This is a genomic window from Aerophototrophica crusticola (assembly GCF_012913305.1).
In the GTDB taxonomy this organism is placed as follows: domain Bacteria; phylum Pseudomonadota; class Alphaproteobacteria; order Azospirillales; family Azospirillaceae; genus Niveispirillum; species Niveispirillum crusticola.
On record NZ_CP051775.1, the window covers coordinates 280,798 to 337,294 of the forward strand.

The 56,497-nt window shown below is 68.5% G+C and carries 48 protein-coding genes and 3 pseudogenes (2 of these 51 running past the window's edge); 33 read left to right on the forward strand and 18 right to left on the reverse strand.

The window, feature by feature from the left end; all coding sequences use genetic code 11:
* From pepF (HHL28_RS01370) to HHL28_RS01380, 3 genes are all read left to right on the forward strand, one after another.
* Window positions 1-1,721, forward strand: the 3' portion of a protein-coding gene (pepF, locus tag HHL28_RS01370) for an oligoendopeptidase F (RefSeq protein ID WP_169654563.1). The gene continues 55 nt to the left of window position 1, outside the view; 1,721 of the gene's 1,776 nt are visible here — the last part of the coding sequence; its start codon lies off the left edge, out of view; the stop codon is at window positions 1,719-1,721.
* A gap of 146 nt (window positions 1,722-1,867) precedes the next feature.
* A complete protein-coding gene (gene pepF, locus HHL28_RS01375; RefSeq protein WP_075770967.1) occupies window positions 1,868-3,772 on the forward strand; it encodes an oligoendopeptidase F in 1,905 nt (634 codons plus the stop codon).
* 467 nt (window positions 3,773-4,239) lie between these two features.
* Complete coding sequence (locus tag HHL28_RS01380) at window positions 4,240-5,109, forward strand: 50S ribosomal protein L11 methyltransferase (protein WP_075770968.1); 870 nt, start codon at window positions 4,240-4,242, stop codon at window positions 5,107-5,109.
* Between the two features lie 306 nt (window positions 5,110-5,415).
* On the opposite strand, the gene HHL28_RS01385 is transcribed toward HHL28_RS01380, so the two are convergent.
* Window positions 5,416-6,516, reverse strand: coding sequence for an OmpA family protein (locus tag HHL28_RS01385; RefSeq protein WP_404326223.1), 1,101 nt, complete (start codon window positions 6,514-6,516; stop codon window positions 5,416-5,418).
* 567 nt (window positions 6,517-7,083) lie between these two features.
* On the opposite strand from HHL28_RS01385, the gene HHL28_RS01390 reads away from it, so the two are divergent.
* Complete coding sequence (locus tag HHL28_RS01390; protein ID WP_075770969.1) at window positions 7,084-9,111, forward strand: aminopeptidase P family protein; 2,028 nt, start codon at window positions 7,084-7,086, stop codon at window positions 9,109-9,111.
* Window positions 9,112-9,320: 209 nt separating this feature from the next.
* Here the strand turns inward: HHL28_RS01390 and HHL28_RS01395 are convergent, their stop codons facing one another.
* The 7 genes from HHL28_RS01395 to HHL28_RS01425 all read right to left on the reverse strand — a co-directional run bounded on the left by HHL28_RS01395 (window position 9,321) and on the right by HHL28_RS01425 (window position 17,180).
* On the reverse strand, window positions 9,321-9,752 hold the full coding sequence (locus HHL28_RS01395) for a helix-turn-helix domain-containing protein (RefSeq protein WP_075770970.1): 432 nt from the start codon (window positions 9,750-9,752) through the stop codon (window positions 9,321-9,323).
* A gap of 185 nt (window positions 9,753-9,937) precedes the next feature.
* The gene (locus HHL28_RS01400) at window positions 9,938-10,510 is read right to left on the reverse strand and encodes a DUF3833 domain-containing protein (RefSeq protein ID WP_075770971.1); all 573 of its coding nucleotides are present in this window, start codon (window positions 10,508-10,510) and stop codon (window positions 9,938-9,940) included.
* A gap of 151 nt (window positions 10,511-10,661) precedes the next feature.
* Window positions 10,662-11,972, reverse strand: a complete 1,311-nt coding sequence (locus HHL28_RS01405) for an MFS transporter (RefSeq protein ID WP_075770972.1) — start codon at window positions 11,970-11,972, stop codon at window positions 10,662-10,664.
* A 106-nt stretch (window positions 11,973-12,078) separates the two neighbouring features.
* A complete protein-coding gene (locus tag HHL28_RS01410; RefSeq protein WP_449687115.1) occupies window positions 12,079-13,320 on the reverse strand; it encodes an SAM-dependent methyltransferase in 1,242 nt (413 codons plus the stop codon).
* Entirely contained in the window at window positions 13,317-14,174 is an 858-nt protein-coding gene (locus HHL28_RS01415; RefSeq protein WP_404326226.1) for a DUF1365 domain-containing protein, read from the reverse strand. Before HHL28_RS01415 ends, HHL28_RS01410 begins: the two co-directional genes overlap by 4 nt.
* Window positions 14,175-14,200: 26 nt before the next feature.
* Entirely contained in the window at window positions 14,201-15,673 is a 1,473-nt protein-coding gene (locus HHL28_RS01420; protein ID WP_169654565.1) for an NAD(P)/FAD-dependent oxidoreductase, read from the reverse strand.
* A gap of 13 nt (window positions 15,674-15,686) precedes the next feature.
* Window positions 15,687-17,180 carry a cryptochrome/photolyase family protein gene (locus HHL28_RS01425; RefSeq protein ID WP_075770974.1) on the reverse strand — a complete coding sequence of 498 codons (1,494 nt, stop codon included), beginning with the start codon at window positions 17,178-17,180 and terminating at the stop codon, window positions 15,687-15,689.
* Between the two features lie 348 nt (window positions 17,181-17,528).
* Here HHL28_RS01425 and HHL28_RS01430 point away from each other — a divergent pair, with 348 nt between their 5' ends.
* Entirely contained in the window at window positions 17,529-18,011 is a 483-nt protein-coding gene (locus HHL28_RS01430) for a fasciclin domain-containing protein (RefSeq protein WP_083699080.1), read from the forward strand.
* A 279-nt stretch (window positions 18,012-18,290) separates the two neighbouring features.
* Entirely contained in the window at window positions 18,291-19,478 is a 1,188-nt protein-coding gene (locus tag HHL28_RS01435; protein WP_075770975.1) for a zinc-dependent alcohol dehydrogenase, read from the forward strand.
* A 439-nt stretch (window positions 19,479-19,917) separates the two neighbouring features.
* Here the strand turns inward: HHL28_RS01435 and HHL28_RS01440 are convergent, their stop codons facing one another.
* On the reverse strand, window positions 19,918-20,673 hold the full coding sequence (locus HHL28_RS01440; RefSeq protein ID WP_075770976.1) for an ABC transporter ATP-binding protein: 756 nt from the start codon (window positions 20,671-20,673) through the stop codon (window positions 19,918-19,920).
* Window positions 20,674-20,764: 91 nt separating this feature from the next.
* On the opposite strand from HHL28_RS01440, the gene HHL28_RS01445 reads away from it, so the two are divergent.
* The 5 genes from HHL28_RS01445 (at window position 20,765) to HHL28_RS01460 (ending at window position 24,687) form a co-directional block, all read left to right on the forward strand.
* Complete coding sequence (locus tag HHL28_RS01445) at window positions 20,765-21,895, forward strand: ActS/PrrB/RegB family redox-sensitive histidine kinase (protein ID WP_404326229.1); 1,131 nt, start codon at window positions 20,765-20,767, stop codon at window positions 21,893-21,895.
* Between the two features lie 2 nt (window positions 21,896-21,897).
* Window positions 21,898-22,134 carry an ATP-binding protein gene (locus tag HHL28_RS18125; protein ID WP_404326231.1) on the forward strand — a complete coding sequence of 79 codons (237 nt, stop codon included), beginning with the start codon at window positions 21,898-21,900 and terminating at the stop codon, window positions 22,132-22,134.
* A gap of 80 nt (window positions 22,135-22,214) precedes the next feature.
* Window positions 22,215-22,796, forward strand: a complete 582-nt coding sequence (locus HHL28_RS01450) for an ActR/PrrA/RegA family redox response regulator transcription factor (protein WP_083699082.1) — start codon at window positions 22,215-22,217, stop codon at window positions 22,794-22,796.
* A gap of 200 nt (window positions 22,797-22,996) precedes the next feature.
* The gene (locus HHL28_RS01455) at window positions 22,997-24,367 is read left to right on the forward strand and encodes a sugar transferase (protein ID WP_075770977.1); all 1,371 of its coding nucleotides are present in this window, start codon (window positions 22,997-22,999) and stop codon (window positions 24,365-24,367) included.
* A 158-nt stretch (window positions 24,368-24,525) separates the two neighbouring features.
* On the forward strand, window positions 24,526-24,687 hold the full coding sequence (locus tag HHL28_RS01460; protein WP_169654567.1) for a hypothetical protein: 162 nt from the start codon (window positions 24,526-24,528) through the stop codon (window positions 24,685-24,687).
* Window positions 24,688-24,703: 16 nt separating this feature from the next.
* Here HHL28_RS01460 and HHL28_RS01465 read toward each other — a convergent pair whose 3' ends face one another.
* Window positions 24,704-24,901, reverse strand: a complete 198-nt coding sequence (locus HHL28_RS01465) for a hypothetical protein (protein WP_075770978.1) — start codon at window positions 24,899-24,901, stop codon at window positions 24,704-24,706.
* 236 nt (window positions 24,902-25,137) lie between these two features.
* Between HHL28_RS01465 and HHL28_RS01470 the strand changes: the two genes are divergently transcribed.
* The 6 genes from HHL28_RS01470 to HHL28_RS01495 all read left to right on the forward strand — a co-directional run bounded on the left by HHL28_RS01470 (window position 25,138) and on the right by HHL28_RS01495 (window position 31,365).
* A complete protein-coding gene (locus HHL28_RS01470; RefSeq protein WP_075770979.1) occupies window positions 25,138-26,274 on the forward strand; it encodes a hypothetical protein in 1,137 nt (378 codons plus the stop codon).
* Between the two features lie 379 nt (window positions 26,275-26,653).
* The gene (locus HHL28_RS01475) at window positions 26,654-27,958 is read left to right on the forward strand and encodes a Re/Si-specific NAD(P)(+) transhydrogenase subunit alpha (RefSeq protein ID WP_083699085.1); all 1,305 of its coding nucleotides are present in this window, start codon (window positions 26,654-26,656) and stop codon (window positions 27,956-27,958) included.
* A gap of 18 nt (window positions 27,959-27,976) precedes the next feature.
* Window positions 27,977-28,408 carry an NAD(P) transhydrogenase subunit alpha gene (locus tag HHL28_RS01480; RefSeq protein ID WP_075770980.1) on the forward strand — a complete coding sequence of 144 codons (432 nt, stop codon included), beginning with the start codon at window positions 27,977-27,979 and terminating at the stop codon, window positions 28,406-28,408.
* A gap of 11 nt (window positions 28,409-28,419) precedes the next feature.
* The gene (locus tag HHL28_RS01485; RefSeq protein ID WP_075770981.1) at window positions 28,420-29,847 is read left to right on the forward strand and encodes an NAD(P)(+) transhydrogenase (Re/Si-specific) subunit beta; all 1,428 of its coding nucleotides are present in this window, start codon (window positions 28,420-28,422) and stop codon (window positions 29,845-29,847) included.
* Between the two features lie 403 nt (window positions 29,848-30,250).
* A complete protein-coding gene (locus HHL28_RS01490) occupies window positions 30,251-30,805 on the forward strand; it encodes a Panacea domain-containing protein (RefSeq protein WP_083699086.1) in 555 nt (184 codons plus the stop codon).
* The gene (locus HHL28_RS01495; protein ID WP_169654569.1) at window positions 30,802-31,365 is read left to right on the forward strand and encodes a hypothetical protein; all 564 of its coding nucleotides are present in this window, start codon (window positions 30,802-30,804) and stop codon (window positions 31,363-31,365) included. The genes HHL28_RS01490 and HHL28_RS01495 overlap by 4 nt, the downstream gene beginning before the upstream one ends.
* 47 nt (window positions 31,366-31,412) lie before the next feature.
* On the opposite strand, the gene HHL28_RS18130 is transcribed toward HHL28_RS01495, so the two are convergent.
* Complete coding sequence (locus tag HHL28_RS18130) at window positions 31,413-31,835, reverse strand: helix-turn-helix domain-containing protein (RefSeq protein ID WP_404326235.1); 423 nt, start codon at window positions 31,833-31,835, stop codon at window positions 31,413-31,415.
* Here HHL28_RS18130 and HHL28_RS01505 point away from each other — a divergent pair.
* Together HHL28_RS01505 and HHL28_RS01510 are read left to right on the forward strand one after the other, a co-directional pair.
* Window positions 31,763-32,128, forward strand: a complete 366-nt coding sequence (locus HHL28_RS01505) for a hypothetical protein (protein WP_075770984.1) — start codon at window positions 31,763-31,765, stop codon at window positions 32,126-32,128. The two genes, HHL28_RS18130 and HHL28_RS01505, sit on opposite strands and share 73 nt — an antisense overlap.
* Before the next feature lie 4 nt (window positions 32,129-32,132).
* Window positions 32,133-32,345, forward strand: a complete 213-nt coding sequence (locus HHL28_RS01510) for a hypothetical protein (RefSeq protein ID WP_075770985.1) — start codon at window positions 32,133-32,135, stop codon at window positions 32,343-32,345.
* 865 nt (window positions 32,346-33,210) lie between these two features.
* On the opposite strand, the gene fdhF is transcribed toward HHL28_RS01510, so the two are convergent.
* The gene (gene fdhF / locus HHL28_RS01515; RefSeq protein WP_083699087.1) at window positions 33,211-36,033 is read right to left on the reverse strand and encodes a formate dehydrogenase subunit alpha; all 2,823 of its coding nucleotides are present in this window, start codon (window positions 36,031-36,033) and stop codon (window positions 33,211-33,213) included.
* Entirely contained in the window at window positions 36,033-37,727 is a 1,695-nt protein-coding gene (locus tag HHL28_RS01520) for an NAD(P)H-dependent oxidoreductase subunit E (protein WP_404326237.1), read from the reverse strand. The genes fdhF and HHL28_RS01520 overlap by 1 nt, the downstream gene beginning before the upstream one ends.
* 171 nt (window positions 37,728-37,898) lie before the next feature.
* Between HHL28_RS01520 and HHL28_RS01525 the strand changes: the two genes are divergently transcribed.
* The gene (locus tag HHL28_RS01525) at window positions 37,899-38,792 is read left to right on the forward strand and encodes a LysR family transcriptional regulator (protein ID WP_075770986.1); all 894 of its coding nucleotides are present in this window, start codon (window positions 37,899-37,901) and stop codon (window positions 38,790-38,792) included.
* Window positions 38,793-38,988: 196 nt separating this feature from the next.
* On the opposite strand, the pseudogene HHL28_RS01530 reads toward HHL28_RS01525, so the two are convergent.
* Window positions 38,989-39,780 (reverse strand): annotated as a pseudogene (locus HHL28_RS01530) (LysR family transcriptional regulator); the annotation flags it as partial.
* Window positions 39,781-39,960: 180 nt separating this feature from the next.
* Between HHL28_RS01530 and HHL28_RS01535 the strand changes: the two are divergent.
* The 12 genes and pseudogenes from HHL28_RS01535 to HHL28_RS01590 all read left to right on the forward strand — a co-directional run bounded on the left by HHL28_RS01535 (window position 39,961) and on the right by HHL28_RS01590 (window position 54,147).
* The gene (locus HHL28_RS01535; protein WP_075770988.1) at window positions 39,961-41,007 is read left to right on the forward strand and encodes a class 1 fructose-bisphosphatase; all 1,047 of its coding nucleotides are present in this window, start codon (window positions 39,961-39,963) and stop codon (window positions 41,005-41,007) included.
* Window positions 41,008-41,028: 21 nt separating this feature from the next.
* The gene (locus tag HHL28_RS01540; RefSeq protein ID WP_075770989.1) at window positions 41,029-41,904 is read left to right on the forward strand and encodes a phosphoribulokinase; all 876 of its coding nucleotides are present in this window, start codon (window positions 41,029-41,031) and stop codon (window positions 41,902-41,904) included.
* A 173-nt stretch (window positions 41,905-42,077) separates the two neighbouring features.
* Window positions 42,078-44,084, forward strand: coding sequence for a transketolase (tkt, locus tag HHL28_RS01545; protein WP_404326240.1), 2,007 nt, complete (start codon window positions 42,078-42,080; stop codon window positions 44,082-44,084).
* A 64-nt stretch (window positions 44,085-44,148) separates the two neighbouring features.
* A pseudogene (gene fba / locus HHL28_RS01550) lies at window positions 44,149-45,207 on the forward strand (class II fructose-bisphosphate aldolase); the annotation flags it as partial.
* Between the two features lie 74 nt (window positions 45,208-45,281).
* Window positions 45,282-46,760, forward strand: a complete 1,479-nt coding sequence (locus tag HHL28_RS01555; protein WP_075771185.1) for a form I ribulose bisphosphate carboxylase large subunit — start codon at window positions 45,282-45,284, stop codon at window positions 46,758-46,760.
* Window positions 46,761-46,872: 112 nt separating this feature from the next.
* Window positions 46,873-47,298 (forward strand): ribulose bisphosphate carboxylase small subunit, encoded by a 426-nt coding sequence (locus tag HHL28_RS01560; protein WP_075771186.1) that lies wholly within the window; start codon window positions 46,873-46,875, stop codon window positions 47,296-47,298.
* Between the two features lie 76 nt (window positions 47,299-47,374).
* Window positions 47,375-48,322, forward strand: a complete 948-nt coding sequence (cbbX, locus tag HHL28_RS01565) for a CbbX protein (protein WP_075771187.1) — start codon at window positions 47,375-47,377, stop codon at window positions 48,320-48,322.
* Entirely contained in the window at window positions 48,319-49,002 is a 684-nt protein-coding gene (gene rpe, locus HHL28_RS01570; protein ID WP_075771188.1) for a ribulose-phosphate 3-epimerase, read from the forward strand. The genes cbbX and rpe overlap by 4 nt, the downstream gene beginning before the upstream one ends.
* A gap of 3 nt (window positions 49,003-49,005) precedes the next feature.
* Window positions 49,006-49,737 (forward strand): HAD-IA family hydrolase, encoded by a 732-nt coding sequence (locus HHL28_RS01575; RefSeq protein ID WP_075771189.1) that lies wholly within the window; start codon window positions 49,006-49,008, stop codon window positions 49,735-49,737.
* A gap of 634 nt (window positions 49,738-50,371) precedes the next feature.
* Window positions 50,372-52,213 (forward strand): methanol/ethanol family PQQ-dependent dehydrogenase, encoded by a 1,842-nt coding sequence (locus HHL28_RS01580; RefSeq protein WP_083699113.1) that lies wholly within the window; start codon window positions 50,372-50,374, stop codon window positions 52,211-52,213.
* Window positions 52,214-52,512: 299 nt separating this feature from the next.
* Window positions 52,513-52,821 carry a c-type cytochrome gene (locus HHL28_RS01585; protein ID WP_404326243.1) on the forward strand — a complete coding sequence of 103 codons (309 nt, stop codon included), beginning with the start codon at window positions 52,513-52,515 and terminating at the stop codon, window positions 52,819-52,821.
* A gap of 15 nt (window positions 52,822-52,836) precedes the next feature.
* Window positions 52,837-54,147 carry a quinoprotein dehydrogenase-associated putative ABC transporter substrate-binding protein gene (locus HHL28_RS01590; protein ID WP_075771190.1) on the forward strand — a complete coding sequence of 437 codons (1,311 nt, stop codon included), beginning with the start codon at window positions 52,837-52,839 and terminating at the stop codon, window positions 54,145-54,147.
* Window positions 54,148-54,151: 4 nt separating this feature from the next.
* Here HHL28_RS01590 and HHL28_RS01595 read toward each other — a convergent pair whose 3' ends face one another.
* Entirely contained in the window at window positions 54,152-54,733 is a 582-nt protein-coding gene (locus tag HHL28_RS01595; RefSeq protein WP_075771191.1) for a hypothetical protein, read from the reverse strand.
* Window positions 54,734-54,769: 36 nt separating this feature from the next.
* Here HHL28_RS01595 and HHL28_RS01600 point away from each other — a divergent pair, with 36 nt between their 5' ends.
* Window positions 54,770-55,258, forward strand: a complete 489-nt coding sequence (locus HHL28_RS01600) for a DUF3280 domain-containing protein (RefSeq protein ID WP_075771192.1) — start codon at window positions 54,770-54,772, stop codon at window positions 55,256-55,258.
* Window positions 55,259-55,469: 211 nt separating this feature from the next.
* Here the strand turns inward: HHL28_RS01600 and HHL28_RS18135 are convergent, their stop codons facing one another.
* From HHL28_RS18135 to HHL28_RS01610, 3 genes and pseudogenes are all read right to left on the reverse strand, one after another.
* The gene (locus tag HHL28_RS18135; RefSeq protein WP_404326245.1) at window positions 55,470-56,015 is read right to left on the reverse strand and encodes a PQQ-dependent catabolism-associated beta-propeller protein; all 546 of its coding nucleotides are present in this window, start codon (window positions 56,013-56,015) and stop codon (window positions 55,470-55,472) included.
* Window positions 56,016-56,065: 50 nt separating this feature from the next.
* Window positions 56,066-56,446 (reverse strand): annotated as a pseudogene (locus HHL28_RS18140) (hypothetical protein); the annotation flags it as partial.
* Window positions 56,447-56,468: 22 nt separating this feature from the next.
* Window positions 56,469-56,497, reverse strand: partial view of an ABC transporter substrate-binding protein gene (locus tag HHL28_RS01610; RefSeq protein WP_075771194.1) — the 3' end only. Its footprint extends 1,210 nt past the window's final position; only the last 29 of its 1,239 coding nucleotides appear in the window; its start codon lies beyond the right edge, outside the window; the stop codon is at window positions 56,469-56,471.

Below are 56,497 nucleotides of genomic sequence, written 5' to 3' on the forward strand. Positions count from 1 at the left end.
GGGATGCCGCGCGCAAGCAGGTGATCGCCGACGCGCCGAAGCTCGCCACCCTGAAGGACAGCATCGGCAAGGACGCCAAGTCCATGGCCGCCGCCCTGGACCAGATCAGCGCTGCCAACAGAGTGGCGGAGAAGGTGGCCGTCTACGCCTACTTCGGCTACTCCACCAACACCCGCGACGCCAAGGGGCAGGAACGCTGGACCCTGGCCCAGGCCCTCCAGGGTGAGCTGGGCTCCAACACCGCCTGGCTGGCCCCCACCATCCAGGACCTGGGCGCCGAGAAGGTGGAAAGCTTCATCAAGGCCGAGCCGGGCCTGAAGAACCACGCCTTCGGCCTGCGTGACATCCTGCGCCGCAAGCCCCACACCCTGACCAAGGAAGCGGAGGCGGCGGTGGCGGCCTTCGGGCCGGTGATCGGCTCCATGGGCAACATCCACTCCGTCCTGTCCAACGCGGACATCAAGTGGCCGGAGGTGGAGGTTCCCGACGCCGGGAAGAAGACGGTCAACCAGACCGGCTACCAGGGCCTGCGCCAGCACCCGGACCGCAACACCCGCAAGGCAGCCTTCGATGCCTTCTGGACCACCTACGGCCAGTTCGCCAACACCTATGGCGGCACCCTGGCGGCCACGGTGAACGCGGGCGTGATCGACGCCAAGCTGCGCAACTATCCCAGCGCCGTGGCGGCGTCCCTCGCGGCCAACAACATCCCCGAATCCGTCTACCGCACCCTGGTGGCGGAGGCGAACAAGGGCCTGCCCACCCTGCACCGCTATTTCAAGCTGCGGCAGAAGATGCTGGGCCTGCCGGACCTGCATTATTACGACATCTATCCGGCCCTGGTCCGGCTGGACAAGAAGTTCGGCATCGAGGACAGCAAGACCCTGACCCTGGCGGCGGTGAAGCCCCTGGGCAACGCCTATGTGGACGATCTGGCGACCCTGGTGAACCAGCGGACCATGCATGTCTACCCCGGGGAAGGGAAAGACAGCGGCGCCTACCATTGGGGCGTCTGGGGCGGCCAGCCCTACATCTTCCTGAACCACAAGGATGATTATGACGGGCTGACCACCTTCGCCCACGAATGGGGCCATGGCATGCACAGCCACCTGGCCAACAAGGCCCAGCCCTATGAGACGTCGGGCTACAGCCTGTTCCTGGCGGAAATCGCCAGCACCGCGAACGAGATGTTCCTGTCCGACTACATGGTGGCCAACGCCAAGTCGAAGGAGGAGAAGCTCTTCTACCTGGGCCAGGCGCTGGAGGGGCTGCGCGCCACCTTCTTCCGCCAGACCATGTTCGCGGAGTTCGAGCTGGCCACCCATGACGCCGTGCAGCGGGGTGAGGCGCTGTCGGGCGCCAAGATGACCGAGATCTATTGCGACCTGCTGAAGCGCTACCATGGCGACGCGCAGGGCGTGATGAAGATCGACCCGAAATACTGCTCGGAATGGGCCTATATCAGCCACTTCTACCGGCCGTTCTACGTCTACCAGTATGCCACCAGCATCTCCGCCGGCATCTACTTCGCCACCCAGATCAGCAAGGGCGGCGAGAAGGAGCGGGAGACCTACCTGAACGTGCTGCGCGCCGGCGGCTCCCAATACCCCTACGACCTGTTGAAGCAGTCCGGCCTGGACATGGCCAGCCCCGCCCCCTACCAGGCCCTGGTCAAGCGCATGGACGCCATCATGGACGAGATGGAGAAGCTGCTGAACTGACGGGGACGGTCAATCCCCCCTCTCCCCACCGGGGAGAGGGCCGGGGTGAGGGGGTGCCGGGAGCAGAAGACGGCATCGGCCCCCCGCCGACGGCGCACCCTCTCCCCAGGGAGAGGGAACATAACTTGGGAACGAGACAGGACACGATGACCACCACCGCTTTCCGCGCCCGTCTGTTCGGGGCCGCCGCCGTCGCGCTGCTGGGGGCCTTCGCCCCGTTGGCCGCCAGCGCGCAGGATGCCAAGCCCGCCGCCGCGGCGCCCCAGGCCGACCCGGCGCATGTCTGGGACCTGACCACCCTGTTCAAGACCGAGGCCGACTGGGAGGCCGAGCGCAAGGCCATCGCGGCCGAGGTGCCGAAGCTGGCCGCCCTGAAGGGCACGCTGGGCAAGGATGCCGCCAGCATGCGGGCGGCGCTGGATGCCATCTCCGCCGTGCGCCAGCGGATGGAGCGGCTGTCCGTCTACGCCTCCACCCAGTTCAGCACCGACGCCCGTGACACCAAGGCCCAGGAGCGGTCCAACCTGGTCCGCCAGCTCGGCGCCGACATCGGTTCCGCCGTCGCCTGGCTGTCGCCGGAGATCCAGGCCATCGGCGACGCCAAGGTCGAAAGCTTCATCAAGGCGGACAAGGGCCTGGCCAAGCACGCCTTCGCCCTGCGCGACGCCATCCGGGAAAAGCCGCACACCCTGTCCCAGGACACGGAGGCCGCCCTGGCCGCCGTGGGCCCGGCCATGTACAACGCCGGCACCACCAACCAGCTCCTCACCTCCTCCGACATCGACTGGCCGTCGGTGAAGCTGCCGGACGGCAAGGAGGTGAAGCTGAACCAGATCGGCTACAGCCGCCTGCGCGACGACCCGGACCGGGCTGTGCGCAAGATGGCCTTCGACACCTTCTGGAAGAAGTACGCCCAGTACACCAACACCAACGGCAGCCTGCTCTCCAACCGCATCCAGGCCGGCGTCGCCATGGCCAAGCTGCGGAACTACAAGAGCGCGGTGGGCGCCTCCCTGGCCCAGAACGACATCCCGGAGGAGGTCTACCGCACCCTGGTGGCAGAGGCGAACAAGGCCCTGCCGACCCTGCACCGGTACCTGAAGCTGCGCCAGCGGCTGCTGAACCTGCCGGACCTGCATTACTACGACATCTACCCGACCCTGGTGTCCATCGACCGCAAGTTCGGGATCGAGGAGGCCAAGGCCCTCACCCTCGCCTCCACCAAGCCGCTGGGGCCCGAATACGGCCAGATGCTCGAGGACGCGCTGAAGGGCCGCTGGATGCATGTCTACCCGGCAGAGGGCAAGCGCCCCGGCGCCTACCAGACCAGCGTCTATGGCGTGCACCCCTTCGTCTTCCTGAACCACCAGGACACGTTCGACAGCGTCAGCACCTTCACCCATGAATGGGGCCACGGGCTGCACACCAAGCTGGCCGACAAGAACCAGCCCTTCGAGACGGCGGACTACAGCCTGTTCGTGGCGGAGGTCGCCTCCACCGTGAACGAGATGCTGCTGGCCGACCACATGGTGGAGAACGCCCGCAGCAAGGAGGAACAGGTCTTCTACCTGGGCCACCTGCTGGACACGCTGCGCGGCACCTTCTTCCGCCAGACCATGTTCGCGGAGTTCGAGCTGGCCACCCATGACGCCATGGAGCGCGGCGAGGCCCTGTCCGGCAAGAAGATGACGGAGATCTACTGCGACCTGCTGAAGCGCTACCATGGCGACGCGCAGGGCGTGATGAAGATCGACCCGGCCTATTGCGCGGAGTGGCAGATGGTCAGCCACTTCTACCGGCCCTTCTATGTCTACCAGTACGCCACCAGCATCGCGGCCGCCGCCTACTTCGCCGACCAGGTGGAGAAGGGCGGGGAAAAGGCGCGGGAGAACTACCTGGACGTGCTGCGCGCCGGCGGCTCCGTCTACCCGTACCAGCTGCTGAAGCAGCGCGGCGTGGACCTGGCCACCCCGGTGCCCTACCAGGCCCTGATCAAGCGCATGAACGACACCATGGACCAGATCGAGAAGCTGCTGGACAAGAAGGCATAAGTCCGGCGGCTTGAGTTTGGAGGGGGCGGGCCTTTACGGGTCCGCCCCTTTTTGTTGTGCGATCGAAACGGTCCCGCTTGGGGTGGCGTCACGGCCGGGGGACACGGACGGCACGGATGCCGCTTCGCGGCCACGGACAAACACGGATGGTGCCTCTTTGGCCGTTCAGCCCTCCTTGGGACCCTGCGCGGCGAAGCCGCAATAAGCATCCGGTATCAAAACGTAGCCTGCTCGCGCTTGATCGAACCGGTATCAGAAGGATTGCGGCTGCGCCGCGGGTGAAGGCCAGGCACTGCCATCCCACAGCGAGTCCGTGTCATCCGTGGCCGCGCAGCGGCATCCGTGCCGTCCGTGTCCCCGGCCGTACCTCCTCCACCCGCCCGACCGCCTCGTCCATCCGCCAAGCCCTGTTGCCCCACCGTCCCCGTCCGTCTAGAACTCCGCCCATCAAGCTGGAGGATGGGTCGATGCAGGGCATGTGGCGGATCGCGTTCGAGGTGCCGGAGCGGCTGGTGCCGCTGTTCGCGGACGTGGTGGAGCCGCACCTGGACGCCGTCTCCACCTTCGAGCTGCAGGAAGGCGGCCAGTGGCTGATCGAGGGCACCAGCTACACCGAGCCCGACACCGCCCGCATCGCCATGAAGCTGGCCGTCCTGGCCGCAGCCCAGGGCATCCCCGAGCCGGAGCTGACCAAGGAACCGCTGCCGCCCATCGACTGGGTGACCAAGACCTACCTCAGCTTCCCGCCCATCACGGCCGGCCGCTTCTTCATCCATGGCAGCCACCACAAGAAGCCGGTGCCTAAGGGCAAGATCGGCTTGCAGATCGAGGCCGCCATGGCCTTCGGTTCCGGTGAGCACGCGACGACCCAGGGCTGCCTGCGCGCCATCTCCGAGTTGTGCAAGGTGGGCGGCTTCCGCAACGCCCTGGACATGGGCTGCGGCAGCGGCATCCTGGCCTTCGCCCTGGCCAAGCTGCGCCACATCCCCGTGGTGGGGGTGGACATCGACGCCCTGTCCATCGAGATCGCGCAGGAGAATGCGGTGCTGAACCGCGTGCACAAGCTGGTCAGCCTGCACGCCGCCAACGGCTACGCCGCCAAGGCCGTGCGGGAGTTCGGCAAGTTCGACCTGATCGTCGCCAACATCCTGGCCCGCCCCCTGGCCCGCATGGCCCCCGACCTGCGCCGCCACTTGGTGCCCGGCGGCACCGCAATCTTCTCCGGCCTACTGCACCACCAGGAACCCCTGGTCATCAACGCCCACCGCACCCAGGGCTTGCGCCTGGTCCGCCGGTTCAGGTTGGGGGATTGGTCGACGTTGGTCATGAAGGGGTGAGGGGCCTTCCTGGCTCAAGCCAATCCGACCGCCATCCCGGCTTCCGGCCAGACCCGCCGGTTTATTGCTGATCGCCTGCAACAATCTCTACTGCGTCCCCGCGAAGGCGGGGGCCCACAGTTTTTGACCCCTTGTGTGCCCTCACCCTGGTTGAAGAACCGTGGACCCCCGCCTGCGCGGGGGAAGCAAAAAGTCCTCAATGCCCAGGGTCTCGACACTGGTGAGGGTGCGCCGGGGCACCCCCCAAAGAAAAAGGCCCGCGGGTTTCCCCGCGGGCCAGGTTCTCTCTCATGACTGGCGTATCGGTCAGCTCGCGGGCGAGCCTTCCGGGAAGATGATGACGGACCGGCGGTTGGAGGGCTCGCGCACCCCGTCCGCGGTCGGGACCAGCAGCTCCGTCTCGCCACGGCCGGCCGTGGTGATCTGGTCGCTGGTCAGGCCCTGGCTGGTCAGGAAGTCCCGGACCGCCTGGGCGCGGCGCTCGGAGAGCTTCTGGTTGTAGGCCGGCGTGCCCGACGTGTCGGTATAGCCGGTCACCTGCACCGCCGAGATGCGGCCGGCCTGGGCGTCGCGGGCCACGTTGCGCAGCACCTGCTCCGCGTCGGCCGTCAGCGTCGCCTGGTTCCAGTCGAAGAAGACGGTGAAGTTGCGGCTGATGGCCGGGGCCGGCGGCGGGGCCGGGGCGGGCTCGGGCGCCACGACCGGGGCCGGGGTGGGCTCGGGCTGCGGCGGCGGGGCCGGCGGCGCGCCGAAGGTGTAGCGGACGCCCACCAGGGCCGAGTGGTTCTGGTAGTCGAAGCTCACCCGGTTGCCGGCCGCGTCGTTCATGCGGACGATGCCGGTGTCCAGGAACCGGTAACCCACGGTCAGGTCCAGGTTCGGGGTGACGGCATAGGCCACGCCGGCACCAACCTGCCAGGCGACGGCGTTGTCCTTGTCGTCCAGCCGGGCGCCGGGGGCGAACATGTCGCCGACGCTCTGGAAGGACAGGCGGGCCACGCCGACGCCGGCGCTGACCCAGGGGCGCAGCGGGCCGATGGGGTTCAGCTCATAGCCGACCACGCCCATGAAGGTGTAGGCGTTGGTGCGGCCCTCGCCGCCGGCGCGGCCGACCGGGCCACCGGCGATGTCGCCGACCACGTTGCGGGTCCAGCCCACTTCCAGGCCGGCGCGCAGGCCGGCACCCAGGCGGTAGCCGCCCTCCAGGATGCCGGTGAAGCCGTTGTCGTACTCGATCTCGTTACGGAACAGGCCGTTCTCGGCTTCCACGTCCTGGGTCCAGGTATAACCGCCCTGGATGCCCACATAGGGGCCGGACGCCATGTCCTGGGCATTGGCCGCAACCGGGGCAGCCATTGACAGCAGGGCAACGGCCGAAACCGCCATCACCGGGCGCATGTTCTTCATCACTTCCTCCTAACTCCCTCGCCCACCGTCTTGCACGGCGGACCGTCGCGAACTGGCATCGACCGCCAACAACGGGCGATGTGCCGGGAAAGGCACAGACGAAAACCCCGAAATTTGACGAAGACTGTGAAGACGGGCCAATTCGACAATAACTGTGTCCGCAATGCCGCAGTGGGCATGTAGCCGATCTGAGCTATGACAGGCGGTGCGGTGCAACAAGACCGTCAAAGTGGATCGGCCGATGGTGTAGGGTCCGCCATAAGGGGTAGCCCCGACCTGATCATCTGTCACAAGGCTGTGGAAACACTAGGGTTTCATTTTCCTGTCGGACCATAGCCATGACGAATTCTCACGGCGGTCCCATCTTTATGTCGTGCCAAGCGGCTTTGCTGCCACAGGTTTCGGACCTTGCCCGGGCGGCCTGCCTGCCCCTGGGGCCGACTCCGCGGGGGTTCGCCGCGGCGCCGGCCTTGTTCCCCCCTGTCGGCGCGGGCGGCGCTTGCACCCTGTCCGCCGCCGCTCTAGCCTGCGCCGCAATGTCCCATCCAGCCGCCGAGAGTGCCGCCCGTGGAACCCGTCCTTGCCGCCAGCTACCGTGGCGATGCCGAGCTTGACCGCCTGCTCCGTGCCGAGGGGGTCGCCCTCACCGCGGCCCAGGTGCGCGACCTGATCGCCGGCGTCAACGCCGCCCCGGACGGGGAGGATGCGGATGCCTGGCTGGCCCTGGTGGGGCCGCGCCTGGGTGACGGGCTGGCCGCCCAGCTCAGGGCCCTGCGCGCCGCCACCCCGCGCCCCGACCTGCCAGAGGTGGGCGACCACGCCGCCCGGCTGGCCGCCCTGCGGGCCGAGCTGCACCGCCGCGGGCTGGACGGCTTCGTCATCCCCCGCGCCGACGAGCACCAGGGGGAATACGTGCCCCTGCGCGCCAACCGAATGGCCTATGTCAGCGGCTTCACCGGCTCGGCCGGCGCGGTGGTGGTCCTGCGGGACCGGGCCGCCATCTTCGTGGACGGCCGCTACACCCTGCAGGTCCGGCAGGAGGTGGATGAGAGGCTGTTCGAGATCCGCAGCCTGACCGACGACTTCCAGGGCGACTGGGCCGCGGCATCCATGGCCGCCGGGCAGAAGCTGGGCTTCGACCCCTGGCTGCACACGGTGGGTTGGGTGGAGCGTATGCGCAACTGCCTGGCCCGCGTCGGCGCGGAGCTGCTGGCGGTGGAGGGGAACCCGGTGGATGCCGTCTGGCACGACCAGCCGCCGGCCCCCCTGGGCGTCGTCCGCGCCCACCCCATCCAGTTCACCGGCAAGTCCGGCATGGAAAAGCGGGCCGAGGTGGCGGAGGAGCTGCGCAAGGCCAACACCCAGGCCGCCGTGCTGACCCAGCCGGACAGCATCGCCTGGCTGCTGAACATCCGCGGGGCGGACGTGCCCTGCACCCCGCTGCCCCTGTCCTTCGCCACCATCCGCGATGACGGCGACGTGGACTGGTTCGTGGACCGGCGCAAGCTGGCCCCGGCCTTGGAGGAGCATCTGGGCAACCAGGTCGCCATCCGCGCGCCGGAGGAGCTGGGCGCCGCGCTGGACGCGCTGGGCGCCGCCAAGGCCCGCGTCCGTGTGGACCCGTCCACGGCGGCCGTCTGGGTCTTCGACCGGCTGCATGAGGCCGGCGCCCAGGTGGAGCGGGAGGGGGACCCCTGCGTCATGCCCAAGGCCTGCAAGAACCCGGTGGAGATGGAAGGCGCCCGCGCCGCCCACCGCCGCGACGGGGTGGCGGTCAGCCGCTTCCTCGCTTGGCTGGACCGGGAGGCGCCGCGGGGCGGCCTGGATGAGATCGGCGCCGCCGAGCAGCTCCTGGCCCTGCGGCGGGAGGTGCAGCACTTCCAGGGGCAGAGCTTCGAGACCATCTCAGGCGCCGGCCCCAACGGCGCCGTGGTCCATTACCGCGCCAGCCCCAAGACCAACCGGAAGATCGAGCTGGACAGCATCTTCCTGCTGGACAGCGGCGGCCAGTACCTGGACGGCACCACCGACATCACCCGCACCATGGCCGTCGGCACGCCTTCGGCAGAGATGCGGCGCCACTTCACCCTGGTGCTGAAGGGCCACATCGCCCTGTCCACCGCCGTCTTCCCCAAGGGCACCACCGGCAGCCAGTTGGACGTGCTGGCGCGGGAACCGCTGTGGCGGGCCGGCCTGGACTATGACCATGGCACCGGCCACGGGGTGGGCAGCTTCCTCTCGGTGCATGAAGGCCCGGCGCGCATCGCCAAGATGCCGAACACCGTCCCCTTGTTGCCCGGCATGATCCTGTCCAACGAGCCCGGCTACTACAAGACCGGCGCCTATGGCATCCGGATCGAGAACCTGATCCTGGTCCAGCCCGCCGACCCCATCCCGGGCGGGGAACGCCCCATGCTGCGCTTCGAGACCCTGACCCTCTGCCCCATCGACCGCCGGCTGGTGGAACCGGACCTGCTAACCCCGGCCGAGCGCGACTGGCTGAACGCCTACCACGCCCGCGTCCGCGCCGAACTCTCCCCCGGCCTGGATGCGGAGACGGCGGCATGGCTGGAGCAGGCGACGGCGCCGGTGTGAGCCCGTCGCCGTAGCACCCCCTCACCCCAACCCTCTCCCCGGTGGGGAGAGGGGGCAGGTTGGTGCCTAAAACCCGCGTAGACCTTACAGAACTGGCACATTCCCCCTCTCCCCCCTGGGGAGAGGGTCGGGGTGAGGGGGCAACCCCGCTCCAGCACTAGGACAGCGCCGGGTGAGGGGACAACCTCGCCTCAGGAAAGAGCCCCTCCTCACGACGCCAACGCCAATCCCCGCTTCATCGCCCGGTACTGCCCCGGCGTCATGCCCACCGCCCGGCCGAACACGCCGGTCAGGTGCGCCTGGGATGAAAACCCCGTGGCCGCGGCCACCTGGGCCAGGGGCAGGTCCCCCTCGGCCAGCAGGCGGCGGGCGGCCTCCACCCGCTTGGCCAGCACATAGCCGTGGGGCGCCTTGCCCGTGGCGCCCTTGAAGCGGCGGGCGAAATGGCTGGGGCTCAGGCCGGCCACCTCGGCCAGCCGCTCCAGCGACAAATCCTCGTCCAGGTTCGCCTCGATGAAACCCACCACCCGGCGCAGGCGGAAACGGGACAGGGCGCCGTCGCCCGGGTCACGGGACAACAGCCGGTCCAGCGGCTCGATGGCGAAGGCGGGGGCGGTGGCGGCGCAGGCGGCGAGGCACATGGCAGCGCTCCGGGGCAGGGGGATGTCAGGCGGGCGGACGGCAGGAAGACCGCGGGGAGGCGGCCGAGCCATTCACGTCCCGCACCTTTTCCCGGGCGCAGGGATTCCGTCTGTGCGCGTCGTCACTTCTGTACCGACCGGTTGGCTATTTTCCCGACGATCCCCGAAGGCGGGGAGGGGGCGGGTTACTCCGCCGCCTGTGTCCTTGCCGCGGCGGGGGCCATGCCCACCCCTTCCTTGCGGAAGGCGATGGTGACCGTGGCCAGGTGGATGCCGAACTTGCTGATCTCCGCCCGGTTCAACAGCACTCCGTCGGGCTGCAGGAACATCCAGTCGTCGAAATGCACCTTCATGCGGCCGTCGCCGTACTTCAGGTTGAAGTCGTATTCCATGAAGAAGGCGTTGCCGTACAGCTTGCCCCGGGACGGGCCGATGGCGTCGGCGGTGCGGCCCTCCCAGCCATGCTCGCCCTGCTTGGCCAGCTTCCAGATCCGCTGCTCGACCTCCCCGTCGTTCCAGACGAAATCCTCCACCAGGGTCAGGGTCGTGCCATCCCAGGTGCCCTGGATGTCGGCCACGAACTGGCGCTTCACGTTGCCGAAGCGGTCCTCCACGATGCCATAGGCGCGGGTCCGGCCCTGGAAATACTCCTCCAGGACCAGCTTGGGCGTGTTGTTGGCGAAATCCTCGGGCTTCATGCTGCTGCACCCGGCGAGCACGGCCACGGCCGCGACAAGGATGAGGAGGCGGCGGAGCATCTGTTTCTCGTCGTCAGGGGTTTCGTCAGGCCAGCGGCGGGAGCCCCCGGCTCGCGCCGCTGGAGGCCGGCGACCGCCGGCCCGCGGGCTCGTGCCCGCGTAAGCCAAGCCCGCAGATGCGGGCGCCCGGCGCTTGAGGGAGCAAAGAACGTCAGTTTCTCTGGGCAGCGATCCTGCGCCGCAGCTCCACCTGTGCCGCCTCGTCCAGCGGCCAGTGCCAGAGCAGGGCGATGGCCCCCAGCTTGAAGAGGATGGGCACCAGGCTGTACAGCAGGGTCAGGGCGGTCAGGGCCGTTTCGTCGTTCGGCCCCTGCACGCTGAAGCCGAACAGACCCGCCGCCGTCAGCCCCAGCGCCGCCAGCGCCACCGCCAGCTTGGTCGCCAGGCCCCACAGGGCGAAGTACAGGCCCGTGCGCGCCGTGCCGGTGCGGGCGGTGTCGGCGTCCACCACATCCGCCTGCATGGCCGACGGCAGGATCAGGTCGGCCCCCAGCGCCGCCCCGGTGGCGATGCAGACCACCAGGAACGGCACGAAGTCCCCCGCCCCCAGGAAGGGCACCACCGCGAACCAGCCACAGGCCCAGATCATGGCCGCGCACCAGGTCCGGTGTTTCCCGTATCGCCTGCTCAACCCCAACCACAGCGGCACCGCCAGCAATCCCGACGCGAAATAGGCCAGCAACAGCGGCCCCGCCCGCTCCCCTTCCACCAGTCGGAACTGCACGAAGAAAAAGAAGAGCTGGGAGGGCAACCCGTTCGCGATCCCGTTAAGGACGTAGGCCAGAACCAGTCGCCGGAAAGGGGCGTTGCCCGCCAGGACTGCGATTCCCTCCCGCAGCCTTGGTCGCGGTCCGGCCAGGGGCGGTGGTTCCGGCACGAATACCAGGGCGGGAAGCATGGTCACTGGCAGGGCGACCAGCACGAACAGGGCCAGCACCCGCAGCGCCTCCCCCTCCTGCCCCGCTGCCCCGGCGCCCAGTGCAACCGGCAGGACCAGGGCCGTGACCGTGCCCACCACCGCCGCGCCCTCGCGGAAGGCGCTGACCCGCGTCCGCTCGTGATAGTCGCCGGACAGCTCCGCCCCCCAGGCGGTCAGCGGCACCATTACCAGGGTCCAGCCCAGGAACAGCAGGCCGCTCCACCCCAGCAGGTACCCGGCCCCCACGTCCGGCGGCGGCACCAGCAGGAACCAGGTGCCCGCCAGCACCAGCGGCAGCCCCGCCAGCATCCAGGGCTTGCGGCGGCCGATGGGGGTCTGGAACCGGTCCGACAGCCAGCCCACCAGCGGGTCCGTCACCGCGTCCCACAGCCGCGTCAGCAGCAACACCGTCCCCAGCACCCCCAGCGGCACGCCCAGGGCGGCATAGTGCGGGTGCAGGAAGACATAGACGGGTAGAACCAGCGCCGCCAAGGGCAGCGCCGGCAGGCCGTAGAGGAAGAGGATCTTCCGTGACAAAGGCATGCGGGCCCCCGTAGGTCGGATTAGCGCCCGGCAGGGCGCGTAATCCGACGGCAAAGCTGAGGCGTGTGGGGCTGTCGGATTACGGCGCCACGGCGCCTAATCCGACCTACGTCTCACGGCTTCGCGATGCTCGCGTGCACCACGTCGATGCAGCCCACGCGGAAGCCGGCGGCGCAGTACCACAGGTACTGTTCCCACATGCGCTTGAACCGCAGGTCGAAGCCCATGCGCGCCAGGTCCGGCCAGGCGGCCTGGAACTTGTCCTGCCACTCGTCCAGGGTCCGGGCATAGTGCAGGCCATAGCGCTGCATCCCCTGCCAGGCCAGCCCCGCCTGCTCCACCACCGCCCGCAGCTTCGTCGGGCTGGGCAGCATGCCGCCGGGGAAGATGTATTTCTGGATGTAGTCGGCGCCCTTCCGGTACAGCTCGAAATCCTTCTCGTCGATGGTGATGATCTGCAGGCAGGCCCGCCCCCCGGGGCCAGCCGGTCATGCACCGTGTCGAAGAAGGTCGGCCAGTACCGCTCCCCCACCGCCTCGAACATCTCGATGCTGGCGATGCGGTCGAACTGGCCCGTGGTGTCGCGATAGTCCTGCAACCGGATCTCCACCCGGTCGGCCAGCCCGGCCTTCTGGATGCGGGCGGCGGCATAGTCGTGCTGCGCCTGGCTGATGGTGATGGCTGTGACCTTGGCCCCTACCTCCCGCGCCGCGAACTCGGCGAAGCCGCCCCAGCCGCAGCCGATCTCCAGCACGTGCTGCCCGGCCTCCAGCCCCATGGACCGGGCGATGGCGGCGTATTTCCGCGCCTGCGCTTGCTCCAGCGGCTCCGCCTTGGCCAGGTCGGCATAGACGGCCGCCGAATAGGTCATGCTGCCGTCCAGCCAACGGCCGTAGAACTCGTTCCCCAGGTCGTAATGGTAGGCGATGTTCTTGCGGCTGCCGTCCTTGGTGTTGGGCTTCAGCATGTGCAGCAGCAGCTGCACCAGCCGGAACCAGCCGCGGCCGTTCATGGCGCGGTCCAGCTCAGCCTCGTTCCGCAGGGCCATCTCGAACAGGGCGGGCACGTCGGGGCTGGTCCAGTCCCCGTCCAGGTAGCTCTCGCAGAAGCCCAGCTTGCCGCCCACCAGCATCCGCCCCGCCAGCCGGTCGTTCCGCACCACCAGCACCCCGTGCGGCCCGGGCTCCGTGCCATCGAACCGGTGCGTGGTGCCGTCCGGCAGCACCACGCTCAGGCAGCCGACCCGGATGGACGGGGCCAGGCCCAGCAGCAGCCGCATCATGCGTGAAGGCCGGTATCCGGCGGCGTAGGATTCGACGCGGGCCTCGGTGCCATACTCTTCGGTCATGGATCCACCACTTCTGTGAGGCCAGATAAGGTGTGTCGCCGATCGGGCGTGGCAAGCCGTATGGGCGGTTCGGGGCGCGAATGGAACTTCGCGCCCTTGCGCCAAAGGTGAAATGCCTCCCAATGGATGGCACCGATCACCTTTAATGTCACCAACGGATGGGTGAGGAACGCTTTCACCAGGGCGCCCGCCGTCAGGTCCCGCCGCCGCCCGGTCTGGGTGGCCAGCATCAGGTCGCCCTTGGCATCCGCGTGGGTGATGCGGATGGACAGGCTCTCCCCCGGCACCGACAGGGCGAAGCGGTAGCCCCCGGCGATGTCCATGAAGGGGGAGACGTGGAATTCCTTGGCGTGACCGTGGGACAGCACGCCTGCGTCCGCCTCTTGCGGGCTGACCGGGGCCACATAGGTGTGCTGGTCGCCGAAGGTGTTCTTCACCTCGTACAGCACGGCCCGCAGCCGCCCGTCCGGCCCGTGGCAGAAATAGGTGCTCAACGGGTTGAAGGTGTAGCCCAGCACCCGCGGGAAGCACAGGATGCGGATGGCCCCGCCTTCCAGCCGCACCCCCGCCTCCGCCAGCCTTGCCTCCACCCAGGGGCGCAAGGGGCTGCCGTCGCGGGCCCCATGGTCCTTGTCATGGAACCCGAACAGGTTCGCCTTGTTGTGGGAAAGGGGCCAGGGCAGCACGTCGAGGCGGTCCAGGTCGAGGAGCAGGCTGTAGACCCGGTACGTGAAGGCGTGCCGGAACGGATGCAGCCGCGCGTGCCCCACCCGGCAGAAATAGATGGCATGGAGGCTGGGCGTGTCCGGGGTCGGGGCACGGTGGTTCTCATGGCTCCTGGCTTTGCGCGGCAAGGGTGCTTGGCGATGCGCCAACCGCCCTATTCCCGCTTCCCCCGCGAAGGCGGGGGTCCACAGTTCTTCAACGACAGTGCCGCGGCACCCCGGTCAAGAACCGTGGGCCCCCGCCTTCGCGGGGGAAACACAGTCATTGCCGGGATCGGCCGTGCGACACCCTCAATCCGCCGCCTGCAACTCCGCCGCCCCCGCGGCCGCGCGTTCCGCCCGGCGGGGCTGGCGTCGGTGCAGGTCCAGGGCCGCTGCGCACCCAGCGCCTCGGCCACCGCAAGGCCTGCGGACAGCCCGTCCTCATGGAAGCCATAGCCCATGTAGGCGCCGCAGAACCAGGTGCGGCGCACGCCCTGGATGCGGCCCACCTCGCCCTGCGCCTCGATGGCCGCCTTGTCGAAGACCGGGTGGTCATAGATGAACTCCCGGATCTTGTGGGTCTGGGCCGGCTCCACGATGGGGTTCAGGGTGACGAACAGGGGCGTGCGGCGGTCGATGTTCTGCAGCACGTTCATCCAATAGGTGACGCTGACCTTGGCCTGCCGCTCCCGCGTGGCGTTGGCCAGGTAGTTCCAGGCGGACCAGGCCTTGGGCCGCTTCGGCATCAGGATCGGGTCCCGGTGCAGCACCGCCCGGTTCGCCTGGTATCGGAAGGCGCCCAGGATGCGCTTCTCCTCCTCCCCGGCGTCGGCCAGCATGGCCAGGGCCTGGTCGGCATGGGCGCCGATGATGACGTGGTCGAACGTCTCCGACAGGCCTTCCGCGTCCTGCACATGCACGCCGCCGGGCAGGCGGGTCAGGGAGCTGATGGCCCGGCCCTTGTGCACCTTGCCGCGCAAGGTCTCCAGGATCGCCTTGACATAGGTCCGGCTGCCCCCGCGCACCGTGCGCCATTGCGGCCGGTTCTTGATCTTCAGCAGCCCGTGGTTCTGGAAGAAGCGCACGAAGCTCAGCGCCGGGAAGGCCAGCATCTCCCCGATGGTGCAGGACCAGATGGCCGCCCCCATGGGCAGCAGATGATCATAGATGAAACGGTGGCCATAGTTCTGCCGCACCAGATACTCGCCCAGGGTCATGCCCACGGATGACGGGTCGTTCAGCAGCTTCGGCGCTTCCCGGTAGAAGCGCACGATGTCCCGCAGCATCAGGTGGTAGGTGGGGCTGACCAGGTTCCGCTTCTGGGCGAACATGCCCTTCAGGTTGCTGCCCGAATACTCCAGCCGGCCCCGGTCCAGCGACACGGCGAAGGACATGTCCGACGCCTCCGTCGGCACCTTCAGGTGGTCGAACAGGGCGATCAGGTTGGGATATGTCGACTCGTTGAACACGATGAATCCCGTGTCCACCGGCACCGGACGCCCGTCATGGCCGGGGGCCTCCACCGTGTTGCTGTGGCCGCCGACATAGTCGTTCTGTTCGTAAACCGTGACGTCATGGCCCTGCCTGTCCAGCAGCCACGCGGCGCTGAGACCTGAAATGCCGGCCCCGATGACCGCGATCCTCATCTTCCCCACCCCCTCACGCGTCCGTCGGCGCGGGGATGTCCCCTTCCGCCGCGCCAGCCTTCACCTGGGCGAAGGCGGCCAAAGCCCGCTCCCGCCCCTTGCCATGCTCCACCACCGGGGCGGGATAGGTCTTGCCCAGCACCACCCCGGCCCCCGACAGCACCATGGGCGGCGCTGTCCAGGGGGCGTGCACATACTTGTCCGGCAGCCGCGCCAGCTCCGGCACCCAGCGGCGCACATAGCGGCCGTCCGGGTCGAACTTCTCCCCCTGCAGCACCGGGTTGAACACCCGGAAATAGGGGGCGGCGTCGGCGCCGCAACCCGCGATCCACTGCCAGCCCGCCGAATTGTTGGCCAGGTCCGCGTCCACCAGCGTGTCCCAGAACCAGCGTTCCCCAGCCTGCCAGGGTTGCAGCAGGTGCTTCACCAGCAGGGACCCGACGATCATCCGCACCCGGTTGTGCATCCACCCGGTTTCCCAAAGCTGCCGCATCCCGGCATCCACGATGGGATAGCCGGTGCGCCCGCGCTTCCAGGCGGCCATCAGCTTGGGGTCGGGTTGCCAGGGGAAATCCTCGAAGCGGGGGTTCAGGGGCCGGTCGGGCAGGTGCGGGAAATGATACAGCAAGCCGTGGGAGAATTCCCGCCAGATGATCTCCCGCAGGAAAGACTCCACGTTTTCCCGGCAGGACGGGCGCTTGTCCCGGGCCAACAGACCCATGGCGGCGTGCCAGACCTGGCGGGGCGACAGTTCCCCGAAATGCAGGTGGGGGGACAGGCGGGACGTGCCGTCCATGCCCGGAATGTTGCGTCCCTGGGCGTATCCCTCGCAGGCCTCTGACAGGAACCGCTCCAGCCTTTCCAGGGCCCCGGGCTCCCCCGGCTTCCAGAAGGCGCGCATGCCGCCGGCCCAGTCCGGCTTGGTGGGCAGCAGGCCCCATTCCTCCAGCGTGTCCGATTCGGGGCTGGCCGCCGGGGCCGCCAGCCTGTCCGGCGCCGGCCGCGGCTCCCCCGCCTTCGTGCGGGCCAGCACCGCCTTGTAATAGGGGGTGAAGACCTTGTACGGGTTCCCGGCGCCGGCCAGCACGGTCCAGGGCTCGTTCAGCAGGTTGCCGTTGCAGCTCACCGCCTCCACGGAGGATTTCTGCAACTCGGCCTTCAGGCGGCTGTCCCGCTCGATGCTGGCGGGGTCGTAGTTGCGGTTCCAGGTGACCAGGGCCGCCCCCGTCTCCGCCGCCAGCTTCCCCACCACCACGTCCGCCGGGCCCCGGCGCAGCACCAGCGGCGCCCCCAGCCGCGCCAGCCCGTCCCGCAGCGCCGCCAGGCTGTGGTGCAGCCACCAGCGCGACGCCCCGCCGGGTTTCCACTCGCCGGGAGTCAGGTCATCCAGCACGAACAGCGGGATCACCGGCCGCCCGCTTTCCACGGCATGGGCCAGGGCGGGGTTGTCGGCCAGGCGCAGATCCTGGCGGAACCAGACGATGGCCGGGGGCAGCGTGGGTGACATGGGACCGGTTGGAGGTAGCGTTTTGGGCTTAGGAGGATGGTTCGGCCCGCCCGTCCGTCAATGGCTGGCGAGCGCATCAGTATCCACAGGAAACATGTGGACGACACGCAAATGACATGAACAGTAAATCCTGATAATCCAAGATAAAGCCCCGGAAGGCTCAAAAAACATAGAAACCAGTACAGAGAACGGGCGCAGTTACGGACGGTGAAACCATCCGGATCACTTCATGAAGAAAATTTAATTACTGGGCTGGTCACTTGCCGCCCGGCCCTGGAAGGACAGATCGCTATGCAGCCGGGGCGACGTTCCCCGGGACCCCAGAAACCCCAGGGAAGGATGCATCCGATGATCCGCCTCGCCACCGCCGCCCGCAGCCTGGCGCTTGCCGCCGGCCTCGCCCTCGCCGCCACCGCCGCCCAGGCGCAGGACATCGTGGACGTGGCTGCCAAGAACGGCAGCTTCAACACGCTGGTGAAGGCCGTGCAGGCCGCCGGCCTGGTTGACACGCTGAAGGGCACCGGCCCCTTCACCGTCTTCGCCCCCACCGACGCCGCCTTCGCCAAGCTGCCCGCCGGCACGGTGGAAGACCTGCTGAAGCCGGAGAACAAGCAGAAGCTGACCGAAATCCTCACCTACCACGTCGTCCCGGGCAAGGTGATGGCCAAGGACGTGAAGTCCGGCCCGGCCAAGACCGCCCAGGGCTCCAACCTCACCCTGAAGGCCGATGGCGGCAAGGTCATGGTGGACAACGCCACCGTCACCACCGCCGACGTGGCGGCCAGCAACGGCGTGATCCACGTGATCGACACGGTGATCCTGCCCAAGTGACCGGCAAGGTGGCGGGGCAGGGGGGGCCAATCCGTCGCAGGCGGTTTGCCGCTTGAAAGACCGGTCGGCCCCCCTATCTCGACCTTATGCCTGGCGGCGGCGCCGGGTCCGATCCCTCCCCCGGTTCGGACCTGTTCCCCCCTGCGGCCCCGCCGGCACCAACGCGGCCCGGAGCGTCCCCCCACGCTCCGGGCCGTTCGCTTTTCCCGGAACGTCCCGCAACGTCAGCCTGTTGGGACCTGCTGATCGGACCGCCCATCAGGAGACGGAGGGAAAGGCATGCGCGCGCTTTGCTGGCACGGCAAGGGGGACATCCGCTACGACACGGTGCCCGACCCGCGGATCGAGGACGCGGAGGACTGCATCGTCAAGGTCAGCAGTTGCGCCATCTGCGGCTCCGACCTGCACCTGATGGACGGCTACATCCCCTTCATGGAGCGGGGCGACGTCCTGGGCCATGAGTGCATGGGCGAGGTGGTGGAGGTCGGCAAGTCGGCCAACGGGCTGAAGGTGGGCGACCGGGTGGTGGTGCCTTTCACCATCACTTGCGGGCGGTGCGAGCAATGCCGCCGCGGCAACTACTCGGTCTGTGAAAACTCGAACCGCAACGCCGCCCTGGCGTCCAAGATGTTCGGCCACACCACGGCCGGCCTGTTCGGCTATTCCCACATCACCGGCGGCTATGCCGGCGGCCAGGCGGAATATGTGCGGGTACCCTTCGCCGCCAACACGGTGATCAAGGTGCCGAAGACCGGCATGACCGACGACCAGCTCCTGTTCCTGTCGGACATCCTGCCCACGGGCTGGCAGGCGGCGGTGCACGCCGACATCCAGCCGGACGACGTGGTGGCGGTCTGGGGCTGCGGCCCGGTGGCCCAGTTCTGCATCAAGAGCGCCTTCATCCTGGGCGCCCACACGGTCATCGCCATCGACCGGGTGCCGGAGCGGCTGGCCATGGCGCGGGAGGCCGGCGCCATCACCATCAACTTCGAGGAAGAGAACGTCCTGGAGCGGCTGAAGGACCTGACCGGCGGCCGCGGCCCCGACAAGTGCATTGAGGCGGTGGGCATGGAATCCCACGCCGGCCTGGGCTCCCTGGAAGGGGCGCTCGGCCTCTACGACAAGGCCAAGGCCACCCTGTTCCAGGAAACGGAGCGCCCCGCCGCCCTGCGTGAGGCCATCTATGCCTGCCGCCCCGGCGGCATCGTCTCGGTGCCCGGTGTCTATGGCGGCATGGCCGACAAGATCCCCCTGGGTTCCATGATGAACAAGGGCCTGACCATCCGCACCGGCCAGACCCATGTCCGCCGCTTCGCCGAGGATTTGCTGCGCCGGATCGAGGAAGGCCAGATCGACCCCACCTTCGTCATCACCCACCGCCTGCACCTGTCCGAGGGCCCCGAGGCCTACCACACCTTCCGCGACAAGAAGGACGGCTGCATCAAGGTGGTCCTGTCCCCGAACTAAGTCCCCTCTCCCTGGGGAGAGGGTGGCGCGAAGCGCCGGGTGAGAGAGGTGGGCATAGAGACCCACCTCTCCCTCTGTCCCAGTGCGATCAAGGCGGTCGGGCGCGCGAGGAGGGTGGTCCAGTCAACACGGACGACACGGACCCGCTTCGCGGCCACGGACAAACACGGACCGCTGTTCGGCCGTCCGGTGCTGGTCCTCGTACCGCGGCGAAGCCGCAATGAAGCTTCAGTTTGACGTTATGCAGTCCGAGGACATGAAGCCGAACAATCCTGCGGCTTCGCCGCGTGGCGTCGGTGCCTCGTGGGCCGTGCGACCCCTCACAAGACCGTCCGTGCATGTCCGTGGCCGCGAAGCGGCGTCCGTGTCGTCCGTGCCAAACGGCACCGCCACCAGCCACAGGCCCGACCGCCTCATCCTGCACCCCAAGCCGGCAGGTTCACTCCGCCGCCGCCCGCCGGTCCCGCGCGATGTCCAGGAACACGTCCTCCAGGTTCCCCCGCCCGTACCGGGCCAGCAGGTCCGTCGGGGTGCCCTGGTCCACCACGCGGCCCTTCTTCATCATCAGCACCGTGTGGCACAGCCGTTCCACCTCGGCCATGTTGTGGCTGGCCAGCAGGATGGTGGCGCCGGTGCGTACCCGGAACCGCTCCAGATAGGTGCGGATCCAGTCGGCCGTGTCCGGGTCCAGGCTGGCGGTGGGCTCGTCCAGCAGCAACAGCTCCGGCTCGTTCAGCAGGGCCTTGGCCAGGGCCACCCGTGTCTTCTGCCCGGCGGACAGGCCGCCTGACGGCCGGTTCAGCAGGGGCACCAGGTCCAGCTCCTCCGCCAGGGCGCGGATGCGCCGCTTGTGCCCGGTCAGGCCATAGAGGTGGGCATAGACGGTCAGGTTCTCCTCCACCGTCAGCCGGTGGGGCAGGTCCACATAGGGGCTGGAGAAGTTCATCCGCGGCAGCACGCGGTACCGTTCCCGCAGCATGTCCTGTCCCAGCACCTCCACCTTGCCGGCGGTGGGCAGCAGCAATCCCAGCAGGATGGAGATGGTGGTGGTCTTGCCCGCCCCGTTGCCGCCCAGCAGGGCCACCGTGTGCCCGGCCGGCACGGTGAAATCGACGCCGTCCAGCGCGGTGACGCCGCCGAAGCGCTTGGTCAGTCCCTGGACACGGATGGCGGGGGGAAGGGTGGGCTCTGGCATGGAAACGGATATGGCCGCGGACCCCGGCCTTGCCTAGACTGCGCTGCCCGGCGCGGACGGGTAAGACGCCATCCAGACCGTAGAAAGTGTCATGACAGAGGCGAGAAGCACCCCCGGCCCCACCCGCGTCCCGAGCATCCCGCCCGCCCCCGCCGCCATCCCCGCCGCGCCCGACCCCGGCGGTGACCTGGCGCTCCGCGGGTCGGAGGACCGGGTCAGCGCCCGCACGCTGATCGCCATCCGCTGGATGGCCGTGGGCGGCCAGCTCGCCACCCTGGCGGTGGTGGAGTTCACGCTGGGTTTCGAGCTGATGATGGGCCACGCCCTGCTGGCGGTGGCGGCGTCCGTCCTGACCAACCTCTATGCCCTGCGGCGGCTGGCCCGGCAGCCCTTCCTGGGCGACCGGGATGCGGCCCTTTACCTCGGCTACGACATGCTCCAGCTCACCTTGCTGCTCTACCTGACGGGCGGGCTGGAAAACCCCTTCGCCGTGCTGCTGCTGGCCCCGCTGACGGTGGCCGCCAGCACCTTGGGCAAGCAGGCGGTGATCCTGCTGACGGGCCTCGCCGTGCTCTGCTTCACCGGGCTCGCCCTGCTGGCCTTCCCGCTGCCCTGGCCGGGCAGCAGCGGCATCGCCCTGCCGCCCCTGTACAAGGTGGGCATCTGGGTGGCGCTGGTCTTCTCCGCCGGCTTCACGGCCGGTTACCTGTTCCAGGTGGCGGACGGGGCCCGGCGCCTGTCCGCCGCCTTTGCCGCCAGCCAGGCGGCCCTGTCCCGGGCCCAGCGCGCCTCGGCCGTGGGCGCCCTGGCCGCCGCCGCCGCGCATGAGCTGGGCAGCCCCCTCGGCACCATCGCCGTGGTGGCCAAGGAACTGGCCCGCGACCTGCCCCCCGACTCGCCCGCGGCGGAGGACGTGCAGCTCCTGCAAAGCCAGGTGGCGCGCTGCCGCGACATCCTGGCGGAACTGTCCCGCAGCAACGCCGCCAGCGGCGTGGCGAAGCCCGACGTGCCCTTCGGCGCGCTGGTGGAAACGGCGGCCAGCCCCTACCGCCGCCCGGGCGTGGATCTGGTGATCGAGTCGCGCAACGAGCCGGAGGACGGCGTCCCCGACATCCGCGAAGGCCCGGAGATGCTGCACGGCCTCGCCAACATCCTCCAGAACGCCATGCAGTTCGCCCGTACCCGGGTGACGGTGGAGATCGACTGGGCCCCGCCGGGGTGACCATGACCATCCGCGACGACGGCCCCGGCTTCCCGCCCGGCCTGCTGGCCCGGCTTGGGGAACCCTACGTCTCCGGCCGCAGCGCCGCCGCGCGGGAAGCGGCGGGCAACATGGGCCTGGGCCTGTTCATCGCCCAGACCCTGCTGGAACGGTCGGGCGGCCAGGTCTCCTACGCCAACCCCCGTTCCGGCGGGGCGGCGGTTGCCGTGCGCTGGAAAAAACCCACCTTTACCGTATAGAGTTGTGTAACAATGCGACTTAACGCGGCGCGACAGAAAGAACGCCGCTTCGGTAACCACCAGGTGCAGGTATCACAGAAATGGCCGATGACGCCCTGTCCGCCCAGGACCAGCCGAAGCTCACCTTCACCGGTGACGCGTCGCGCAGTCTCCTGATCGTGGATGATGACGGGCCCTTCCGCACCCGCCTCGCCCGCGCCATGGAACGCCGCGGCTTCGACGTGGTGGCGGTGGACTCGGTCCATCTGGGCATCGAGGTGGCGCATGAAAGCGCCCCCCGCTACGCCGTCGTGGACCTCCGCCTGGGCGACGGCTCGGGGCTGGAGGTGGTGAAGGCCCTGCGCGACGCGCGGCCCGAATCGCGCATCGTCATGCTGACCGGCTACGGCAACATCGCCACCGCCGTGGCGGCGGTGAAGGCAGGGGCGGTGGACTACCTGCCCAAGCCCGCGGACGCCGACGCCGTGGAATCCGCCCTCCTGGCCGACGGCCCCCTGCCGCCCCCGCCGGAAAACCCCATGAGCGCCGACCGCGTGCGGTGGGAGCACATCCAGCGGGTGTTCGAGCAGTGCGACCGTAACGTGTCGGAGACGGCCCGCCGCCTGAAGATGCACCGCCGCACCCTGCAACGCATCCTCAACAAGCACGCCCCGCGGGGGTGAGGGCGGGGGCGGGAACACCGCCCCTATCCGAACGAAAGGGCTGAAGCGCAACGGCCACAGCCCGGTTTTTCCACCACGCCGGATCGAACCTTCTCCACCTGCGCCCGTTGAGCAAGGCGGTGGGCGATGTCCAAATGGGGACTGCCCGCCCGCACCCGCGAAGCCGGCGGGCAAGCCGATGGACAGGCGGAAGACAGATCATGGCGTTCGACACCGACGTCCGGGCCGCACTTGCGGGCCGGGCTGGGACCAGTATTCGCAACTCCACCTTGCTATGGCTGGGGGACGCGGCATCCGCCCTGTTGGCCGCATTGCTGGCGGGCGTCGTGGCCTACGCCCTGTCCGACAACGTGGCCCGTGGCCTGGACAGCCCTGACCAGATCGAGCTGTTCCTGCGCCGGCTTGTGCACTACGCCGTCTTCGTGGCGGGGGTGATGGTCTGGCTGGCGGTGCAGGGCCACTACAGCCGCCGCATCCCCTGGGCGACGGAGGTGAAGCAGATCCTCATCGCCATCGCCTTTGCCGGGTTGCTGGACGGCTTCAGCCAATACGCCTTCAAGGCCCAGTTCAGCCGCCTCTGGCTGGGTATCAACTGGGTGGTGCTGGCCTGCATGCTGGTGGCCGTGCGCCATACGGTGAAGTCCGCCCTGATCGCCGCCGGTTCCTGGCAGGTCCCCACCCTGATGGTGGGCAACGGCCCCGTCGCCCGGGCGGCGGAAGACGCGCTGGCCTCCGAGCGGCTGCTGGGCTACGCCGTGGTGGGCCGGGTGGACCTGACCCCCGACATGGACGACCCCCGCGCCGCGACCAACCGCCTCTGGCAGGCCTACCGCTCCTCCGGCGCCCGCTTCGTCGTCATGGCGCCCGAGGCGGAGGAGATACCGCGCAGCAACCCCCTGCTGGGGGAACTGACCGGCCGCCGCGTGCCCTTCGCCATCATCCCCAGCATTGGGGGGATGAGCGTCCTGGGCCTGCGCTCCGACTATTTCTTCAGCCATGACGTGGTCCTGCTGACCGGCCAGGACAATCTGGCCGAGCCGCTGACCCGCGGCATGAAGCGGGCCATCGACATCGCCGGCTCGGCCGCCCTGCTGCTGTTGCTGGGGCCGTTCCTGCTGGCGACCCTGGCCTACCTGCGCCTCCAGGGGGCGCCCGCCTTCGTCGCCCACCGGCGGGTGGGCATGGGCGGCAAGCCCTTCAGCCTGCTGAAGTTCCGCACCTGGCAGCCCGGCCGCGCCGGCGGCGGCGACCCCTTCCTGCGCTTCCTCCGCCACTCCTCCCTGGACGAGCTGCCCCAGCTCATCAACGTGCTGCGGGGGGAGATGAGCCTGGTGGGCCCGCGCCCCATCGTGGAGACGGAACAGGGCCTGTATGGTGAGCAGATCGGCAACTACCTGGCCGTCCGCCCCGGCATCACCGGCATCTGGCAGGTCTCCGGCCGGGAAGACACCAGCTACACCCGCCGGGTCCAGCTCGATGCTTGGTACGTGCGCAACTGGTCCCTCTGGCATGACGTGACCATCATCGCCAAGACCCTGCGCCTGCTGGTAGGCAACAGCGCCGGGGGCTGACCGGTCGGGGAGCAAGGCCTTCGACAGAAAGGGGAGGGCGCCACCCGATGGGTCCCTACCCCTTTCTCGCCATTGCCAGGGGCGTCCTCATCCGTATGGTGCGCGGCTTGTTCCCGCCCTGACGGGCCTGCCATGCCATCACCATAGGACCCCTGGCTGTGAGCAGCGGAAGCGAGACCCTGTCCCTCGACCTGGCCCAGATAACCATCATCCTGGAACTCGGCCGGACCATCGCGCCCGAAGCGGAGGCGCTCGGCCTGGATTCCGGCTGCGGCGACGGCGGCTGCCTGGAAGGCGACGGCACCACCGTCAACGACTGAGGCCCGCCCCAACCCCCTACCGCTTGATCGCCTCATCCGTCAGCACCTGCACGGGATAGCCCCGGTATTCCGCCGGGGCGCCGTGGTCGGGGCCGCTGACGCGCAGGTAGATGCGGCCCTCCCCGATGCCCGTGCCCACCACGGGCTTCCCGGCGTCCTGGAGTTCCTTGAACAGGGTGCGGGCGGCGTCGGCCAGGGGGTGCTTGTCGGTCATGGTCGGTCCAAAGGTCTGCGGCGCTGGTGCGTGACGGCGTTCTGCGTCGGAACGGACGGCGATGTCCAGGTGATCCGTCCGCCGGCGCCCTCCCCGGCGCGGGGCCGGAGTGTCGGCGCGGGCACCGCCGGGGTCAAGCTCCCCGGGGCGGACTGGGGCATTACGGTGGCATTGGGAACGCCCCACCCCTTTCGCCGGTTGAGCCGGGCACAAACCTCACCGGAGGAACCATCGCCATGCATGCCAAGTCACTCCTGCTGTCGGCAGCCGCGGCCATCGGCCTGACCGGCGGCGCCCTGGCCTGCCCGTCCCAGATGAAGAGCGCGTCCGCCGACGCCCCGACCATCGTCGCGGCCACCGTCCCGGTGCAGGTCGCCCAGGCCACGAACGAGCCCTCCACCCCGCAGACCAGCACCTCCCCGGCCAACCGGGCGGCGCCGATCCTGCCCAGCGAGACGGCCCGCGACCTGGCCAACGACCCGACCAACCGCACCAGCCGCTCCCTGGACCCGGCGGACAGCCCGAGCCTGAGCAACGCCGCCAACCCCCGTTCCTCCAGCACCGACACGTCCCGCGCGCCGGTCACGGCCAGCGATGACGCCCGCGACCAGGCGAACAACGACCCCGTGGGCCCCACTACCGGCGGCGCCAACAGCGGCACCAGCAGCATGTCGGCGGGTGCGGCCGGGTCCTCGCCTTCCGGCACCATCCCGGGCACCGACGCCCCCGTGACGGCCAGCGACACGGCCCGCGGCGACGCGGCCAACAGCAGCACCGCCACCGGCTCCACCAGCTCCGGCTCCGGCAGCTCCGGCTCCACCATGTCCGGTTCCTCCGGCGACAGCGGCTCGGCGACGGCCGCCACCGGCGGCGGCGGTGCCACCAACTGGTCCGGCGTGACCGGCGGCAGCTCCACCTCCGGCACCGCGTCCTCGGGTTCCTCCTCGTCGGGCTCCGCCACCGCCTCCTCGGGCGGCAGCATGGGCGGCAGCGACAGCGCGTCGGGCAGCACCCGCATGGGCAACGACACCACCGGCACCCGCGAGGGCACGCCCGGCCTGGATGCCGCCAGCCGTGCCGCCCCCGGCTCCAGCATGAGCGGCGACACCCGCCCGGGCAGCGACCCGTCCTCCACCCGGTCCGAGCCGGAGGTCGGCCTGTCCGGCAACAGCAGCCGCTCCGGCGCCACCACCGGCACCACGGACAGCTCCGCCACGGGCACCTCGACCCGTGACAGCGACACCCTGAACCGCGACGGCTACGGCCCCGGCGGCGCTTCCGGCCAGTCCGGCGGGGCGGGTGCGGGCGCCACCGGCCCGGGCGGCCTCTCTGGCGGCACCACCGGCGCGGGCAACATCGGCACCGGGCGGTGACCGGGTTACCCCGGTAATTCCGTTACCAGAAAGTACGGCATGGCGGCGGGCCGTCCCCCTCGGGGGGCGGCCCGTTTCCGTCAGGGCGCGGTGCCGTCGACCGGTGAAACGCCCCGGCGGCGACCGCCGCCGCGCGGGCCCATACCCGCGCAAACCAAGGCGCGGCGCGGCGCCGACGACTGACGGGCACGTTACAAGTCCTGCGCGGCTTTGCCGCCTTTTCGGATCGTGCGCGCTTACCCCGGCGCTTGTACCCTCCTTCCCCTTTGGACTGGTATGTCTTAACAAACATTGCGGGATCGGGCATCGTGCGAAACAAAGCAGCGTTGCCGCCGCCAGCCAGGGCAACCGGGCCAAGACGAAGGGGGAATCCGAGCGCATGAAGATCGCGATACCGAAGGAGCGGCGCCCGCATGAGCTGCGCGTCGCGGCAACGCCCGAGACCGTGAAGAAATACAAGGGTCTGGGCTTCACCGTCGCGGTGGAATCCGGTGCCGGCCTCGGCGCCGCCCTGACGGATGAGGCCTACGCCGCCGCGGGGGCGGAGGTGGTGGCCGACCCGGCCGCCCTGCTGCGCGATGCCGACATCGTGCTGAAGGTGCAGCGCCCCCTGCTGCCGGGGGAGGGGGACCTGGATGAGCTGGCCCTGCTGAAGCCGGGCGCCATCCTGATCTCCGGCCTGAACCCCTACATGGCGCCGGAAAGCGTCTCGGCCTACGCCACCGCCAGGGTGGACGCCTTCGCCATGGAGTTCATGCCGCGCATCACCCGTGCGCAGAGCATGGACATCCTGTCCAGCCAGTCCAACCTGGCCGGCTACCGTGCGGTGCTGGAGGCGGCGAACGAGTTCGGCCGCGCCTTCCCCATGATGATGACCGCCGCCGGCACCGTGCCGCCGGCCCGGGCCCTGATCATGGGCGTGGGCGTGGCGGGCCTGCAGGCCATCGCCACCGCCAAGCGCCTGGGCGCCGTGGTCAGCGCCACCGACGTGCGCCCCGCGACGAAGGAGCAGGTGGAGAGCCTCGGCGGCACCTTCGTCGCCGTGATGGATGAGGAGTTCGCCCAGGCCCAGACCGCCGGCGGCTACGCCAAGGAGATGTCGGCGGAGTACAAGGCCAAGCAGGCCGCCCTGATCGCGGAGACGATCAAGAAGCAGGACATCGTCATCACCACGGCCCTGATCCCCGGCCGCAAGGCGCCGGTGCTGGTCACCGACGACATGCTGAAAAGCATGAAGCAGGGTGCCGTGCTGGTGGATCTGGCGGTGGAGCAGGGCGGCAACGTCGAGGGCTCCAAGCCCGGTGAGGTGGTGGAGCGGTATGGCGTCAAGATCGTCGGCCGCATCAACATGCCCAGCCGCATCGCCGTGGACGCGTCCGCCCTCTACGCCAAGAACCTGCTGAACTTCATCACCCCCTTCGTGGCCAAGGGCAGCCCCGGCACCCTGGCCTTCAACTGGGATGATGACGTGGTGAAGGGCACGGCCCTGACCCGCGGCGGCACCGTGGTGCACAGCGCCTTCGCGCCCAAGGACGCGGCGCCGGCCCCGGCCGCCGTGGTGGCGGAGCCCGCCCCCGCCGCGGTCCCCCCGGCCGGGACGGAGGTGCCCTCGGCACCGGCCGGCACCGTGAAGGTGGTGGACACGCCCGCCGCGCCGTCCGCCGACAACGACAAGAACGCCTGACCCGGGGAGACCTCGACGATGGACCCGAAAGAGCACGCGCAGAGCGCGGCCGACCTCGCGACCCAGGCCCAGAGCCTGGCCGACAAGGCCGCCGACCTGGCGCAACAGGCAACCTCCCTCGCCGTCCATGCCGACGCGGCGGGGGGCGTCCCCTTCATCGTGACCGGCCTGACCATCTTCGTGCTGGCCTGCTTCGTGGGCTATTACGTGGTCTGGAAGGTGACGCCGGCGCTGCACTCGCCCCTGATGGCGGTGACCAACGCGGTGTCCTCCGTGATCATCGTGGGCGCCCTGATCGCCACCGGCGCCAGCGAGAGCGGATTTTCCGTCGGCCTGGGCTTCCTGGCGGTGATCCTGGCCAGCGTGAACATCTTCGGTGGCTTCCTGGTCACCCAGCGCATGCTGTCCATGTACAAGAAGAAGGCGCCCGCCGGCGCCGCCAAGAAGTGAGGTAGGCAACCATGCTCATCGCAGCCTCATTGCTCTACCTCGTCTCCGCGGTGCTGTTCATCCTGGCGCTCCGCGGCCTCTCCAGCCCGGAAACGGCCCAGGCCGGCAACCGCTACGGCATGGCCGGCATGGCCATCGCCATCGTCACCACCCTGGTGGCGCAGGAAACGCTGACCGGCATCGACCTCGGCTTCGGGCGCCTCGCCCTGATCGTGGGCGGCATCGCCATCGGCGGCGGCATCGGCTACGTCATCGCCAAGCGCATCCAGATGACCGAGCTGCCCCAGCTCGTGGCCGCCTTCCACAGCCTGGTGGGCCTGGCCGCGGTCTGCGTGGCCGCCGCCGCCTTCTACAGCCCCGCCAGCTACCGGATCGGGGAGGTGGGGGACATCCACATCGGCTCCCTGATCGAGATGAGCCTGGGCGTGGCCATCGGCGCCATCACCTTCACCGGCTCCCTCGTCGCCTTCGCCAAGCTCCAGGGCCTGGTCAGCGGCAAGCCGCTGGTCTTCCCCATGCAGCACCCGCTGAACGCCGGCCTCGGCGCCCTGCTGGTCCTGCTGATCATCCTGCTCTGCGTCTCCCAGTCCCAGGCGGTGTTCTGGCTGATCGTCGTGGTGGCCCTGGCCCTGGGCTTCCTGCTGATCCTGCCCATCGGCGGCGCCGACATGCCCGTGGTCGTGTCCATGCTGAACAGCTATTCCGGCTGGGCGGCGGCGGGCATCGGCTTCACCCTCCAGAACCCCCTGCTGATCATCACCGGCTCCCTGGTGGGTGCCTCGGGCGCGATCCTGTCCTACATCATGTGCAAGGGCATGAACCGCTCGATCTTCAACGTCATCCTGGGCGGCTTCGGCGGCGACGCCGCGGCGGCCGGCCCCGGCGGCCCCGCCATCGACCGCAGCTTCAAGGCCGGCAGCGCCGACGACGCGGCCTTCATCATGAAGAACGCGGCCAAGGTGATCGTCGTCCCCGGCTACGGCATGGCCGTGGCCCAGGCCCAGCACGCCCTGCGTGAAATGGGCGACCTGCTGAAGAAGGAAGGGGTAGAGGTCAAGTACGCCATCCACCCCGTGGCGGGCCGCATGCCCGGGCACATGAACGTGCTGCTGGCCGAGGCCAACGTGCCCTATGACGAGGTGTTCGAGCTGGACGAGATCAACCGCGACTTCGGCCAGGCGGACGTCGCCTACGTCATCGGCGCCAACGACGTCACCAACCCCGCCGCCAAGACCGATCCCACCAGCCCCATCTACGGCATGCCCATCCTGGACGTGGAAAAGGCCAAGACCGTGCTGTTCATCAAGCGGTCCATGGGTGCTGGCTACGCCGGCGTCGAAAACGAACTCTTCTTCCGCCCCAACACCATGATGCTGCTGGGCGATGCCAAGAAGATGACCGAGGAAATCGTGAAGGCCCTGAGCGGCGGTGGGCACTGAGCCTTACGCCGGGTTAGGATTGAGAGAGAGGGGGGCCGCCTGGGGGACCGGGCGGCCATTTTTCTGCAGGGAACATGCAATTACAGCTGATCTTTGAAGATTGCGCTATATAAAATGAAGATTACTTCTGACTAATCACCACTCTACATAAATTTGCGATTATTGATGAAGAGAATGCTTAATGCCCTCGCGAATAAAGATTTTAATAAGACTCGGCGATTTAGAGAATGCTCGTAGAACCAGCGGTAAAGGTGATCTGTACAACTCTCCTGCTTGCCGACAGACTGGGGCAACGCAACCATCACGGCAGTTCACTTTTCGTTCTGATGGCCGCACGACACGCTTGATCTGCTAGCCCAAAAGAGGTAGCCTTGTATGGGAGTATGTTGACGCTGGTTAGCATATGATAATCGCTAACCCTGTCAAAGCAGGGGAACGTTGCATTGCTAAATCCAGTGAGGGGCCTATGACAGCAAGCGGAAAAACCATCGCAAACACGCTGTTAGAAATCTCCTTTCAGCAGCCCGGAATGAGCCTTGACCACATGAAGCTTCAAAAGCTCATGTACTTCGCACATGGCTGGCATCTTGCATTGGTTGGCCGACCTTTGATTCGTGATGGGTTTGAGGCATGGCCCTATGGGCCAGTAAACCGTTCTGTTTATCAGGAATTTCGTCACTTCGGCGCAGCTCCAATAAATTGTTATGCCTCTGAGTTCGCTCCTGGAGAAACGGTACCAAAAGCATATGTTCTGCGTAAAGATTTCAAAGACTCGTATGATGTTATACATGGCGTTTGGGAAAAATACAGTTCGTTCACGGCTTTGCAGCTGTCCGATATGACGCACGAAGCCGGAACGCCATGGAGTATTGCGAAGCAGCGAGGGCAAGCGCAGATTCCAGACTCAGACATCAGCGCGTATTTTAACACGTTACTTAGGAATAGCAGGGTGCAATGAGTGGTAATGCAGATATAGCCGAACCAGAGATCCTGAATAGTGGCGTAGAGAGCAAGCCACCGGGCGGAGAGGCGGATATTAAGCCTGAGAACGAGGCGCAGTCTGCTTTTACTGCAGCGGACGATAAATCTGTATCTGAAGCTCAACCTGATGCATTAGGCAGGAAGCCAACAGAAGAGCCGGTAGATGTGCCAAGGGGGAAGTTTGGCACGTTTATTTCAGCTTTTCGGCCGCAGGCATCAAAAGACGGTAGCTCAAAGCTCGCGAAGAGTGAGGCTGAGCAATTCTATGGACATTTACGTGATCAGAAAAAGCTTGATCTAGGGTGGATCGGGTTTGTTATTGGTCATGGAGTCGAGAAGCTTGGGAATATTGCATTTATATCTATACTTATATGTTTTGCTATTGTGATTGGACTGCTATGGGCACCGGTCAATGGTGACGCGGAATTTCGTGAGAAAACAGCAGCGACACTTTTTGGCGTGATCAATCTTGCCCTGGGCTATCTTTTTGGCAAAACAACCGTAGCCGCGGATGCTCCCAAAGATAAAGAAAAGTAAGAGCCATAAGCTTACCTAAAGAGCTTCGTGCGCACTTATAAGTGAGACTATAATTCTGTTCTTCTCAACATTACGCCTATCCCCCCTGCATTATCATTTAGGAAATCTATTCCGTTCTCTTCTAAGGCTCGCTGCAAATCTCTGATCGTCCGCGGCTGCGGCTTCCTCAAGCCTCGCTCAAAATCCTTCACCGTCTGCGCGGTCATCCCGCACATGGCGGCAAGCTCTTCCTGCGTGATGTCGAGCAGGCCGCGGGCGGCTCGTACCTGGGCGCCAACAATCATTGCGGACCATAAGTTTCGTTGTTTTGCATTGAAATCGGCATTTCCCCGATATAGGATAGTGCCAGCTTCAACGGACGGGTGGGAAGGGTCTTCCTGCCCTGGATGGTGCCGCCATGCCCAAGCCCTCCCGCCACATCCGTCGTCTGGTGGACGAGTTGGCGCTGTTGGACCGGCGGGTGGCGGCATTGAAGGGGAGTGGGGATGAGGCGGGGTTGATCGCCCTGGACCGGCGGCGGGACCTGCTGGCCGCCGCCCTGGCGCGGGAGCCGAGCTTCACCCCGGCGGATACGGAACGGAAGCTGGCCATCCTCTGCCAGCGCCTCCGCGGCGACCTCGCCCCCAACGACCCGGCCGCCGTGATCACCTATCTCCTGGCCGAATCGGCCCGGGCTGCGGCCGTCGGCGGGGTTGGCCACCGCGCTCCCCGCCGCCCTGACCTTGCCCGCCCCAGCGCTACAAGCCCCCAAGTCGGGGCGTGACGCCATGCCCTGGAAGCCGCGGTTCGTCACCTACGTCCCCACCCCCGACAAGCCGTATTCCGAGACGGAAGCCGGGAAGGCCGAGATCGCGCGCTTGCAGGCCATGGGGGACAAGGACATCGACTTTTCCGACATCCCGCCAGCGCCGGACAGCAACTGGATGACGGCGGAACAGGCCCGGACCTTCAGGATGTCTCGCCGCAAGGCCGAACGGTGAAGAACGAAGGCACCCTGCCAATCACCGGATCGCGCTCCCCGATCGGCGTTATCAGACCTACATTACCCGACGCGCCCCATTTTAGTTTCCCCGCGAAGGCGGGGGTCCACTGTTTTTCAACCAGATAGACGGCGTCTCCCGGGTCAAGAACTGTGGGCCCCCGTCTTCGCGGGGAGGCGCTAGAGCTTATGGCGAACGGCTTGGCCCTGACCCAAGACCAGGGGGGCGTGACCCGAATGCTCAAAGGAAAGCCGTCATGCCAATGGCGCGGCAGCGGGGCCGTTGCGGGCCTAACCCGCCGGGTTGCCGCCCCTGGCGTCGCTGTTGGAACGCAGAGGACGCAGATGGCCGCAGAGGACACGGAGGGGGCGGTGCGGCGGCATCGGCGGGCCCTACCGGCTGCCCTCCAGAATTCTTGCGCCGCAGGCGCAGGCAACCTCCGGATCACGCCGGGGCGGTGAGCTTAAAGGGAAAATACCCCATCTCCCAACCCAAACCCCCGTCCGGCAAATCCACCCCTCTGTGTCCTCTGCGGCCATCTGCGTCCTCTGCGTCATGCAATCGCGCCAGGGATGGCCACACGATCACCAGAGAGGGCAAAGCCGTCCTCGCCGTGACCCCTGGAACCCGTCCAAGCCATGGACAAAATTCCTAAACCCTGCCACCATCCACCCGTGCTCCCCACCGGGCGCCGGGTCTTGGACATGATGAAGCTCTCCCCCTAAAAGTGACAAAGGTGACTCCATCGAAACCCCGTCTCCTTTGTCTCCTTAAGCCACTTTCCTCAGCAATTTCAATGCCCTGAAATGTGACACGCGTCACCTTAAGCGTCACCTTTGGTCACCTTAAGGTCTCCTTTGTCTCCTCACGCCTCCACCGGCACGCTCACCCGGGCCGCGCACAGCTTGAACTCGGGGATCTTGCCATAGGGGTCCAGGGCCGGGTTCGTCAGCAGGTTGGCGGCGGCCTCGCGGAAGCAGAAGGGGATGAACAGGTTGCCCGGGGCCACGTCCCGGTCGGGGCGGGCCTGCAGGCGGATGCTGCCGCGGCGCGTGCTCACCTCCACCATGCCGCCCCGGGGCAGGCCCAGCCGGTCCAGCTCCTTCGGGGACAGGGCGACGAAGGGTTCCGGCTCCAGCGCGTCCAGGGCGCCGGCGCGGCGGGTCATGGCGCCAGTGTGCCAGTGCTCCAGCACCCGGCCGGTGGTCAGCAGCAACGGGTACTCGCCATCCGGCGGCTCGTCCGGCGGCACCAGGGACACGGGCACCACCCGGCCCCGGCCCGACGGGGTGGGGAAGGCGTCGCCGAAGATTACCGCCTGCCCCTCCCCGGTCAGCGGGTCCAGCGGATAGGTGACGGACCCGTCCCGCTCCAGCCGGTCCCAATTGATCCCGGCCAGGCTGGGCATCAGGCCCGCCATCTCCCCGAACACGGCCGCCGGGGTCCGGTGCTGCCAGGGCAGGCCCAGCCGGATGGCCAGCTCCTCCACCAGCCAGAGGTCCTGCCGCGCTTCCCCCGGCGGGTCGATGGCCTGGCGGCCCAGCTGGATGCGGCGGTCGGTGTTGGTGAAGGTGCCGGTCTTCTCCGGGAAGGCGCTGGCCGGCAGCACCACGTCGGCATAGGCCGCCGTCTCCGTCAGGAAGATGTCCTGCACCACCAGATGCTCCAGCTTCGCCAGGGCGGCGCGGGCATGGGCCAGGTCCGGGTCGGACATGGCGGGGTTCTCCCCCATCACGTACAGGCCCTTGATCCGGCCCTCCTCCATGGCGTGCATGATCTCCACCACGGTCAGGCCCGGGGTGGCGTCCAGGGACTGGCCCCAGGCCTCCTCGAACAGGGCCCGCGCCCCGCCGTCCACCCGTTGGTAGTCGGGGAAGACCATGGGGATCAGCCCGGCGTCGCTGGCGCCCTGCACGTTGTTCTGGCCTCGCAACGGGTGCAGGCCGGTGCCGGCCCGGCCCACCTGGCCCGTCAGCAGGCACAGGGCGATCAGGCAGCGGCTGTTGTCCGTGCCGTGCACGTGCTGGCTGATACCCATGCCCCAGAAGACGATGGAGGCGCGGGACTTGGCGAACAGCCGCGCCACCTCCCGGATCGTCTCCGCCGGGATGCCGCACAGGGGCGCCATGGCCTCCGGCGTGAACTGGCGCACGCTCTCGGCAAAGGCCTCATGGCCATCCACGTGCTGGCGGACGTAATCCTCGTCCACCAGCCCCTCTTCCACGATGGTGCAGAGCATGCCGGACAGCAGCGCCACGTCGCTGCCGCCCTTGATGCGCAGGGAATGGCTGGCGAAGCGGTCCAGGGCCTGGCCGCGGGGGTCGGCCACGATCAGCTTCAGGCCCCGTTGGCGCACCGCCTGCTTGATGAAGGTGGCGGCCACCGGGTGGTTCACGGCGGGGTTGGCGCCGATGACCAGCGCCACCTCCGCGTCCAGCACAGCCTGCACCGGGGCGGTCACGGCGCCGGACCCGATCCCCTCGATCAGTGCGGCGACGGAGGACGCGTGGCACAGCCGGGTGCAGTGGTCCACGTTGTTGGTGCCGAAGCCGGTGCGCACCAGCTTCTGGAACAGGTACGCCTCCTCGTTCGACCCCTTGGCGGACCCGAACCCCGCCAGGGCCCCGCCGCCGTCCCGGTCACGGATGGTCCGAAGCCCGCCGGCGGCCCGCTCCAGCGCCTCTTCCCAGCTGGCGATGCGGAAATGGGTCAGCGGGTTGGCCGGGTCGATGCGGTCGGCATCGTCCGCCCGCTTCGGCGCGTCGTCCCGCCGGACCAGCGGCTGGGTCAGCCGCTCCGGATGCCGTGCATAGTCGAAGCCGAACCGGCCCTTGACGCACAGGCGGTTCAGGTTCGCCGGCCCCGCCTTGCCGTCCACGGACAGGATCTGGTCGTCGGCCACGTTGAAGGTCAACTGGCAGCCCACGCCGCAATAGGGGCAGGTGCTGTCCACCTTCTTCGCCGGCTTCAGGGCCACGGTGCCGGCCTCGTCCAGCACCGACTTGGGCAGCAGCGCCCCGGTGGGGCAGGCCTGCACGCACTCCCCGCAGGCCACGCAGGTGCTGTCGCCCATGGGCACGTCCAGGTCGAACACCACCTTGGTCCCGGCGCCCAGATAGGCCATGCCGATCACGTCGTTGCTCTGCACCTCCCGGCAGGCGCGGGCGCACAGGCCGCACTGGATGCAGGCGTCAAGCTGCACCGCCATGGCCGGGTGGCTGAAGTCCGCCGCCGGCGGCGGCTCCGCCCTTGCCGGATACCGGCCGGGGTCGAAGGCGATGCTGTCCTGCCAGCGCCAGAATTTGCTGTCCGGGTCGTGCGCCTCCGCCCGCTTGGGCTGGTCGGCGGACAGCAGCTCGAACACGGTGCGCTGGGCGCTCAGCACCCGGTCGCTGCGGGTGCGCACGTCCATGCCGGGGGTGGGCTTGCGGATGCAACTCGCCACCAGCACCCGCTCCCCCGTCACCTCCACCATGCAGGCGCGGCAATTGCCGTCGGGCCGGTAGCCGGGGGTCGGCTTGTGGCACAGGTGCGGGACCATGGCGCCATAGCGGGTCGCCGCCTGGAAGATGGTCTCGCCCGGTTGGGCCGTCACCTCGCAGCCGTCCAGGTGGAAGGTGACGGCGTGGCCCACCGGCCGGTTCAACGGGTCCTGGTTGGCGAGGACGCCCTTGGACAAAGTGTCCATCACGACACCTCCTCGGGGAAATGGCGGAGCACCGTGCGGAAGGCGCTGGGGGCGGCCTGGCCCAGGCCGCAGATGCTGGCATCGGCCATGCACTGGCCCAAATCCTTCAGGGTCCCCTGGTCCCAGGCGGGCGCCCGCATCAGCACCTCCGCCTTCTCCGTGCCCAGGCGGCAGGGGGTGCACTGGCCGCAGCTCTCATGTTTGAAGAAGCGCATCAGGTTAAGCGCCGCGTCCCGCACGCTGTCCTGGTCCGACAGCACCACGAAGGCGGCGGAGCCGACGATGGCCCCGTGGGCGTCCAGGGTGCCGAAGTCCAGCGGCAGGTGGGCCAGGCTGGCCGGCAGGATGCCCCCCGACGCGCCGCCGGGCAGGAAGGCCTTGAATTCGTGGCCGTCCTGCATGCCGCCCGCATACTCCTCGATCAGTTCCCGGGCAGAGATGCCGGCCGGCACCAGCTTCACCCCGGGATAGCGAACCCGGCCGGAGACGGAGAAGCTGCGCAGACCCTTGCCGCCATTGACCCCATGGCTGCCCCACCAGTCCGGCCCGCGCTCCACCAGGTCCCGCACCCAGTACAGGGTCTCTACATTGTTGATCAGGGTGGGCCGGCCGAACAGCCCGACTTGGGAGGGGTAGGGCGGCTTGTGCCGGGGCAGGCCGCGCTTGCCCTCCAGGCTCTCCAGCATCGCCGATTCCTCGCCGCAGATGTAGTTCCCGGCGCCGCGGCGCAGGTACACGGGCGGCAGGGGCAGCCCCAGTTCCGGCAGGCGGGCCAGCTCCTGGCGCAGGATGGCGCGGACATCCTCATACTCGTCGCGCAGATAGACATAGACGGCCTCCGCCCCCACGGCCCAGGCGCCCAGCAGCATGCCCTCGATGACCCGGTGCGGGTCGGCCAGCAGGTGGAAGCGGTCCTTGAAGGTGCCGGGCTCGCTCTCGTCGGCGTTGACGGCCATCAGCCGGGGCCCGTGCTCCTTGGCCACGGCCCGCCACTTGCGCCCGGTGGGGAAGCCGGCGCCTCCCAGGCCGCGTAGGCCCGCATCCTCCAGCGGCTTCAGCAGCCCGTCCAGGTCGCGGGCGCCGCCATAAACCTCCCGCAGCAGGGTGTAGCCCCCGGCGGCCAGATAGGCGTCGAAGCCGGTCTTGGCGCTGGGCAGGGGCGGGACGGCCCCGGACAGGGCGGCCTCCACGCTGGCCGGGGTGGCCCGGGTGATGGTGCGGCCCTGGACCCGGGCGCAGGGGGCCTGGTCGCAGCGGCCCAGGCAGGCCACCGCCTCCACCCGCGCTTGGCCCGACAGGGCCAGGGCCGCGGCCTTCTCCAGTTCCGCCGCCCCGGAAATGGCGCAGGCGATGCTGTCGCAGACCTGGATGGTGGGCAGGGGCGCCTCGTCCGCCTCCAGCACCCGGAAGCCGTGGTAGAAGGTCGCCACCTCATACACCGCCGCGTCGGGCAGGCGCAGCGCCTCACCCAGGGCATGCAGCAGGGGCCGGGGCAGGCCGCCATGGCGATCCTGGATCCAGTGAAGATGCTCGATCAGCAGGCCGGGCTCGGCCGGCACGTCGGCGAACAGGGCCGCCAGCACCGCCTTGTCGGCCGCCGGGATCTCCGCCACCGCGCCGCGCCCCCGGTGGCGCATGCTGCGGTCGCCGGACCGCGGGCCCTTGCGGCCCTGCGTCTTGCCTGACGTGCTCAAGGGCAATTCCTTCCCTGATGCGCGGCCTTCCCCGGCCGTCGCCTTCGTTCCAAGCCTTCAGCTTCCGACAGGGGAGGGGCGGTATCAACAGGGCGGAATCGTTATCCGATAGGCGAGACCAATGGACCTTGGTCCAATTGACGGGAATAGCCGCTGCATTAGTGTTGTCGCATGATCGACAAGCTCGAACTCCTGATCGCCCTCGCCAAGGAAAAGCACTTCGGCCGCGCCGCCGAGGCCTGCGGCGTCACCCAACCCACCCTGTCCGCCGGCATCAAGCAGTTGGAGAACATCCTGGGCGTGCTGCTGGTGCAGCGCGGCTCCCGCTACCTGGGCCTGACGCCGGAGGGGGAGCGGGTGCTGGACTGGGCCCGGCGGATCGTCGGTGACGCCCGCGCCATGCGCCAGGATTTGCACGCCATGCGGGCCGGCCTGTCCGGGCACCTGCGGATCGCGGTCATCCCCACCGCCCTGGCCATGGTGCCGGCCCTGACCACCCCCTATCGGGAACGGCACCCGGAAGTGCGCTTCACCATCCTGTCCCGCACCAGTGCCGAGGTTCTGCGCCTTCTGGACGACCTGGAGGTGGACGCCGGCATCACATACCTGGACAACGAGCCCCTGGGCCGGGTGCGCAGCATGCCCCTGTACCGGGAACGCTACGTGCTGGTCACCAGCCAGGACAACCCGCTGGCCGACCGGCGGGAGGTGACCTGGGCGGAGGTGGGGCAGATCCCCCTTTGCCTGCTGACGCCGGACATGCAGAACCGGCGCATCCTGGAAAAGATGCTCGCCCGCTCCGGCGCCCCGGCCCAGCCGACGCTGGAAAGCAACAGCATGATCGTGCTGTTCGCCCATGTGCGCACCGGCCGCTGGGCCAGCATCATGCCGGAGATGCTGGCCGGCACCCTGGGCCTGACGGAGACGCTGCGCGCCATCCCCATCACCGAGCCGGACGTGGTCCACACGGTGGGCCTGGTCCTGGCCCCGCGGGAACCGGGTACCCCCCTGACCAACGCCCTGGAGACGGAGGCGAAGCGGGTGGCCCAGGCCCTGAACCGGTAATCGCCTCCCTCACGCTCCGGCCGCACTTTCGAATTCGAAAGTACGGTCCCGGGACCCCTCCCTCAGAACCGCATCCAGTAATCGTGCGGCAGCCACATGGGCCCTTCCCGCAGGACGAAGCTCCAGAAGGCCTGGGGGCGGGGCCGTGGGCCTTTTCCGTGCGGCGGACCACGTACCAGCGGCGGCGGATGGGCAGGCCCTCCACGTCCAGCACGGCCAGGCGCCGTGACATGACCTCCGCGGCGACGGTATGGGCGGAGAGCAGGGCGATGCCCAGCCCGGCCATCACGGCCTGCTTGATGGTCTCGTTGCTGCCCACCTCTATGCCAAGGCGGGGGCGCTTCACCACCACGCCGCCGATGAACTCCTCGAACACGCCGCGGGTGCCGGACCCTTCCTCCCGCACCAGGAAGGACTCCCCCGCCAAGTCGGACTTGGGGATGCGGCGGCGGCCGGCCAGGGGGTGGTCGGGCGGGGCGATCAGGATGTGGGGATGGTCGCCGAAGTTCTGGGACTCCACGGGGAAGTCCACCGGCGGCCGGCCCATGATGGCCAGGTCGGCGCCATAGTCGCGCAGCAGCCCGATGGTGCTGTCGCGGTTGCCCACGAACAGGCTGATCTCCACCCCCGGGTAATGGCGGGTGAAGGCGGCGATGGCCTTGGGCGCGAAGTATTTGGCCGTGGAGACGACGGCGATGCCCACCCGGCCGCCGGTCAGGCCCTTCAGCGCCTCCAGCCTTGCCACGCAGTTCTCCAGGATCACGTCGATGCTGTCGGTGGCCGCCAGCACCTCCCGCCCGGCCTCGGTCAGGCGCATGCCCTCCGTCGTCCGGTCGAAGAGCGGCATTCCCGCCTCCTCTTCGAGTTGCTTCAAACGGGAGGTCAGCGCGGCCGGGGTAACATTGAGTTCCTGGGCGGCCGCGGTGATGGTCCCGCGCCTGGAAATAGCGCGGACGGCGTGGAGTTGCTTGAAAGTCAGGTTGCGCATGGGGGCATGCTAAAAAAAATCTAACGGTTCGGCAAATTAATTAGATTTTTCTTTGAGCGCGGCTTCTGCCCATCATCTCGGGACAGAACAGGCCCAAGGTGCCGCCACCAACGAGCAGGCGCCTCCCCGACAAAGAGTGCTATCGCCGGCGGCAAATGCCGCCGGGCAGGAGGAATCGCCATGTCCGTCCGGGATAGTCTCACCACCTTCCTGTCCAACGAGCCGGGCGGGGGCCTGGATGCCCCCGTGGCCCGGGCCGTGCTGAAGATATCGCAGGCAGCCAGGGGCCTGTCCGACCTGGTCTCCCTGGGCTTGCTGGCCCAGACGGGCCTGCCTGCCATCCCCGGGATCAACGGCGGGGGCGACGCCCAGGCCGAGCTGGACATCATCGCCAACGACATGATGCTGGACGCCCTGTCCGAGGCCCCCGTCGCCATGGTGGCGTCGGAGGAGCTGGACGACGTCGCCCTGCTGGACACCGGCGCGCCGCTGGCCGTGGCCATGGACCCGCTGGACGGGTCCAGCAACATCGGCGTCAACATGAGCATCGGCACCATCTTCGGCATCCGCCCCGCCCTCTACCCCATGGGCAGCCGCGCGGCGGCCGTGTTCGAGGCGCCGGGCCGGGCGCAGCAGGCGGCGGGGATTATTGTCTATGGTCCGCAGACCAGCTTGGTGCTGAGCCTGGGCCGCGGCACTCACATCTTCATACTTGACCGCAACCGGGGGGAGTTCGTGCTGGCGAAGCGCGACATCCAGGTGCCCCGCAGCGCCAAGGAATACGCCATCAACGCCAGCAACTACCGGCACTGGGACCCGCCCGTCCGCGCCTATGTGGATGATTGCGTGCTGGGCGCCGACGGGCCGCGGGGCGGCGACTTCAACATGCGCTGGATCGCCAGCCTGGTGGCGGAGGCCTACCGCATCTTCATGCGCGGCGGCATCTTCCTCTATCCCGGCGACAGCCGCCCGGGCTACCGGCAGGGCCGTCTTCGGCTGCTGTATGAGGCGGCACCCCTGGCCTTCCTGCTGGAACAGGCGGGCGGGGCCGCCACCGACGGCCAGACCCCCATCCTGGACCTGGTGCCCAGTTCCATCCACCAGCGCACGCCGCTGGTCTTCGGCTCCGTCGAGAAGGTGGAGCGGGTGGCCAAGTACCACACCGACCCGCACTACTCCGCCGAACGCTCGCCCCTGTTCGGCAAGCGCGGCTTGCTTCGGGCCTGACGGGAACAGGGGATAGACACCATGTCGGCACGCCACCCCATCATCTCCGTCACCGGTTCCTCCGGGGCGGGCACCACCTCGGTCCGGCGGACCTTCGAGCAGATCTTCCGGCGGGAGAACGTGGAGGCGCTCTATGTGGAGGGCGACGCCTTCCACACCTTCGACCGGATGGCGATGCGCAAGCGCATGGCCGAGGAGGCGGCCAAGGGCAACAACACCTTCAGCCACTTCGGGCCCGACAGCAACCTGTTCGAGGACCTTGAGGAGCTGTTCCGGGAATACAGCGAGTCCGGCACCGGCCGCATCCGCAACTATGTGCACGACGCGGTGGAGGCGGAGATGCACGGCGCCCCGCCGGGCACCTTCACCCCCTGGAAACACGTCACCGAGCCCACCGACCTGCTGTTCTACGAGGGGCTGCATGGCTGCGTGGTGACCGACAAGGTCAACGTGGCCCGCCACGCGGACCTGCGCATCGGCGTGGTGCCGGTGATCAACCTGGAATGGATCCAGAAGCTGCACCGCGACCGCTCCACCCGCGGCTATTCCACAGAGGCGGTGACCGACACCATCCTGCGCCGGATGCCGGACTATATCCGCTACATCTGCCCGCAGTTCACCGAGACGGACATCAACTTCCAGCGGGTGCCCACTGTGGACACCAGCAACCCCTTCATCGCCCGCTGGATCCCCACCCCCGACGAATCCATGGTGGTGATCCGTTTCAAGAGCCCGCGGGGCATCGACTTCCCCTACCTGCTGTCGATGATCGGCGACAGCTTCATGTCCCGGGCCAACAGCATCGTCATCCCCGGCGGCAAGCTGGACCTGGCCATGCAACTGATCCTGACGCCCATGATCCTGCAACTGGTGGAACGGAAAAAGCGGATGGGGTGAGGCCGTAGGTCGGATTAGGCGCGCTTGGCGCCGTAATCCGACGGCAAGCGACACCTTGGTCATGTCGGATTACGCGGCTGGCGCCGCTAATCCGACCTACGAAGCCACGAAACACCGCCTTCGCCGCGCCCCCTGGGGCGCGACTGCCGGAGGCTTGCCTGGAGGAACCCCGGATGGACAGCGTGCAAGCCCTGGAGCGGCCAAGCGTCGGCACGAGGGAGATGGCGAACGCGCTCCGCGTGCTGGCCATGGACGCGGTGGAGCAGGCCAGGTCCGGCCATCCCGGCATGCCCATGGGCATGGCCGACGTGGCGACCGTGCTGTTCACCAAGTTCCTGCGCTTCGACCCCACGGACCCCGCCTGGCCCGACCGCGACCGCTTCGTCCTGTCGGCGGGCCACGGTTCCATGCTGCTCTACGGGCTGCTGCACCTGACCGGCTACCCGGGGCTGGGGATCGAGGAGCTGAAGCGCTTCCGGCAGTTGGGCAGCATCACCGCCGGCCACCCGGAATACGGCCACACCCCCGGGGTGGAGACGACCACCGGCCCGCTGGGGCAGGGGATCGCCACCGCCGTCGGCATGGCGCTGGCGGAGCGGATGCTGAACGCCCGCTTCGGCGACGGGCTGGTGGACCACCGCACCTTCGTCATCGCCGGTGACGGCTGCCTTCAGGAAGGCATCAGCCACGAGGCCATCGACCTGGCCGGCCACCTGTGCCTGGACCGGCTGGTGGTGCTGTGGGACGACAACCGGATCAGCATCGACGGTGCCACCAGCCTGTCCACCTCCATGGACCAGCAGGCCCGGTTCCAGGCTGCGGGCTGGCATACGGAGACGGTGGACGGCCATGACGGGTGCGCGGTGGAGGCCGCCATCGCCCGGGCGCTGGCGGCGGGCAAGCCCACCCTCATCGCCTGCCGCACGGTGATCGGCTTCGGCGCCCCCAACAAGCAGGGGTCGGAAAGCACCCATGGCGCCCCCCTGGGCGCCGCGGAGATCGCGGCAGCGCGCGAGGCGCTGGGCTGGACCGCCCCGCCCTTCGAGATCCCCGCCGACATCGCCACCGCCTGGCGGGCCGCCGGCCGGCGCGGGGCGGCGGAGCGGGCGCGGTGGGCGGAGCGGCTGGAAGCCTCACCCGAGGCGCCCCGCTTCCGCCAGGCCCTGTCGGGGGAACTGCCGCTGGAGGTGTTCGCGGCCCTGCGGGAACACAAGCGCACCCTGTCCGCCAAGGCCCCCAGCCTGGCCAGCCGCAAGGCGTCGGAGCTGGCGCTGGAGGCCATCAACGGGGCCACGGACCTGACCGTGGGCGGCTCCGCGGACCTGACCCACTCCAACCTCACCATCACGAAGGGGCTGGAGACGGTGCAGGCCGGGCGGTTCGGTGGCCGCTACATCCGCTACGGCATCCGGGAACACGGCATGGCCGCCGCCATGAACGGCATCGCGCTGCATGGCGGGCTGGTGCCCTATGGCGGCACCTTCCTGGTCTTCGCCGACTATGCCCGCGGCGCCATCCGCCTGTCCGCCCTGATGGGGGTGCGGGTGGTCTATGTCCTGACCCACGACAGCATCGGGCTGGGGGAGGACGGGCCCACCCACCAGCCCATCGAGCACCTGGCCATGCTGCGGGCCACCCCGAACCTGAACGTCTTCAGGCCCGCGGACGCGGTGGAGACGGCGGAGTGCTGGGAGATCGCCCTGCGCAGCCGCGCGACGCCATCGGTCCTGTGCCTCTCCCGCCAGAACCTGCCCACGCTGCGGACCCGGGACAGCGAGGAGAATGTCTGCGGACGCGGCGCCTATGTGCTGCGGGAGGCGGCGGGGGAGCGGGACGTGACCCTGCTGGCCACCGGCTCCGAGGTGGAACTGGCGGTGAAGGCGGCGGACCTGCTGGCGGCGGACGGGGTCGAGGCGGCCGTCGTCTCCATGCCCTGCTGGGAGCTGTTCGAGCGGCTGCCGGCGGAGGAGCGCCGCGCGGTCCTGGGCACCGCCCCGCGGGTGGCGGTGGAAGCCGCGGCCCGGCTGGGCTGGGACCGCTGGATCGGCGAGGGCGGGGCCTTCGTCGGCATGGAAGGCTTCGGCGCCTCCGCCCCGGCACCCGCGCTCTACCAGCATTTCGGGATCACGCCGGAAGCGGTCGCCCAGGCGGCCCGGTCCGTCATGCGACGGACCTCTTGATGCGCCCTCAGGCGCCGGCCTCCAGCGGCTCCGCCGCTGGCCACTGATCGGGAGGAGGAACACCATGGCCCGGATCACCCTGCGGCAATTGCTGGACCATGCGGCGGAGCATGGCTACGGCGTGCCGGCCTTCAACATCAACAACATGGAGCAGCTCCTCGCCATCATGGAGGCGGCGAGGGAGGTGGACGCGCCGGTCATCCTCCAGGCCAGCCGCGGCGCCCGGTCCTATGCCGGCGACCTCATGCTGGACAAGATGGTGGAGGCGGCGGAGGCCATGTACCCCGGCATCCCCATCTGCCTGCACCAGGACCACGGCAATGACGAGGCCACCTGCCTGACGGCCATCCGGCACGGCTTCACCTCCGTGATGATGGACGGGTCCCTGCTGGCCGACGCCAAGACCCCCGCCGACTATCCCTACAACCTGGAGATCACCCGACGGGTGGCCGAGCTGGCCCACATGGTGGGTGCCAGCGTGGAGGGGGAGCTGGGCGTGCTCGGCAGCCTGGTCACCGGCACCGGGGAGGCGGAGGACGGCCACGGGGCGGAGGGCAAGCTGGACCACAGCCAGCTCCTCACCGACCCGGACCAGGCGGTGGAGTTCGTCCGGGCCACCAAGGTGGACGCGCTGGCCATCGCCATGGGCACCAGCCACGGCGCCTACAAGTTCCCCCGCCAGCCGGACGGCGACATCCTGGCCATGCACGTGATCAAGGAAATCCACGCGCGGCTGCCGGACACCCACCTGGTCATGCACGGCTCCAGCTCCGTCCCGCAGGAGCTACAGGACCTGTTCAACCAGGCGGGCGGGGAAATGCCCCAGACCTGGGGCGTGCCGGTCGCGGAGATCCAGACCGGCATCAAGCACGGCGTGCGCAAGATCAACATCGACACCGACTGCCGCCTGGCCATGACGGCGGAGTTCCGCCGCGTCGCCCAGAAGAACCGGGCGGAATTCGACCCGCGGAAGTTCCTGAAGCCCGCGCTGGACGCCATGAAGGCCCTCTGCCGCCAGCGCTTCGAGGAATTCGGCACCGCCGGCAATGCCAGCCGGATCAAGGTGGTGCCCCTGCCCGAGATGGCCCGCCGCTACCGCGCCGGCGCCCTGGACCCGAAGGTCGGGGGCTTACCCCCGCCGCCAAGGCCGCCTGACCCGCCCCCGACCAAAGCCGAAGAAATACGAGGAGACGACCCATGGACACCATCACCCCCGTCGACACCGCCACCGCCCCCATGTCCGGCAAGGACCGGTACCGGGCCGGCACCATGGAATACAAGAAGATGGGCTACTGGGTGCCCGACTATGTGCCGTCGGACACGGACATCATCGCCCTGTTCCGGGTGACGCCGCAGGACGGGGTGGACCCCGTGGAGGCCAGCGCTGCCGTGGCGGGTGAAAGCTCCACCGCCACCTGGACCGTGGTCTGGACCGACCGGCTGACCGCCTGCGACAAGTACCGGGCCAAGTGCTACCGGGTGGACCCGGTGCCGAACGCGCCGGGCCAGTACTTCGCCTACATCGCCTATGACCTCGACCTGTTCGAGCCTGGCAGCATCGCGAACCTGACCGCCAGCATCATCGGCAACGTCTTCGGCTTCAAGCCGCTGAAGGCCCTGCGGCTGGAGGACATGCGCCTGCCGGTGGCCTATGTGAAGACCTTCAAGGGCCCGCCCACCGGCATCGTGGTGGAGCGGGAGCGGCTGGACAAGTTCGGCCGCCCCCTGCTGGGCGCCACGGTGAAGCCGAAGCTGGGCCTGTCGGGCCGCAACTATGGCCGCGTGGTGTATGAGGCGCTGAAGGGCGGCCTGGACTTCACCAAGGATGACGAGAACATCAACAGCCAGCCCTTCATGCACTGGCGCGACCGGTTCCTGTACTGCATGGAGGCGGTGAACCGCGCCCAGGCCTATAGCGGCGAGGTGAAGGGCACCTACCTGAACGTCACCGCCGGCACCATGGAGGACATGTACGAGCGGGCGGAGTTCGCGAAGGAGCTGGGCTCCACCATCATCATGATCGACCTGGTCATCGGCTACACGGCCATCCAGTCCATGTCGAACTGGGCCCGCAAGAACGATATGATCCTGCACCTGCACCGGGCGGGCCACAGCACCTACACGCGGCAGAAGAGCCACGGCGTCAGCTTCCGCGTCATCGCCAAGTGGATGCGCCTGGCCGGCGTGGACCACATCCACGCGGGCACCGTGGTGGGCAAGCTGGAGGGCGACCCGGCCACCACCAAAGGCTACTACGACATCTGCCGGGAGGAGTTCAACCCGACCCAGCTTGAGAACGGGGTGTTCTTCGACCAGCACTGGGCCAGCCTGAACAAGATGATGCCCGTCGCTTCCGGCGGCATCCATGCCGGCCAGATGCACCAGCTCCTGCACCTGCTGGGGGAGGACGTGGTGCTGCAGTTCGGCGGCGGCACCATCGGCCACCCGGGCGGCATCGCCGCCGGCGCCACGGCCAACCGCGTCGCGCTCGAGGCCATGGTCCTCGCCCGCAACGAGGGGCGCGACTACGTCAACGAGGGGCCGGAGATCCTGGACGCCGCCGCCCGGCACTGCCAGCCCCTGCGCCAGGCGCTGGATACCTGGAAGGACGTCACCTTCAACTATGCCAGCACCGACACCCCCGACTTCGTGCCGACCGCGACGGCCGCCGAGTGAATTCCTGATCCCAAGGTCGGCGACCGCCGGCCCGCGGCCCCATGGCCGCGCAAGACAAGCCCGCGGATGCGGGCGCCCGGCGCCTGAGGGCGCATAGAGAGCGGAGCGAACAATGCGCGTGACCCAGGGTACCTTCTCCTACCTGCCCGAGCTGACCGACGACCAGATCCGGGCCCAGGTGCAGTACTGCATCGACAAGGGCTATGCGGTGAACCTGGAGTTCACCGACGACCCGCACCCCCGCAACACCTATTGGGAGATGTGGGGCCTGCCCATGTTCGACACCCGTGACGCCGCGGCGGTGATGACGGAACTGGCGGAGTGCCGCCGCACCTATGGCGACCGCTACATCCGCATCTCCGCCTTCGACAGCACCCATGGCTGGGAAAGCCTGCGCCTGTCGTTCATCGTCAACCGCCCGGCGGACGAGCCCGGCCTGAAGCTGGTCCGCCAGGAAACCGGCGGCCGCAACATCCGCTACACCACCGTCCCCTACGCGACCGAGAAGCCGGAAGGGCAGCGGTACGGGGTGGTGTGAGGGCCCGACCCTCGCCGACCCCCTCACCTGGCCGCGGTGAGGGGGTGTCGCCCCAGGCACGACGCACGAGGACCCCATGCCCGACACGATGACCCCGCCCCCGAGCCACGACCCCGCACTGCGTGTCGACCTGCAGGCCGAGATGCGGGAGACACAGGTTGGGGAGGTGCTGGCGCAGCTGGACCGTGAGCTGGTGGGACTGGCCCCGGTGAAGGCGCGCATCCGGCAGATCGCCGCCCTGCTGCTGGTGGACCGGGCCCGCAAGCGCCTGGGCCTCCAGGCGGAGACACCCACCCTGCACATGAGCTTCACCGGCAACCCCGGCACCGGCAAGACCACGGTGGCCAAGCGCATGGCGGAGATCCTCCACCGGCTGGGCTATGTCCGCCGCGGCCACCTGGTCTCCGTCACCCGCGACGATTTGGTGGGCCAGTACATCGGCCACACCGCGCCCAAGACCAAGGAGATCCTGAAGCGGGCCATGGGCGGGGTGCTGTTCATCGACGAGGCCTATTACCTCTACCGGCCGGAGAATGAGCGCGACTACGGCCAGGAAGCCATCGAGATGCTGCTCCAGGTCATGGAGAACCAGCGCGACGACCTGGTGGTGATCCTGGCCGGCTACGCGGACCGGATGGACAAGTTCTTCCGCTCCAACCCCGGCTTCCGCTCCCGCATCGCCCACCATGTGGACTTCCCCGACTATTCCGACGGGGAGCTGCTGGTGATCGCGGAGAAGATGCTGGAGGGCCAGAACTACCGGCTGAGCGAACCCGCCAAGGAAGCGCTGGCCGCCTATATCGGGGCCCGTCGGACCCAGCCCCACTTCGCCAACGCCCGCTCCATCCGCAACGCGCTGGACCGGGCCCGCCTGCGCCAGGCCGTGCGCCACTTCGAGGACCCGGGCGACGGCCTGACCCTGGACGACCTCATGACCATCGAGGCGTCGGACATCCTGGCCAGCCGGGTGCTTACGCAGGAAGGCCGCCTCGACCCCCAGCCCACCGCGGGAGACACCCCATGAACCCCCTCGTCATCGCCCCCTCCATCCTGTCCGCCGACTTCGCCAACCTGGGGCAGGAGGTGCGCGACGTGGTCGCCGCGGGGGCCGACTGGATCCATGTGGACGTGATGGACGGCCATTTCGTGCCCAACATCACCATCGGGCCCGACGTGGTGAAGGCCCTGCGCCCCCACACGGACAAGGTCCTGGACGTGCATCTGATGATCGCCCCCTGCGACCCCTACCTGGAAGCCTTCGCCAAGGCGGGCAGCGATTACATCACCGTCCATGCGGAGGCCGGGCCCCACCTGCACCGCTCCCTCCAGGCCATCCGCGCCCTGGGCAGGAAGGCCGGCGTGTCCCTGAACCCGGCCACGCCCGAGTCGGCCATCGAGTATGTGCTGGACCAGCTCGACCTGATCCTGGTCATGTCGGTGAACCCCGGCTTCGGCGGCCAGTCCTTCATCCCGTCGGCGGCGGAGAAGGTGGCCCGCCTGTCCCGCATGATCGGTGACCGGCCCATCCGGCTGGAGGTGGATGGCGGCGTGAACCCGGAGACGGCGGCCCTGGTGGCCGCGGCCGGCGCCGACACGCTGGTCGCCGGCTCCGCCGTCTTCAGGGGCGGCAAGGGTGCCTATGCCAGCAACATCGCGGCCATCCGCGACTCAGGCCTGGGCGCGCAACGCAAGCTGGCGGCCTGAGCCATGCTGCGCGCCCTGATCTTCGACGTGGACGGCACGCTGGCGGAGACGGAGGAGCTGCACCGGCAGGCGTTCAACGACACGTTCCGGGAGTTCGGGCTGCCCTGGGACTGGGACCCGGAGCTGTACCGCCACCTGCTGGAGGTGGCCGGCGGCAAGGAACGCATGCTGGCCCACGCCGCCGCCCGCCCGCCGGGCGAGCAGGCCATGGTGCGGGCCATGGTCGTGGAGATGCACGCCTGGAAGACCCGCCGCTATGGGCAGCTGGTAGAGGCCGGGCGCCTCACCTACCGGCCCGGGGTGGTGGACCTGCTGCGGGAGGCGAGGGATGCCGGGGTCGCCCTGGCCGTGGCCACCACCACCAGCCTGCCCAACGTGCGGGGCCTGCTGCGCCACACGCCCGCCGACCTGCCGGGCGGGGTGGTGCCGGAGGGATGGTTCGCCGTGCTGGCGGCGGGGGACGTGGTCCGGGCGAAGAAGCCCGCCCCGGACATCTACCACCTGGCCTTGGCGGAGCTGGGCGTGGACGCGGGCGACGCGGTCGCCTTCGAGGACAGCCGCAACGGCCTGGCCGCCGCCCTGGCGGCCGGTATCCCCACCCTGGTCACCCCCAGCGCCTGGGTCCGCCCCTTCGACGCGGCAGGGGCGCTGGCCGTGGTGGAAAGCCTGCACGGGATGAGGCTGGAGACCCTGCGGGACCTGCGCACCGCCCCGGCGCGTGCCGTCGGGCGATAGGGCGGGGTGATCACTTGGCAGCGGCCAGGAAGGCTTTCTGACCGATATGTTGCAGCGCCATATCGGCGCCCGACCATTCCGTCGCAAAACATTTCCATGGCCGATCCCGGCCGGTTCAAACCCTTGGCAATCAATTCATGGGGTGGGGAGGGTACCCCGATAGAAAAGCCGGACCCCTCTCCCCCGGTCCGTACAGCATCGCGGTGCTTCGCACCATCGGATGGCAGCTGAGCCATTCCAAGTCTCAGCCACCGCTATTTGGCGGAATCCTGGCGCTTCTGCGGGTGCCCGACAGATTTCCACAATATTCGCGCTGCAAAGCCTATAGTCAATACTCACCCCGTTGCACCGCAATAACAAATGCTGCGTTAGCTAAATCCTTTCAAACAAAACACTAATGCCGCCGGGTGGTACTCCGATAGTGACTGCTTTATCCGAAGAAGTCTTTACACACAGTCTGTGAAGTGGCATTGTCTATATTGTGGACATGGTGGCCGGGTGCTAGCGTGTCCGCTCCAAATCAAAGCAAGGCGGGCCGTACGAGACCCACCTATCGGTACTTGCGTGCCGATGGGAACGGGGAAGGTCTGGCCGAAGGCCGCTGAGTATCCGGAAACACGGGAGGAAACGGGTCATGAAGTCGATCAGGGGACGCGTGCTGGCTACCGCGGCGGTCATCGGTCTGATGACCGGGCCAGCGCTGGCGAACGACAGCGTGATCAACAACATCAAGAACACGTCGAACTGGGCCACCCAGCTCGGCAACTACCAAGGCCACCGGTACAGCCCGCTGGACCAGATCACCAAGCAGAACGTCAAGGACATGCGGGTGGCATGGACCTTCTCCACCGGCGTCCTGCGCGGCCATGAGGGCGGCCCGCTGGTGATCGGCGACACCATGTACATCCACACCCCGTTCCCCAACGCGGTCTACGCGCTGGACCTGAAGAACGAGGGCCGGGTTAAGTGGAAGTACGAGCCCCGCCAGGACGCCAACGTCATCCCGGTGATGTGCTGCGACACGGTCAACCGTGGCGTCGCGGTCGCTGACGGCAAGGTCTTCCTGGCGCAGGCCGACAACACGCTGGTGGCGCTGGACGCCAACACCGGCAAGGTCGTCTGGTCCGCCAAGAACGGCGACCACGCCAAGGGCGAGACCCTGACCGCCGCCCCCGTGGTGGTGAAGGACAAGGTCCTGGTCGGCATCTCCGGCGGCGAGTTCGGCGTGCGCGGCCACCTGACCGCCTATGACGTCAAGACCGGCAAGCAGGTCTGGCGGGCCTACTCCACCGGCCCGGACAAGGACGTCATGATCGACCCCAAGAAGACCATGATGATGGGCAAGCCCATCGGAGAGGCCGACCTGGGCGTGAAGACCTGGAACGGTGACGAGTGGAAGATCGGCGGCGGCACCACCTGGGGCTGGTACACCTACGATCCCGAGCTGAACACCATATATTACGGCACCGGCAACCCCGGCACCTGGAACCCCGCCCAGCGGGCCAAGGACGGCAAGCCGGTGGACAACAAGTGGTCCATGACCATCTTCGCCCGTGACGCCGACACGGGCCAGGCGAAGTGGGTGTACCAGAAGACGCCGTTCGACGAGTGGGACTATGACGGAGTCAACGAGAACATCCTGGCCGACCTGACCATCGGCGGCAAGAAGCGCAAGACCCTGGTCAACTTCGACCGCAACGGCTTCGGCTACACCCTCGACCGCGAGACGGGCGAGCTGCTGGTGGCCGAGAAGTTCGACCCGAAGGTCAACTGGGCCGACAAGGTCGACATGAAGACCGGCCGTCCCCAGGTGAACCCGAAGTACAGCACCTTCGCCAACGGCGAGGACACGAACAGCAAGGGCATCTGCCCGGCGGCCCTGGGCTCCAAGGACCAGCAGCCGGCCAGCTTCTCGCCCGACACCGGCCTGTTCTACGTCCCCACCAACCACATCTGCATGGACTATGAGCCGTTCAAGGTGAGCTACGTGGCGGGCCAGCCCTATGTGGGCGCCACCCTGTCCATGTATCCCGCCCCCGGCAGCCATGGCGGCATGGGCAACTTCATCGCGTGGGATGCCACGACCGGCAAGATCAAGTGGTCGAAGCCGGAGAAGTTCGCGGTGTGGTCCGGCGCGCTGACCACGAAGTCCGGCGTGGGCTTCTACGGCACGCTGGAGGGCCATGTGGTGGCCTTCGACATGAACGACGGCAAGGAGCTGTGGCGCTTCAAGACCCCGTCGGGGATCATCGGCAACGTCAACACCTACATGCATGACGGCAAGCAGTATGTCGCCGTGCTGTCCGGTGTGGGCGGCTGGGCGGGCATCGGCCTGGCGGCCGGCCTGACTGACCCGACCGCGGGCCTGGGCGCCGTGGGCGCGCATGCCAACCTGGGCGAGTACACCCAGCTGGGCGGCGTGCTGACGGTGTTCGAGGTGCCGAACCGCAAGCAGAGCGCCGAGCTGAAGAAGTAAGCACGGCAACCCGCGGGCGGGGGCAGCACCCCCCGCCCGCGGGATTTTCCCATGTCCGGCATCCCCTCACCCCACCCGGGGGGAGGGCAGGTTCAGGGGGCCGTGGCGCCCCCCAACAAAAGCAAAAGCAAGACACACGATCCGTATCGCGGGAGGTTCCTGGTGAAAGGTTTCGCGTTTGGCCGCGGGTTCGCCCTGGCGGTCCTGTCCCTGTCCCTGACCGGTGCCGCGCTGGCCCAGACCGAGGGCGCCCCCATGGCCCCGGACGGTACCCCCACCTATAAGGCCGAGGGAACAAGGTGGACAAGGGCACCTTCAACGGCTTCCGCCGCTACCACAATTCCTGCCACGTCTGCCACGGGCCGGACGGCATGGGCGGCAGCTTCGCGCCCAACCTGACGGAAAGCCTGAAGGCGCTGGATTATTACAAGTTCACCGAGATCGTCGTGAACGGCAAGCAATCCGCCGGTGCCACGGGCGACCGGGTGATGCCCAGCTTCGGCACCGATCCCAACGTGATGGACAACCTCGACGACATCTACCGCTACCTGAAGGCCCGGTCCGACGACAAGCTGGGCCGCGGGCGTCCGGAGCGGATGCCGGGCTAAGGGGGGAGGCGGCCCATGGCACGGGGTCTGACGGCGGCGGCCCTGGCGGCCGCCCTCCTGCTCACCGGCACGGGCGCCCAGGCCCAGGTGGAGCTGGGCAAGCGCGACGCGCTGCGCGTCTGCGCCGACGCCAACGCCCTGCCCTTCTCCAACGACAAGGGGGAGGGGTTCGAGAACAAGCTGGCGGAGATGGTGGCGGCGGACCTTGGCGTCCCCGTCGCCTACACCTGGTTCCCCCAGGGCTTCGGCTTCGTCCGGAACACGCTGGGTGCCCGCAAGTGCGACATCGTCATGGGCACGGCGTCGGGTGAGCTGCTGATGCAGAACACCAACCCGTACTACCGGTCGGTGTACGCGCTGGTCTACCGCAAGGACAGCGGCCTGACCGCGACCAAGCTGTCCGACCCGGCGCTGAAGGGGGCCCGCATCGGCATCATGGCCCAGACCCCGCCCATGGACCTGATGGTGCGGTACGGTCTGACCAACATCGAGCCCTACCAGCTCGCCACCGACACCCGCGTCTACCAGCCCGCCCGCGACGCGGTGGTGGACGTGGCCACGGGCAAGACCGACGTCGCCGTGGTCTGGGGCCCGCTCGCCGCCTTCTGGGCATCGAAGCAGGAGGTGCCCCTGGTGGTGGCGCCCCTGGTGGAGGAGGCGGTGACGGGCCGCCTGTCCTTCCTGATCTCCATGGGCATCCGGCCGGAAGAGCCGGACTGGAAGCACTGGCTGAACGACTGGATCAAGGAAAACCAGCCGCGCATCGACGCGCTGCTGGCCAGCTACGGCATCCCCCTGCTGGACCGGGAGGGCAAGCTGATCCAGCCACCCCCGCCGGAGCCGGAGGGCTACCGCAAGTCCGACTACCGCTCGCCCGTGCCGGCGACCCTGAAGGGCGCCACGGTGCTGACCACGGCCACGCTGCAAAGGCTGGTGAAGGAAAAGCCGGACGCCGTCCTGCTGGACGTGCTGCCGCCCCAGGCGCCGAAGCCCGAGGGACGGCCGGAGGGGGCTGCCTGGACACCCCGCCCGCATGAGACGATCCCCGGCGCCACCTGGATGCCCGACGTGGGCCACGGGGACCCGACCCCGGCGCAGGAGGCCTATTTCCGCAAGGGGCTGGAACAGCTGACCGGCGGGGACAAGGGCAAGACCCTGGTCATGTTCTGCCGCCGGGACTGCTGGATGTCCTGGAACGCCGCCAAGCGCGCCATGGAATGGGGCTACACCGACGTGCGCTGGTATCCCGACGGCGTGGAGGGCTGGAGCGAGGCCCGCCGCCCCCTGAAGGCGGTGGAACCGCTGGACGGCGGGCCGCAGGGGTGAGGGATCACCCCGGCGTCAGGTGCCCGTACAGGGTCCGCGCCACCGCGCCCAGCCGCCGCTCGATCATGGCCGGGCGCTCGCACAGGGTGGCCAGCATGCGGCGGCGGTCGTCCAGCACGCGGCGGTCCCAGGTCAGGCTCTCCTGCACCTCCGCCCGCGCCGGGTCGGCTTCCGGCAGGGCGGACAGCTTGCCCAGGTTGCCGGCGATGCGGTCCAGCAGTTCGCGTTGCAGCTTGCTGTACCGGCGGATGGCGTCCATGGCCTTGTCCCGCTCCCCCTGCATGGTGTCGAAGACGCCGGCGAACAGCAGGGTCAGCCGCTGGTCCCGGTCGGGGCCCTGCTGGCCGGCGAAGGCGTCCATGGCCGCCACCAGCTTGTCCGTGGGCACGCGGCGGTCGGCGGCCTGCGCCACCAGGGCCGCCACGTCCGGGTCCTGGTTCCAGGCCCCGGCGGGGATCTCGTCCACCGGCGGCCCGGCCCAGATCTGGCCGGGGGACAGCTTGGGCACCAGCACCTGCACGCAGGGGAAATCCGGGTCGTGGCCCTGCCGCGGGGCGGGCTGGGCCAGGGCGGGTGCCGCCATCATTAACGACAGTGCCAGGACCAACCGGGGGAGGATGGGGTGAGGGGACTTTACTGCGGCGCGCTGGCGCTGCTGCTGACCGGCACGGCGGCCGCGCAGGACCGGCCCACGGCCGTCTTCGAGGTGGAGCTGTTGGACACGAGCGGCGAGGGCACCAAGCCCGACGAGGCCGCCCGCATCCAGGCCACCACGGCGGAGCTTCGCCGGCTGGTGGAAGGGGCCGCCGCCTATCGGGTCATCGACCTGGCCCCCGCGGCGGAGATCATCGAGGCCCGCCGCCCCGTGCGCAACTGCAACGGCTGCGAGCTGGACATCGCCCGCGACCTGGGCGCCGAGGTGTCCTTCACCACCGTGGTGCACAAGGTCAGCACCCTGATCCTCAGCATGCAGATCGTCGCCCGCGACGTGAAGACCGGGGAGCCGCTGGCCATGGGCGTTTCCGACTTCCGCGGCGACAACAACGAAGCCTGGCTGCACAGCATCCGCTGGCTGGCGAAGAACCGGCTGGGGCTGGTGGCGGCGAAGTGAGCCGGGCTTCTGGCGAATCACGGTGGGCGCCGAGTCAACGCGCTCACCACCGACACCCGCTTCCCCCGCGCAGGCGGGGGGCACGGTCTTTCAGCCACGGATGCTGGCAGGAATCGGGTCAAGAACTGTGGGCCCCCGCCTGCGCGGGGGAAGCGGCACGGGATGCTACAAGTGACTTTCGAATTCGCAAGTCGCGGCATGGTCCCGCCCCTCACGGCTTCACCACCACGCCCCAGGGGCTGTCGCCCACGGGCAGGCTCTTGACCACCTTGCCGGCGGCCACGTCGATCACGCTCATGTCGTTGCTGACACCGTTGGTGGTGTAGAGGCGGCTGCCGTCCGGTGACAGGGACAGGTTCCAGACCCGCTGGCCCACCAAGTGGTAGCGGACCACCTCATGGGTCTGCTGGTCCACCTCCGCCACCCGGTTGCTGGGGCCCAGCGCAACGAAGGCGCGCTTGCCGTCGGCGGTCAGCTCGATGCCCACGGGCTGGATGCTCTCCTTCGGCACGCCGCGCACCTCGAAGCCGATCTTCTTGATGATCTGCTTGGTGCCGACGTCGATGATGCTGACCGTGCCGCCGATCTCCGACGACACCCAGACATGTTTGCCGTCACTGGTGAACTGGGCCACCCGGGGGCGGGCATCCACCAGCACGTTGTCGGTGATCTGAAGGGTGGTGGTGTCGATGAAGTGGGCCATGTTCGTCGTCTCCGACGTGTTGACCAGCCACTTGCCATCGGGGCTGATGCCCATGCCCTCCGGCTCCACCCCACCTGGATCTCCCCGATCACGGCCCGCTTCTCCGTGTCCACCACGGTGACCATGTTGTCGTCCTCGTTGGCGACATAGAGGATCGGCTTGTTGGGGTGCAGCACGAACAGCTCCGGGTCGGGGCCGGAAGGCAGGCTGTCCACCACCTTGCCGCTGGCCACGTCGATCACGTCGATCCGGTCCTCGTCGCCGACACAGACATAGAGCTTGCTCATGTCGTGGCTGAAGGTGATGCCGCGGGGCCGGCGGCCCACCTCGATCCGCTTCTCCAGGGTCAGGCTGTCGGACTTGACCACCGCCACGTCGTTGGACCGCTCGTTGGAGACATAGATGCTGTAGGCCTGCGCCGGCAGGGCCAGGACGCCGGCGAGGAGGGCGATGGTAAGCGTGCTGCGCGTCATCATGGGCGTCATGGGGGGCGTCTCTCCGGCGGGTTCAACGGGTCAGCTTGCACTTGCTGTCGG

What these genes read in the sequence shown, in the direction of transcription:
- pepF (WP_075770967.1), top strand. Translation starts at nt 1,868, where the DNA reads ATGACCACCACCGCTTTCCGCGCCCGTCTGTTCGGGGCCGCCGCCGTC.
- HHL28_RS01380 (WP_075770968.1), top strand. Translation starts at nt 4,240, where the DNA reads ATGCAGGGCATGTGGCGGATCGCGTTCGAGGTGCCGGAGCGGCTGGTG.
- HHL28_RS01385 (WP_404326223.1), bottom strand. Translation starts at nt 6,516, where the DNA reads ATGAAGAACATGCGCCCGGTGATGGCGGTTTCGGCCGTTGCCCTGCTG.
- HHL28_RS01395 (WP_075770970.1), bottom strand. Translation starts at nt 9,752, where the DNA reads ATGTGCCTCGCCGCCTGCGCCGCCACCGCCCCCGCCTTCGCCATCGAG.
- HHL28_RS01400 (WP_075770971.1), bottom strand. Translation starts at nt 10,510, where the DNA reads ATGCTCCGCCGCCTCCTCATCCTTGTCGCGGCCGTGGCCGTGCTCGCC.
- HHL28_RS01405 (WP_075770972.1), bottom strand. Translation starts at nt 11,972, where the DNA reads ATGCCTTTGTCACGGAAGATCCTCTTCCTCTACGGCCTGCCGGCGCTG.
- HHL28_RS01410 (WP_449687115.1), bottom strand. Translation starts at nt 13,320, where the DNA reads ATGACCGAAGAGTATGGCACCGAGGCCCGCGTCGAATCCTACGCCGCC.
- HHL28_RS01420 (WP_169654565.1), bottom strand. Translation starts at nt 15,673, where the DNA reads ATGAGGATCGCGGTCATCGGGGCCGGCATTTCAGGTCTCAGCGCCGCG.
- HHL28_RS01425 (WP_075770974.1), bottom strand. Translation starts at nt 17,180, where the DNA reads ATGTCACCCACGCTGCCCCCGGCCATCGTCTGGTTCCGCCAGGATCTG.
- HHL28_RS01430 (WP_083699080.1), top strand. Translation starts at nt 17,529, where the DNA reads ATGATCCGCCTCGCCACCGCCGCCCGCAGCCTGGCGCTTGCCGCCGGC.
- HHL28_RS01435 (WP_075770975.1), top strand. Translation starts at nt 18,291, where the DNA reads ATGCGCGCGCTTTGCTGGCACGGCAAGGGGGACATCCGCTACGACACG.
- HHL28_RS01440 (WP_075770976.1), bottom strand. Translation starts at nt 20,673, where the DNA reads ATGCCAGAGCCCACCCTTCCCCCCGCCATCCGTGTCCAGGGACTGACC.
- HHL28_RS01445 (WP_404326229.1), top strand. Translation starts at nt 20,765, where the DNA reads ATGACAGAGGCGAGAAGCACCCCCGGCCCCACCCGCGTCCCGAGCATC.
- HHL28_RS18125 (WP_404326231.1), top strand. Translation starts at nt 21,898, where the DNA reads ATGACCATCCGCGACGACGGCCCCGGCTTCCCGCCCGGCCTGCTGGCC.
- HHL28_RS01450 (WP_083699082.1), top strand. Translation starts at nt 22,215, where the DNA reads ATGGCCGATGACGCCCTGTCCGCCCAGGACCAGCCGAAGCTCACCTTC.
- HHL28_RS01455 (WP_075770977.1), top strand. Translation starts at nt 22,997, where the DNA reads ATGGCGTTCGACACCGACGTCCGGGCCGCACTTGCGGGCCGGGCTGGG.
- HHL28_RS01465 (WP_075770978.1), bottom strand. Translation starts at nt 24,901, where the DNA reads ATGACCGACAAGCACCCCCTGGCCGACGCCGCCCGCACCCTGTTCAAG.
- HHL28_RS01470 (WP_075770979.1), top strand. Translation starts at nt 25,138, where the DNA reads ATGCATGCCAAGTCACTCCTGCTGTCGGCAGCCGCGGCCATCGGCCTG.
- HHL28_RS01475 (WP_083699085.1), top strand. Translation starts at nt 26,654, where the DNA reads ATGAAGATCGCGATACCGAAGGAGCGGCGCCCGCATGAGCTGCGCGTC.
- HHL28_RS01480 (WP_075770980.1), top strand. Translation starts at nt 27,977, where the DNA reads ATGGACCCGAAAGAGCACGCGCAGAGCGCGGCCGACCTCGCGACCCAG.
- HHL28_RS01485 (WP_075770981.1), top strand. Translation starts at nt 28,420, where the DNA reads ATGCTCATCGCAGCCTCATTGCTCTACCTCGTCTCCGCGGTGCTGTTC.
- HHL28_RS01490 (WP_083699086.1), top strand. Translation starts at nt 30,251, where the DNA reads ATGATAATCGCTAACCCTGTCAAAGCAGGGGAACGTTGCATTGCTAAA.
- HHL28_RS01495 (WP_169654569.1), top strand. Translation starts at nt 30,802, where the DNA reads ATGAGTGGTAATGCAGATATAGCCGAACCAGAGATCCTGAATAGTGGC.
- HHL28_RS01505 (WP_075770984.1), top strand. Translation starts at nt 31,763, where the DNA reads ATGCCCAAGCCCTCCCGCCACATCCGTCGTCTGGTGGACGAGTTGGCG.
- HHL28_RS18130 (WP_404326235.1), bottom strand. Translation starts at nt 31,835, where the DNA reads ATGCCGCCACCCGCCGGTCCAACAGCGCCAACTCGTCCACCAGACGAC.
- HHL28_RS01510 (WP_075770985.1), top strand. Translation starts at nt 32,133, where the DNA reads ATGCCCTGGAAGCCGCGGTTCGTCACCTACGTCCCCACCCCCGACAAG.
- fdhF (WP_083699087.1), bottom strand. Translation starts at nt 36,033, where the DNA reads ATGGACACTTTGTCCAAGGGCGTCCTCGCCAACCAGGACCCGTTGAAC.
- HHL28_RS01525 (WP_075770986.1), top strand. Translation starts at nt 37,899, where the DNA reads ATGATCGACAAGCTCGAACTCCTGATCGCCCTCGCCAAGGAAAAGCAC.
- HHL28_RS01535 (WP_075770988.1), top strand. Translation starts at nt 39,961, where the DNA reads ATGTCCGTCCGGGATAGTCTCACCACCTTCCTGTCCAACGAGCCGGGC.
- HHL28_RS01540 (WP_075770989.1), top strand. Translation starts at nt 41,029, where the DNA reads ATGTCGGCACGCCACCCCATCATCTCCGTCACCGGTTCCTCCGGGGCG.
- tkt (WP_404326240.1), top strand. Translation starts at nt 42,078, where the DNA reads ATGGACAGCGTGCAAGCCCTGGAGCGGCCAAGCGTCGGCACGAGGGAG.
- HHL28_RS01555 (WP_075771185.1), top strand. Translation starts at nt 45,282, where the DNA reads ATGGACACCATCACCCCCGTCGACACCGCCACCGCCCCCATGTCCGGC.
- HHL28_RS01560 (WP_075771186.1), top strand. Translation starts at nt 46,873, where the DNA reads ATGCGCGTGACCCAGGGTACCTTCTCCTACCTGCCCGAGCTGACCGAC.
- cbbX (WP_075771187.1), top strand. Translation starts at nt 47,375, where the DNA reads ATGCCCGACACGATGACCCCGCCCCCGAGCCACGACCCCGCACTGCGT.
- rpe (WP_075771188.1), top strand. Translation starts at nt 48,319, where the DNA reads ATGAACCCCCTCGTCATCGCCCCCTCCATCCTGTCCGCCGACTTCGCC.
- HHL28_RS01575 (WP_075771189.1), top strand. Translation starts at nt 49,006, where the DNA reads ATGCTGCGCGCCCTGATCTTCGACGTGGACGGCACGCTGGCGGAGACG.
- HHL28_RS01580 (WP_083699113.1), top strand. Translation starts at nt 50,372, where the DNA reads ATGAAGTCGATCAGGGGACGCGTGCTGGCTACCGCGGCGGTCATCGGT.
- HHL28_RS01590 (WP_075771190.1), top strand. Translation starts at nt 52,837, where the DNA reads ATGGCACGGGGTCTGACGGCGGCGGCCCTGGCGGCCGCCCTCCTGCTC.
- HHL28_RS01595 (WP_075771191.1), bottom strand. Translation starts at nt 54,733, where the DNA reads ATGATGGCGGCACCCGCCCTGGCCCAGCCCGCCCCGCGGCAGGGCCAC.
- HHL28_RS18135 (WP_404326245.1), bottom strand. Translation starts at nt 56,015, where the DNA reads ATGGGCATCAGCCCCGATGGCAAGTGGCTGGTCAACACGTCGGAGACG.